The organism is Marivirga aurantiaca, from assembly GCF_016679925.1.
Classification (GTDB): Bacteria; Bacteroidota; Bacteroidia; order Cytophagales; family Cyclobacteriaceae; genus Marivirga; species Marivirga aurantiaca.
The window spans coordinates 57,672-115,342 of sequence record NZ_JAEQBW010000007.1 but is presented as its reverse complement, the minus strand read 5'-3'; the positions used below and the strand labels follow the sequence as shown (position 1 = coordinate 115,342).

Annotated in this window: 59 protein-coding genes and 1 tRNA gene (2 of these 60 cut by a window edge); 18 read left to right on the top strand and 42 right to left on the bottom strand. The window is 36.1% G+C overall.

Annotated elements, in window-relative coordinates:
• Positions 1-997: the 3' portion of a sigma-54-dependent transcriptional regulator gene (locus JKA74_RS14910; protein WP_201432013.1), read on the top strand. Its footprint begins 158 nt before the window's first position; the window shows 997 of its 1,155 coding nt (coding positions 159-1,155); its start codon lies off the left edge, out of view; the stop codon is at positions 995-997.
• A gap of 21 nt (positions 998-1,018) precedes the next feature.
• Here the strand turns inward: JKA74_RS14910 and JKA74_RS20895 are convergent, their stop codons facing one another.
• Positions 1,019-1,147 carry a putative periplasmic lipoprotein gene (locus JKA74_RS20895; protein ID WP_262895941.1) on the bottom strand — a complete coding sequence of 43 codons (129 nt, stop codon included), beginning with the start codon at positions 1,145-1,147 and terminating at the stop codon, positions 1,019-1,021.
• Between the two features lie 436 nt (positions 1,148-1,583).
• Between JKA74_RS20895 and JKA74_RS14905 the strand changes: the two genes are divergently transcribed.
• From JKA74_RS14905 to JKA74_RS14895, 3 genes are read left to right on the top strand one after another with little or no spacing between them, the layout of a single operon-like run.
• Positions 1,584-2,135 carry an RNA polymerase sigma factor gene (locus tag JKA74_RS14905; protein WP_201432012.1) on the top strand — a complete coding sequence of 184 codons (552 nt, stop codon included), beginning with the start codon at positions 1,584-1,586 and terminating at the stop codon, positions 2,133-2,135.
• A complete protein-coding gene (locus JKA74_RS14900; protein ID WP_201432011.1) occupies positions 2,122-2,670 on the top strand; it encodes a hypothetical protein in 549 nt (182 codons plus the stop codon). Before JKA74_RS14905 ends, JKA74_RS14900 begins: the two co-directional genes overlap by 14 nt.
• Complete coding sequence (locus tag JKA74_RS14895; protein WP_201432010.1) at positions 2,654-3,712, top strand: DUF4097 family beta strand repeat-containing protein; 1,059 nt, start codon at positions 2,654-2,656, stop codon at positions 3,710-3,712. Before JKA74_RS14900 ends, JKA74_RS14895 begins: the two co-directional genes overlap by 17 nt.
• 219 nt (positions 3,713-3,931) lie before the next feature.
• On the opposite strand, the gene JKA74_RS14890 is transcribed toward JKA74_RS14895, so the two are convergent.
• Together JKA74_RS14890 and JKA74_RS14885 are read right to left on the bottom strand one after the other, a co-directional pair.
• Positions 3,932-5,245: an amidohydrolase family protein gene (locus JKA74_RS14890; RefSeq protein WP_201432009.1), complete on the bottom strand. Its 1,314-nt coding sequence runs from the start codon at positions 5,243-5,245 to the stop codon at positions 3,932-3,934.
• Positions 5,246-5,252: 7 nt separating this feature from the next.
• On the bottom strand, positions 5,253-8,282 hold the full coding sequence (locus tag JKA74_RS14885) for an amidohydrolase family protein (RefSeq protein ID WP_201432008.1): 3,030 nt from the start codon (positions 8,280-8,282) through the stop codon (positions 5,253-5,255).
• A 396-nt stretch (positions 8,283-8,678) separates the two neighbouring features.
• On the opposite strand from JKA74_RS14885, the gene JKA74_RS14880 reads away from it, so the two are divergent.
• The gene (locus JKA74_RS14880) at positions 8,679-10,151 is read left to right on the top strand and encodes a GAF domain-containing protein (RefSeq protein ID WP_201432007.1); all 1,473 of its coding nucleotides are present in this window, start codon (positions 8,679-8,681) and stop codon (positions 10,149-10,151) included.
• A 443-nt stretch (positions 10,152-10,594) separates the two neighbouring features.
• Here JKA74_RS14880 and JKA74_RS14875 read toward each other — a convergent pair whose 3' ends face one another.
• The 13 genes from JKA74_RS14875 to JKA74_RS14815 all read right to left on the bottom strand — a co-directional run bounded on the left by JKA74_RS14875 (position 10,595) and on the right by JKA74_RS14815 (position 20,610).
• Positions 10,595-11,068, bottom strand: a complete 474-nt coding sequence (locus JKA74_RS14875; RefSeq protein ID WP_201432006.1) for an ExbD/TolR family protein — start codon at positions 11,066-11,068, stop codon at positions 10,595-10,597.
• Positions 11,069-11,071: 3 nt separating this feature from the next.
• Positions 11,072-11,635, bottom strand: a complete 564-nt coding sequence (locus JKA74_RS14870; protein ID WP_201432005.1) for an ExbD/TolR family protein — start codon at positions 11,633-11,635, stop codon at positions 11,072-11,074.
• Complete coding sequence (locus tag JKA74_RS14865; RefSeq protein ID WP_201432004.1) at positions 11,635-11,967, bottom strand: hypothetical protein; 333 nt, start codon at positions 11,965-11,967, stop codon at positions 11,635-11,637. The genes JKA74_RS14870 and JKA74_RS14865 overlap by 1 nt, the downstream gene beginning before the upstream one ends.
• Before the next feature lie 22 nt (positions 11,968-11,989).
• The gene (locus tag JKA74_RS14860) at positions 11,990-12,832 is read right to left on the bottom strand and encodes a MotA/TolQ/ExbB proton channel family protein (RefSeq protein WP_201432003.1); all 843 of its coding nucleotides are present in this window, start codon (positions 12,830-12,832) and stop codon (positions 11,990-11,992) included.
• 174 nt (positions 12,833-13,006) lie between these two features.
• Positions 13,007-13,093 (bottom strand) — tRNA-Ser (locus tag JKA74_RS14855).
• Positions 13,094-13,455: 362 nt separating this feature from the next.
• Entirely contained in the window at positions 13,456-14,523 is a 1,068-nt protein-coding gene (locus JKA74_RS14850; RefSeq protein WP_201432095.1) for an asparaginase, read from the bottom strand.
• 2 nt (positions 14,524-14,525) lie between these two features.
• Complete coding sequence (locus JKA74_RS14845; RefSeq protein ID WP_201432002.1) at positions 14,526-15,281, bottom strand: TatD family hydrolase; 756 nt, start codon at positions 15,279-15,281, stop codon at positions 14,526-14,528.
• Entirely contained in the window at positions 15,278-16,387 is a 1,110-nt protein-coding gene (locus JKA74_RS14840) for a glycosyltransferase family 2 protein (RefSeq protein ID WP_201432001.1), read from the bottom strand. Before JKA74_RS14840 ends, JKA74_RS14845 begins: the two co-directional genes overlap by 4 nt.
• Positions 16,384-17,022 carry a polysaccharide deacetylase family protein gene (locus JKA74_RS14835; RefSeq protein WP_201432000.1) on the bottom strand — a complete coding sequence of 213 codons (639 nt, stop codon included), beginning with the start codon at positions 17,020-17,022 and terminating at the stop codon, positions 16,384-16,386. The genes JKA74_RS14840 and JKA74_RS14835 overlap by 4 nt, the downstream gene beginning before the upstream one ends.
• Positions 17,015-18,241: a PP2C family protein-serine/threonine phosphatase gene (locus JKA74_RS14830; protein ID WP_201431999.1), complete on the bottom strand. Its 1,227-nt coding sequence runs from the start codon at positions 18,239-18,241 to the stop codon at positions 17,015-17,017. The genes JKA74_RS14835 and JKA74_RS14830 overlap by 8 nt, the downstream gene beginning before the upstream one ends.
• A gap of 86 nt (positions 18,242-18,327) precedes the next feature.
• On the bottom strand, positions 18,328-18,594 hold the full coding sequence (locus JKA74_RS14825) for a hypothetical protein (RefSeq protein WP_317193608.1): 267 nt from the start codon (positions 18,592-18,594) through the stop codon (positions 18,328-18,330).
• Positions 18,575-19,684: a glycosyltransferase gene (locus JKA74_RS14820; RefSeq protein ID WP_201431998.1), complete on the bottom strand. Its 1,110-nt coding sequence runs from the start codon at positions 19,682-19,684 to the stop codon at positions 18,575-18,577. Before JKA74_RS14820 ends, JKA74_RS14825 begins: the two co-directional genes overlap by 20 nt.
• Positions 19,681-20,610, bottom strand: coding sequence for a lysylphosphatidylglycerol synthase domain-containing protein (locus JKA74_RS14815; protein ID WP_201431997.1), 930 nt, complete (start codon positions 20,608-20,610; stop codon positions 19,681-19,683). The genes JKA74_RS14820 and JKA74_RS14815 overlap by 4 nt, the downstream gene beginning before the upstream one ends.
• Positions 20,611-20,651: 41 nt before the next feature.
• On the opposite strand from JKA74_RS14815, the gene ruvC reads away from it, so the two are divergent.
• Positions 20,652-21,218: a crossover junction endodeoxyribonuclease RuvC gene (ruvC, locus tag JKA74_RS14810; protein ID WP_201431996.1), complete on the top strand. Its 567-nt coding sequence runs from the start codon at positions 20,652-20,654 to the stop codon at positions 21,216-21,218.
• A gap of 20 nt (positions 21,219-21,238) precedes the next feature.
• Here the strand turns inward: ruvC and JKA74_RS14805 are convergent, their stop codons facing one another.
• The 3 genes from JKA74_RS14805 to JKA74_RS14795 form a co-directional block, all read right to left on the bottom strand.
• Positions 21,239-22,354, bottom strand: a complete 1,116-nt coding sequence (locus tag JKA74_RS14805) for an AI-2E family transporter (protein WP_201431995.1) — start codon at positions 22,352-22,354, stop codon at positions 21,239-21,241.
• Positions 22,355-22,528: 174 nt separating this feature from the next.
• Positions 22,529-23,641, bottom strand: coding sequence for an AI-2E family transporter (locus JKA74_RS14800; protein WP_201431994.1), 1,113 nt, complete (start codon positions 23,639-23,641; stop codon positions 22,529-22,531).
• A gap of 175 nt (positions 23,642-23,816) precedes the next feature.
• A complete protein-coding gene (locus JKA74_RS14795; protein WP_201431993.1) occupies positions 23,817-24,863 on the bottom strand; it encodes a glycoside hydrolase family 113 in 1,047 nt (348 codons plus the stop codon).
• Positions 24,864-25,059: 196 nt separating this feature from the next.
• Between JKA74_RS14795 and JKA74_RS14790 the strand changes: the two genes are divergently transcribed.
• Entirely contained in the window at positions 25,060-27,177 is a 2,118-nt protein-coding gene (locus JKA74_RS14790) for a tetratricopeptide repeat-containing sensor histidine kinase (RefSeq protein WP_201431992.1), read from the top strand.
• A gap of 88 nt (positions 27,178-27,265) precedes the next feature.
• On the opposite strand, the gene JKA74_RS14785 is transcribed toward JKA74_RS14790, so the two are convergent.
• Positions 27,266-27,583 (bottom strand): hypothetical protein, encoded by a 318-nt coding sequence (locus tag JKA74_RS14785; RefSeq protein ID WP_201431991.1) that lies wholly within the window; start codon positions 27,581-27,583, stop codon positions 27,266-27,268.
• A 310-nt stretch (positions 27,584-27,893) separates the two neighbouring features.
• On the opposite strand from JKA74_RS14785, the gene JKA74_RS14780 reads away from it, so the two are divergent.
• The gene (locus JKA74_RS14780) at positions 27,894-28,664 is read left to right on the top strand and encodes a LytR/AlgR family response regulator transcription factor (RefSeq protein ID WP_201431990.1); all 771 of its coding nucleotides are present in this window, start codon (positions 27,894-27,896) and stop codon (positions 28,662-28,664) included.
• A 2-nt stretch (positions 28,665-28,666) separates the two neighbouring features.
• Here the strand turns inward: JKA74_RS14780 and JKA74_RS14775 are convergent, their stop codons facing one another.
• The gene (locus JKA74_RS14775) at positions 28,667-30,352 is read right to left on the bottom strand and encodes a hypothetical protein (RefSeq protein WP_201431989.1); all 1,686 of its coding nucleotides are present in this window, start codon (positions 30,350-30,352) and stop codon (positions 28,667-28,669) included.
• A gap of 323 nt (positions 30,353-30,675) precedes the next feature.
• Here JKA74_RS14775 and JKA74_RS14770 point away from each other — a divergent pair, with 323 nt between their 5' ends.
• Together JKA74_RS14770 and JKA74_RS14765 are read left to right on the top strand one after the other, a co-directional pair.
• Positions 30,676-31,566 carry an aldo/keto reductase gene (locus JKA74_RS14770; protein ID WP_201431988.1) on the top strand — a complete coding sequence of 297 codons (891 nt, stop codon included), beginning with the start codon at positions 30,676-30,678 and terminating at the stop codon, positions 31,564-31,566.
• A gap of 167 nt (positions 31,567-31,733) precedes the next feature.
• The gene (locus tag JKA74_RS14765) at positions 31,734-33,731 is read left to right on the top strand and encodes a tetratricopeptide repeat-containing sensor histidine kinase (protein ID WP_201431987.1); all 1,998 of its coding nucleotides are present in this window, start codon (positions 31,734-31,736) and stop codon (positions 33,729-33,731) included.
• Positions 33,732-33,769: 38 nt separating this feature from the next.
• Here the strand turns inward: JKA74_RS14765 and JKA74_RS14760 are convergent, their stop codons facing one another.
• Positions 33,770-35,788: a transporter substrate-binding domain-containing protein gene (locus tag JKA74_RS14760; RefSeq protein ID WP_201431986.1), complete on the bottom strand. Its 2,019-nt coding sequence runs from the start codon at positions 35,786-35,788 to the stop codon at positions 33,770-33,772.
• Between the two features lie 295 nt (positions 35,789-36,083).
• Here JKA74_RS14760 and JKA74_RS14755 point away from each other — a divergent pair, with 295 nt between their 5' ends.
• From JKA74_RS14755 to JKA74_RS14735, 5 genes are all read left to right on the top strand, one after another.
• Entirely contained in the window at positions 36,084-36,917 is an 834-nt protein-coding gene (locus JKA74_RS14755; RefSeq protein WP_201431985.1) for an ion transporter, read from the top strand.
• Positions 36,918-37,037: 120 nt separating this feature from the next.
• Positions 37,038-38,060, top strand: coding sequence for a pirin family protein (locus tag JKA74_RS14750; RefSeq protein ID WP_201431984.1), 1,023 nt, complete (start codon positions 37,038-37,040; stop codon positions 38,058-38,060).
• A gap of 8 nt (positions 38,061-38,068) precedes the next feature.
• Positions 38,069-38,881, top strand: coding sequence for a serine O-acetyltransferase EpsC (gene epsC / locus JKA74_RS14745; RefSeq protein WP_201431983.1), 813 nt, complete (start codon positions 38,069-38,071; stop codon positions 38,879-38,881).
• A gap of 5 nt (positions 38,882-38,886) precedes the next feature.
• Complete coding sequence (gene cysM, locus JKA74_RS14740) at positions 38,887-39,765, top strand: cysteine synthase CysM (RefSeq protein WP_201431982.1); 879 nt, start codon at positions 38,887-38,889, stop codon at positions 39,763-39,765.
• 109 nt (positions 39,766-39,874) lie between these two features.
• Positions 39,875-40,165 carry a GNAT family N-acetyltransferase gene (locus tag JKA74_RS14735; protein WP_201431981.1) on the top strand — a complete coding sequence of 97 codons (291 nt, stop codon included), beginning with the start codon at positions 39,875-39,877 and terminating at the stop codon, positions 40,163-40,165.
• 7 nt (positions 40,166-40,172) lie between these two features.
• Here the strand turns inward: JKA74_RS14735 and truA are convergent, their stop codons facing one another.
• The 4 genes from truA to JKA74_RS14715 all read right to left on the bottom strand — a co-directional run bounded on the left by truA (position 40,173) and on the right by JKA74_RS14715 (position 44,279).
• Positions 40,173-40,961 carry a tRNA pseudouridine(38-40) synthase TruA gene (gene truA / locus JKA74_RS14730; protein WP_201431980.1) on the bottom strand — a complete coding sequence of 263 codons (789 nt, stop codon included), beginning with the start codon at positions 40,959-40,961 and terminating at the stop codon, positions 40,173-40,175.
• Positions 40,962-41,033: 72 nt separating this feature from the next.
• Positions 41,034-41,924, bottom strand: coding sequence for a sugar phosphate isomerase/epimerase family protein (locus tag JKA74_RS14725; RefSeq protein ID WP_201431979.1), 891 nt, complete (start codon positions 41,922-41,924; stop codon positions 41,034-41,036).
• An 80-nt stretch (positions 41,925-42,004) separates the two neighbouring features.
• Positions 42,005-43,693: a GMC oxidoreductase gene (locus JKA74_RS14720; protein WP_201431978.1), complete on the bottom strand. Its 1,689-nt coding sequence runs from the start codon at positions 43,691-43,693 to the stop codon at positions 42,005-42,007.
• Between the two features lies 1 nt (position 43,694).
• Positions 43,695-44,279 carry a gluconate 2-dehydrogenase subunit 3 family protein gene (locus tag JKA74_RS14715; RefSeq protein WP_201431977.1) on the bottom strand — a complete coding sequence of 195 codons (585 nt, stop codon included), beginning with the start codon at positions 44,277-44,279 and terminating at the stop codon, positions 43,695-43,697.
• Between the two features lie 88 nt (positions 44,280-44,367).
• Between JKA74_RS14715 and JKA74_RS14710 the strand changes: the two genes are divergently transcribed.
• From JKA74_RS14710 to msrA, 3 genes are all read left to right on the top strand, one after another.
• Positions 44,368-45,501 (top strand): Gfo/Idh/MocA family protein, encoded by a 1,134-nt coding sequence (locus tag JKA74_RS14710; protein ID WP_201431976.1) that lies wholly within the window; start codon positions 44,368-44,370, stop codon positions 45,499-45,501.
• A gap of 89 nt (positions 45,502-45,590) precedes the next feature.
• Positions 45,591-46,037: an acyl-CoA thioesterase gene (locus JKA74_RS14705; protein ID WP_201431975.1), complete on the top strand. Its 447-nt coding sequence runs from the start codon at positions 45,591-45,593 to the stop codon at positions 46,035-46,037.
• A gap of 91 nt (positions 46,038-46,128) precedes the next feature.
• On the top strand, positions 46,129-46,782 hold the full coding sequence (gene msrA, locus JKA74_RS14700) for a peptide-methionine (S)-S-oxide reductase MsrA (protein ID WP_201431974.1): 654 nt from the start codon (positions 46,129-46,131) through the stop codon (positions 46,780-46,782).
• A 117-nt stretch (positions 46,783-46,899) separates the two neighbouring features.
• On the opposite strand, the gene arsC is transcribed toward msrA, so the two are convergent.
• The 16 genes from arsC to JKA74_RS14620 all read right to left on the bottom strand — a co-directional run.
• A complete protein-coding gene (arsC, locus tag JKA74_RS14695; RefSeq protein ID WP_201431973.1) occupies positions 46,900-47,238 on the bottom strand; it encodes an arsenate reductase (glutaredoxin) in 339 nt (112 codons plus the stop codon).
• Position 47,239: 1 nt separating this feature from the next.
• Positions 47,240-47,782, bottom strand: coding sequence for an ATP-dependent protease subunit HslV (gene hslV, locus JKA74_RS14690; RefSeq protein WP_201431972.1), 543 nt, complete (start codon positions 47,780-47,782; stop codon positions 47,240-47,242).
• A 100-nt stretch (positions 47,783-47,882) separates the two neighbouring features.
• On the bottom strand, positions 47,883-49,568 hold the full coding sequence (locus tag JKA74_RS14685; protein ID WP_201431971.1) for a pyruvate dehydrogenase complex dihydrolipoamide acetyltransferase: 1,686 nt from the start codon (positions 49,566-49,568) through the stop codon (positions 47,883-47,885).
• A gap of 153 nt (positions 49,569-49,721) precedes the next feature.
• Complete coding sequence (locus JKA74_RS14680; protein ID WP_201431970.1) at positions 49,722-50,333, bottom strand: OmpH family outer membrane protein; 612 nt, start codon at positions 50,331-50,333, stop codon at positions 49,722-49,724.
• An 80-nt stretch (positions 50,334-50,413) separates the two neighbouring features.
• Positions 50,414-51,016, bottom strand: coding sequence for an alpha-ketoglutarate-dependent dioxygenase AlkB family protein (locus JKA74_RS14675; RefSeq protein ID WP_201431969.1), 603 nt, complete (start codon positions 51,014-51,016; stop codon positions 50,414-50,416).
• Positions 51,003-51,248: an Ada metal-binding domain-containing protein gene (locus tag JKA74_RS14670; RefSeq protein WP_201431968.1), complete on the bottom strand. Its 246-nt coding sequence runs from the start codon at positions 51,246-51,248 to the stop codon at positions 51,003-51,005. The genes JKA74_RS14675 and JKA74_RS14670 overlap by 14 nt, the downstream gene beginning before the upstream one ends.
• Positions 51,249-51,252: 4 nt before the next feature.
• Positions 51,253-51,966 (bottom strand): 2OG-Fe(II) oxygenase, encoded by a 714-nt coding sequence (locus JKA74_RS14665; protein ID WP_201431967.1) that lies wholly within the window; start codon positions 51,964-51,966, stop codon positions 51,253-51,255.
• Positions 51,967-51,968: 2 nt separating this feature from the next.
• Positions 51,969-52,823, bottom strand: coding sequence for a bifunctional helix-turn-helix domain-containing protein/methylated-DNA--[protein]-cysteine S-methyltransferase (locus JKA74_RS14660; RefSeq protein ID WP_201431966.1), 855 nt, complete (start codon positions 52,821-52,823; stop codon positions 51,969-51,971).
• 212 nt (positions 52,824-53,035) lie between these two features.
• Positions 53,036-53,806, bottom strand: a complete 771-nt coding sequence (locus JKA74_RS14655) for a rhomboid family intramembrane serine protease (RefSeq protein WP_201431965.1) — start codon at positions 53,804-53,806, stop codon at positions 53,036-53,038.
• A gap of 40 nt (positions 53,807-53,846) precedes the next feature.
• Positions 53,847-54,749, bottom strand: coding sequence for a histone deacetylase family protein (locus tag JKA74_RS14650; protein WP_201431964.1), 903 nt, complete (start codon positions 54,747-54,749; stop codon positions 53,847-53,849).
• A 66-nt stretch (positions 54,750-54,815) separates the two neighbouring features.
• Complete coding sequence (locus JKA74_RS14645) at positions 54,816-55,379, bottom strand: hypothetical protein (protein WP_201431963.1); 564 nt, start codon at positions 55,377-55,379, stop codon at positions 54,816-54,818.
• Positions 55,380-55,442: 63 nt separating this feature from the next.
• Positions 55,443-55,787, bottom strand: a complete 345-nt coding sequence (locus tag JKA74_RS14640) for a phage holin family protein (protein ID WP_201431962.1) — start codon at positions 55,785-55,787, stop codon at positions 55,443-55,445.
• 192 nt (positions 55,788-55,979) lie between these two features.
• Entirely contained in the window at positions 55,980-56,477 is a 498-nt protein-coding gene (locus JKA74_RS14635) for a DinB family protein (RefSeq protein WP_236587837.1), read from the bottom strand.
• A gap of 82 nt (positions 56,478-56,559) precedes the next feature.
• Entirely contained in the window at positions 56,560-56,745 is a 186-nt protein-coding gene (locus JKA74_RS14630) for a Lacal_2735 family protein (protein WP_201431960.1), read from the bottom strand.
• Positions 56,746-56,922: 177 nt separating this feature from the next.
• Entirely contained in the window at positions 56,923-57,513 is a 591-nt protein-coding gene (locus JKA74_RS14625) for a hypothetical protein (RefSeq protein ID WP_201431959.1), read from the bottom strand.
• A gap of 32 nt (positions 57,514-57,545) precedes the next feature.
• Positions 57,546-57,671, bottom strand: the 3' portion of a protein-coding gene (locus tag JKA74_RS14620) for a hypothetical protein (RefSeq protein WP_201431958.1). It continues 99 nt past the right edge of the window; only the last 126 of its 225 coding nucleotides appear in the window; its start codon lies beyond the right edge, outside the window; the stop codon is at positions 57,546-57,548.

Genomic DNA, 57,671 nt, shown 5'->3' with positions numbered 1-57,671 from the left:
GAAAATGCCCAAAATGGATGGCCTTGAATTGCTTAATGCGGTTTATGAAAAGTCCATTGATATTCCCTTTATCATGATTTCCGCACATGGCACTATTGATACGGCTGTAGAAGCCACTAAAAAAGGAGCTTTTGATTTTATTTCCAAACCACCTGATTTGAACAGATTACTAGTATCGGTAAGGAATGCACTGGACCGGTCCAATTTAGTAGCTGAAACAAAAACCCTCAGGAAAAAAGTATCCAAAAAATATGAAATGATTGGCTCTTCCAATACACTCACAGAGGTAAGGGAAACCATTAGTAAAGTGGCCCCTACTGATGCTCGCGTTTTGATTATGGGTGAAAATGGTACCGGAAAGGAATTAGTAGCTCGTCAGATTCATGAACAAAGCGACAGGAACAAAGCACCAATGATTGAAGTAAACTGTGCTGCTATTCCATCGGAATTAATTGAAAGTGAATTGTTTGGTCATGAGAAGGGATCTTTTACCTCAGCTATTAAGCAACGTATTGGTAAATTTGAGCAAGCCAATGGGGGTACTTTATTCCTGGATGAAATTGGTGATATGCCTCTGGCAGCTCAATCAAAAGTATTGCGTGCATTACAGGAAAGCAAAATCACCCGTGTGGGAGGTGAAAAAGATATTAAAGTTGATGTACGTATTATTGCAGCTACCAATAAAAACCTGAAATTAGCCATTGAGAAAAATGAGTTCAGGGAGGATTTGTACCACAGAATAAGTGTAATCAAAATTCAGGTTCCACCATTGAAAGAAAGAAAAGAGGATATCCCGGAATTAGTAGAAAAGTTCCTTTCTGACATAGCTGATGAACAAGGTGCAAAAGTAAAAATGATTGATAAAGCTGCATTGGAACAACTGCAATCTTATTCCTGGAGTGGTAATATCAGGGAATTAAGAAATGTAGTAGAAAGGTTGGTAATTCTCAGCGATGAAAAAATCACTGCAAATGACGTTAAAAAATATGCTGAATAGTTTTATCTATACTTTATGCACTTATATTTTATTCTCTATAACTGTGTCGACTTCATTTTTTACATCATTAGATGCATAAGTAGGGCAGGTTTTCTGTGCACAAGCACCCAGGAACAAGCCTGCTAACACTATTAAGAACAATTTTTTCATGATTACACAAATTTTAATACCTATGTCTCAAATATAAGGGCAAAAATTTAAAAAATAAAATCTTATATATTTTTAATTCAATAAATTAACAATTTATTGATGCTCAGCTAATGCCGTTAAGTCAAAATAACTTCCTTTTTGGAGAAGGATAAAAAAGATGAGATAATAATTATGCTTCACTTAACCATGTTGAATGCCTCACTCCTGTCGGTTCAAAATAAAAATTAATCTTCCTTTCTTGGTTCTAATAGCATTTTCTCTTTCACTGCATCTGCTCCTTGCCACTACTTTATAACCCGCTTTATTTTGAAAACAGTTAATTTGCTAAATTATTATCCTCTATAATTTTAATAGCCAGTAATTTTATGCAATTTATTTTATTGCCAAAGCAACCTTTCCAAAATCTGGAAGTCTTTGAAGCAGATAAATATAAAAATTGGAAACAACTACTATAAATATTCATCAGGAATTGATTGAAAGCTGTAAAGCAGGCGACCACCAGGCATTTGGCAAACTCTATCAATTATATGCAAAGGCAATGTACAATGTGGCACTTCGCATTATAAAGGCAGAGGAGGAAGCTCAGGATATCCTCCAGGAAGCTTTCATAAAAGCTTATAGTAAAATCAATCAATTCGAGTATCAGGCAAATTTTGGAGCATGGCTCAAAAGAATTGTTATCAATCAAGCGCTGGATTGTATAAGAAAGAAAAAAGAAATGATCTCCAATGATATTGATGGAATTGATATAGAGGAACCGGAGGAAATAGATTGGCAGGAGATAGATTTCACGGTAGAAAAGGTAAAAAAAGCTATTATGATGCTTCCTGATGGCTTTAGGGTGGTGTGCAGTATGTATTTATTCGAAGGATTTGAACACAAAGAAATAGCTCAAATCCTCGGCATCTCAGAAAGCACATCTAAATCACAATTTCACAGGGCTAAAATCAAGTTAAAGGAAATTCTCAAACAATATGAAAACAGATAGGGATAAACTGGAAGATTTTATTGGCAAAAATAGAAATGCCTTTGAAGAAGACTTCAATCATGAAGTTTCATGGGATGCTATTGAAAGGAAAATAAAACCTAAAAAGAAGAATAGTTTCAACTGGCTTGCCGCTGCTTCTATTGTACTCTTACTGGCTGTGGGATGGCTGATAATGGATAGGTATGAGCTCAATCAAAAAGTGGATCAGCTGGAAAGGTTGACGGTAAATGGCAGAAGCTATGAAGAAATAGAAAAGTATTACACCTATACTATTGCTAATAAATCGCAATTAGTGAAAGAGAAATCTGATCAGATAGATTATCCTATTCATGAGGATCTGAATGAGTTACAGAAAAATTACGAATCATTAAAACAGCAGCTAAAGCAAGGCGTTCCGCACCAAAAAATAATAGATGCTATGATCTGGAACCTTAGAACACAAATTGAGATCCTAAATGAACAATTGGAAATATTGGAAGAAGTACAACAACACTCAAACACACAAAAAAATGAAAAAGATGAAAAACATATATAGCATTGTTATTTTAATAAGTTTCTTACTATTAAGCTTTGTTGGCAAAGCACAGGAAACTACTGTTTTACTCGATAAAAACTATCCGGTAAGCAAAAGCACCTCGTTGGATTTAAACAATCAATTTGGAAATATCACAGTATCAACCTGGAGTAAACAAGAATTTTCCATCAATGTAGAACTGGTTCTAACAGGCTTATCAGAAAAAGAAGCTCAAAAGATAAGGGAAAAAGTACAAATTGAGGAAAGTGCTAAATCAGATATAGTAGCTATAAAAACGCTATTCAAGAAAGGCAGTATCAATATGAATGGTTCAGGCAAAAAATTTGAGATTAATTACGAAGTAAAAATACCTGACAATCATTCCTTAAAAATCAAAAATAGTTTTGGGAATTTTGCCATACAAGATTATAACGGTCCCATTGACCTTCATGTGGAATATGGTAACCTATCCATGGGTAAAATCAGGGAAATCATGTTAAAACTGGCTTTTGGTAATGGAGATGTACAATCTATTGAAGGAGGTAATGTGATAATTGAATATGCTGATCGGTTCAATCTGCAAAATGCCGGGGATATAGAATTGAAAAGTTCTTTTTCTAAAGTTGACATAAATACAGCAAAAAACATTGCTTTAGATGGGAAATACGGTGATCTAAAAATAGGGAGGATCGATGTTCTTAGGGGAAAAAGTGAATTTTCAGGAGTACAAATAAAGCAGCTAAATAAAACTTTAGATTTAAAAGCTTCTTATGTAAGTGGTAACCTGGAAGTTGATAATATCTCTAAAGATTTTGAAGAGATCATTTTGAAGACAGAATTCTCAGGAGTAACTCTTAATTTTGAATCAGGAATCATGGTACAAGTACATGTTACAACCAGCTTTGGTGATTTCATCTATCCTGAAAGCAAGTCCACATTCAATACCAGAATTGAAAAGGATTTTGAAAAAGAATTTAAAGGTACAGTAGGTGAAGGAAGTTCAAGTAAAGGCCGTGTGGCGATTCATACTACTTATGGTAATGCTAAAATCAAGATAAACTAAAGTAGCCAAAGAACATTTTCTAAATAAGATGTTGAAAATGTTTTTCAAATAATAAAAAGAGGCTGAACAAAAATGTTCAGCCTCTTTTTATTGTCTTTCACTAGGTTGCTCTTGTGGTAAATGTTTTATATGTTCAAAACGAAATAATAAGCAGATTTTTGATTTTAAAAAAAAGACCGCCTCTGCTTACACTTGAAACAGTCTTTTTGAATCAATTTCTTACTTCTGATTTTCGTATTTATCCTTGAATTTTTGGTATAACCTCTGTTGATGTGCTTCCAGGGTAACTCTTCTCCCTTCAATAAAAACATAAGCCAATTTATTGGATTTCATATCCAGTAAATCTCCCTCAGAGACTACTATTGAAGCAATTTTCCCCACTTCCAATGATCCGATTTTGTCAGAAACACCCATAATTTCCGCAGGATTCAATGTCACCATCTTTAAAGCTTCTTCCTTGCCCAATCCATAAGCTGCAGCCGTTCCGGCACCAAAAGGTAAATTTCGCACCTTCATTACTTCATCCCACTGTCCTATTGCCACCTTTAGGCCGGCTTCTTTCAGAAGGAATGGTAGTTTATACGGTAAGTCAACCTCATCAGCAGTTCTATCGGGTAAACGATGAGTGTCTTCCAAAATAACCGCAATATCATTATCCTTTAAGAAGTCTTTTACATAAAAGGCCTGCCCCGCTCCTACTACAACAATTTTGCTAACTCCCATTCTTTGGGCAAATTTTACTGACTCAACTATCTCCTTCGCTCTGTCAGTATGGATATACAGACTTTTCGATCCGTCAAAAAGCCCTTTCATAGCTTCCATTTTAAGATTAGTTACTTCAGGTTGTGAGATATTATTGTAAGAAGCAGCATCTTTAAAAAACTTTTCAACTTCTGTATATTGCTCATCATACTTTTTATTCTCCCGCCATTCAGTTTCCCCAGTCCACCATCTCGGAGAAAGTAGTTTTGTAGGCCAGTTAAGATGGATACCCTCGTCAGCTTTCAATACCCCATCCTCCCAGTTCCAGGCATCCAGATCCATTACAGAAGAACTACCAGATATCCTTCCACTTCTAGGGGTAGTCTGAGCATACAAAATACCATTAAAACGAGTGGTCGGAATAATTTCTGAATCTGTATTGTAGGCAATCAAAGCACGAACATTGGGATTGAAATCTCCCGTCTCTGCCTGGTCCCTTGTAGAACGTACTGCAGCGATTTCCTCCAGACCAACAATAGTATTTGAAGCTATCAAGCCTGGATATGCGTGCATTCCCTCAGCATTGATTACTTCATATTGAGAAAGATCAAGACGAATGACTGTCGCATCGGCCACATTAGTTAATTTACCATCTGCAAAAGTGATTACAGAATTCTGAATCACTTCACCTGTACCTAAATGAGCTACAGCATTCATGATAGCTATAGGTTTTTCCTGCTTTGTTCCGGGAGCAGGCACCTGAGCAATACTCACATGACTGATACCCACAAAGAAAGAAACACCAATAATATATTTAAATAATTTTAACATAATCAGCTTATTTTAAAGATGAATAATTTTCGATTTCAGTTTCGCAGTGGTAGATAATTTGAGACTTAGGTTTTGCTTCCTGTGTCTTCTTTCCATTTTTCTTTTCCCCTTGCATTTTGGCTATTAGTCGTGCCCTTTCAGCCTGAATATCTTTCATTCCCTGTGCCTCCTGCTCTATATCATAGAAAATAGCTCCTTCAATAATGGTTTTCTCTGCCTTGGCATAAATCGATAATGGATGATCGCTCCATAATACCACATCAGCATCTTTTCCTTTTTTGATACTTCCCAGACGTTCATCCAAATGTAATAATCTGGCAGGATTAAGGGTTACCATTTTCAATGCTTCTTCCTCTTCAACTCCTCCATACTTGATTGTTTTCCCGGCTTCCTGGTTCAATCTTCTTCCCATCTCCGCATCATCTGAGTTAATGGCTGTCACCACACCTTCTCCGTGCATTAAAGCTGCATTATAAGGTATGGCATCATTCACTTCAAATTTGTAAGCCCACCAATCAGCAAAAGTGGATCCACCTATTCCCTGTTCTTTCATCTTGTCAGCCAACTTATAGCCTTCCAATATGTGGGTAAAAGTATTGATTCTGAAATCAAATTTTTCAGCAACATGCATCAACATATTTATTTCGGACTGCACATAAGAGTGGCAAGAAATAAATCGTTCCTCATTTAAGATTTCAACAAGTGTTTCCAATTCAATATTTCTGCGTGGAGCAACTGCATTTGCTTTTTCTTTTTTAGATAAAGAATTGTAAGTGTTCCACTCCTTTTCGTATTCCCTGGCACGAGTAAAAGCATCTATAAAAACCTGCTCCACTCCCATTCGCGTTTGTGGGAATCTCACTGTGTTTTGTTCTCCCCAATTAGATTGTTTTACATTTTCGCCTAAAGCAAATTTAATGTATTTATCAGCCCAACTAACCTTCATTTCTTCCGGGCTATAACCCCATTTCAATTTAATGATAGCCGATCTGCCTCCAATTGGATTAGCAGAACCATGTAATAAATGAGAAGTAGTAACTCCACCTGATAATTGTCTATAAATATTGACATCCTCAGAATCAACCACGTCTTCAATGTTCACTTCTGACGTAACAGCCTCTGAACCTTCATTCACTCCGCGACTGATAGCAATATGTGAATGTTCGTCAATAATGCCAGCAGTTAAATGCTTTCCTGTTCCATCAATTTCTTTAGCTCCCGAAGCAGATAAATTTTTTCCAATTTGTGAAATCTTCCCATTCTGAAGCAATACATCAGTATTTTCTAAAACACCATCCGCTTCATTGGTCCAAACTGTTGCATTTTTAATTAAAATGGTTTCTGAAGTAGGTTTTGTGGCTTTTCCATGAGCTACAAAAGGATATAATAAGGAACCTGCTTCATCAGCATTCTTTTCCTCGTTCTCCTCCTTTTTTTCCTTTTCTCCCTCTTTGGCTTCAACATCTCCTGTTCTTGAGGCTGTCCATTTAACCCAATTGCCATCAGGTAACTCTGCATTTCCTGACATTCCTTTCTCTGTCAACCACCCTGATAATCTGATTTTACCAGTAGCTTCTTTTGCAGTATCTAGTTTAAAAGACATGCTGATAAGCTCTTTAGCTACATTAGATTTTACATCAATTTTGGTGGAATCATTAAGTACAACCTTAAATTCAGGCTTGTCCGGCTCGCCACTTACCTGCAAGTCATAATTCTTTCCTGCCAGAGTTAGCTGGTAATTACCTGAAAGGTCCTTTTTAATCAGGTCAACATAGCTATGCTGATGGCCTTGTACCCAATTCTCATAAATTTTAGTTTTCTTTCTGAAAGGGCTACCATCAGTAATAATGAAATTAGCTATCATTCCATTTTTAAGACTCCCAATACTTTTCTCCATACTAATCAATTTGGCAGGTGTATAGGTAAGTGCCTTTAATGCCAATTCCTCAGACAAACCAGCTTCAATAGCTTTTTCCATCATTTCTGCCAATTTAGCCGCATCTTTAAGCCCATCGGAAGTAACTGTAAAATCAATCCCAGCGTCAGCTAATCTTTTTAAATTGTAAGGAGCCAATTCCCAATGCTTCATATCTTCAAGATTTACATTAAGTGCATCCAGCGGATCTTCCACATCATAGGCATCCGGAAAATTAACCGGAACAATTAATTTGGCATTGGTTTTCTTTATTTCATTAAGCCGTTGATATTCATCTCCTGCCCCTTTAATAATGTATTGTATACCCATTTCATCTCCTAATCGGTCAGCACGTAATAAATACAACTTATCTACTCCTGCATCAAAAAACTGGGGCAAGCCTTTATTATCGTTGAATGCTTGCAGAGATAAATCAACCATTTCATCCTGATTGGTATACCAATCAGCATCAAAATAAGTTTGCTTGATTAATGCAATGGCTCCCATTAATGAACTGGGATTATCTTGAGTTGAACTTCCTTTATCAAAAGAAAAATGCGAAGAAACCCGCTCTTTTAATATTACTTTATTCTCAGCATCTTCCCTCAAGGCCACAAAAACACCTGTACCCCTTACCAATCCATCTTTACTATGGGAAAGTGCAGCTCCAAAGCCGGCCTTTCTCAATTTTTCAGCATCAGATTTACTAATTGAATATTCATCTACAGCATTGAAATACGCCTTTATTGCATCATTTGCATTAAAAGCACCTGATGTTTTAGGGTCTAACTGAGGAGCTCTTGCCCTCTCTGATTTCTGTTTTGGTAAGCCAATATCGCTTGACAATTCGATAAAGGATGGATAAATATGTTTACCCGACAAATCATGTACAATAGCACCTTGAGGAACTGCTATGTCAGTCCCCAATGCAATTACTTTATTATCCTTTATTACTAAAATTGCATTTTCCATTGTGGTTTGATAGTCCACATGTAAAGTAGCATTGGTAAAAGCATGTAAGTTGGTTCTATCATCTTTCACACCGTTCACCTGAAAAGTTTCTTGTGCATTAGATGAAAACACCACAAAGCATAAACATGCAATGAATATTTGTTTGATCATAATGTATTTGTTTAGTTTATTAAAAATGAAAATACAGCTTTTCTCTACATTATCTAAAACAATAGGAGTACAATTATTTTATTGGCGAAAAATAGAGTTGGATGGGTTAAGCAATAGGTACATATTTACATAAGTACATTTTGGTTCATTCATTGAAAAAATTTCAAGTCTCTCAAAAATGCAATTTGAGCTTAAAAGTTACCAGGAGGGAATAGGCTATATTTTTGATACATTTTTCTTTTTCATAAATTAACATTAATTTCAGTTGAAATAAACCAGGGATTACTGTAGGCTATGAGAAACTTTTTTCAAAAACACCTAATATCAATCGGCATCTATACTGTATCCGGACTTATTCTCCTAAGTGTGATACTTTCTTTTTATAACCGAAAAGTCATGAGCCATGCACTGGAAGTGAAAGAACAATCCAATATGGTTTCTGTAGTAATGGAAGAAACCATGTTAAATATGAGGCAGATGGATATAAGTGCCAGAGGTTATGCCCTCATACGCAATGACAATTTTCTATTTTGGAGCATTGAGGATGCCAGAAAGGCCAATAGAGAAAATTTTCACAAATTAGACAGTTTGTTTGCTATTCAGGGCTATAGTGATCCTGAAAATTACCCTAAATTAAAGGCAGGCTTCCATAAATATGCCGACATGTACGAGAAAATGGTGACACATTTAAAAAATGACGATATGGATGCGTACCTGGCGATCCTCTCAAATGATTTTGGAAGGACTTTCTGGCCCATTAATGATGCTTTTAGTAAGAGACTTAATGCATTTGAAGATGAATTGGTGAACGAGGCTGAAGAACGTTATGAAAGTGCCATTTCAAGAAATACAATCGTGCAGTTATTATTATTACTGATAGGGATCCCTACATTGATTCTGGTTTTAATGAAGCTAAGAAAGGAACATAAAGACCGAATAGCATTATTGATCAACCTCAGGGAAAATAATAAAAGATATCTATTTAATGATGGGGATACTCAATTCAGAGGAGCCGAGAAAATATTAAATAGCTCAATAGAAAACCTAAAAAAGGCGGCTAACTATGTTACTAAAGTGTCCTCCGGAGACTATCAGGTAAAATGGGAAGGTCTGGATGAAGAAAATTCTGATTTAAATAAAGATAATTTAGCTGGTCAGCTGATCAGTATGAAAGAGAAAATGGAAAAGGTAGACCTGGAAAACAAGAAGAGGATTTGGTCTACTGAAGGATTGTCCAAATTAACAGAAGTGATAAGGAACAGCGAGCAGGATATTAAAGAGTTAACTTATGAGGTAACTAAATATTTAACCAAATATATTGATGCCCAACAAGGAAGCCTTTTTGTCTTAGCAGAAAATGAGGATTCAGATGACGATCACCTTATTCTTTCAGCTGTTTATGCATTTGATCGTAAAAAATTCATTAATAAGAGAGTAGATATTGGACAAGGTTTGGTTGGGCAAATCTATTTGGAAAAGGAAACTCTTGTACTCACCGAAATCCCTCAGAAGTATACTTATATTACTTCCGGACTTGGAGATGCCACTCCTGAATGCCTGGTAATAGTCCCTATGAAATACAATGAAAAAGTACAGGCAATAATTGAATTAGCCTCTTTCAAAAAACTGGAAGAACATGAAGTCAGTTTCTTAGAAAAAGCTGGTGAATATATTGCCTCGGCAATTGCCACAGCCCAAAACAATCAAATAACTAAGCTACTGTTGGAGAAGATGCAATCACAGGCCGAAGAAATGAGGGCGCAGGAAGAAGAACTAAGGCAAAACATGGAGGAATTAGAAGCTACTCAGGAAGAGATGAGAAGAAAGGAGCAATTGAGGACACAGCAAGCCACTTCAGAAGCAGAATAAGTCGCTCTAAGAAAGGAGAAGGTTTTAAAACAATAATCCAAGCCAACAGCATTTCTATTAAGGTTTTACCCCGATGGAGCAAATCCATCTGATTACTAGTATACAGGAACAGGAACTTACCTTTTGGTAGCTCTGGTTGATTATTATATATTAGAAGATTGAAATCCTTGATCTAAATTAAAGGAATATAATTTCAAATTATCCACTTCAACTCCAGAGGAGTTTCTTCTTAATAGTACTGATTTTTGTATTAGAATAGCTCCAGAGGAGCGACATGGTATATTATTATCCGTTCCACAATTGCAAAGATTTCCAGTTTGAATTCACAGTAGGACTGAGATTAATGTCTCTTTTTACCCAAAATTTCCCAGACCTCGAAATTTAGTCAAAAAAAAACCTGCATAAAATTATGCAGGTTTTTAAATATATTTTTGTTTATTTAACTATAAACCAGCTTGTTGTTCTGTTAATACTCGTGTATTATACATCAGCTTACGTGCATTAGCTTCTCTCAATTGCTGTTGAACATCAGAAATTACACCCATTTTGGCTTCACTATCAACTTTCAGTGCAATTGTGATCTTATCCCTTTCCTGTTCTGCCAATTTATCCTTTTCATTGGCTACCCAAAGAAGAACATCTTTAGGCTCAATAAACACGTCATTCGCCTGGATCTTGGCCTCTTCACCATAAACCTCTGCTTTCTTAGGTTTACCAATATACAAGTAGGAAACTAAAGATTTACGCTCTATTTTTCTCAATTGTTCCGCCTTAGGAATATTTTGCTCTACCAATATATCAGTTTCACGCAAAACAGTTGTTACCATGAAAAAGAACAAAAGCATAAAAATAATATCCGGTAATGCAGCAGTAGGTATATCCTGGCTGGCACTTGTTTTCTTTTTAAACTTAGACATATCTTATCCTCCTATATTAGTTGGTTCTGCAATTGAAATCGCCATTGGGATTCCTTCTCTACCCTCATCATACAAAGCCTGATCCTTAGGATTGCTTAAATCCAAAGTACGAAACTCCTCAGCTGTAAGACCTACCCTTTCACCATATATTTGATAATAAGCACCTTGTAATTGATCTAACACATTAATGTATATCTCATAACTGGTACCTCTATCTGTTTTGTAAGAAACGATAGCTTTATCAGGTGATTCAGACAATTCAGGATCGTTAGTAGGATTTAAAATATGTTCGATTAACATATCTTTAATCTCAGTATAGTCATCCATTCGCTCTCCTTCCACTAATAAGGCATCTGCTGAATTAATAGACACTTTAAAAAGGTTTCTCTCCTTTATTATAAGATCTATTTCTTCTGCGTCATCCGGTTTAGGAGGTAAAGTGATGGTTAATCCTTTGTCTGATGCAATGGTAGTAGTTACAAGAAAGAAAATAAGTAGCAAGAAGGCAATATCTGCCATTGAACCTGCATTTACTTCTGATGATGCTCTTGATTTACTTCTGGCCATTAGTTTGCGATTTTTCTTATTTCAGAATAAATAATTGACAACACTGCAATACCCATTAATAAATAGGTAGTGATTAAAACGCCTCCAATTACTTTTGAAGATGTAGGTGTAATATCAAACTTAGTATATACTGCGGTTACTTCATCTCCTGAAACACCCCATGACACTAAATAGATAACACCTATGATTGCTATTCCTAAAACTGACTTAAGCAAGCTTTTAGGATTTCCTAATGCATTTACCAATGGTAATACTATAGCACCGAGTGCTGCTAGAAATACCAGTAAGTAAGCTACATATAAAAATATATTAACAAATGCAAATGATTCCATTTAATAAATTTATAAGTTAAAATTATTTACTTAAGTTATGCTTTACTAAAATGTCAACTAAAGCAATTGAAGCATCCTCCATTTGATTTACCAAAGAATCTACCTTAGAAACGCAATAATTGTAAAATAATTGTAAGATAACTGCAACTATCAAACCACCCACTGTAGTTAACAAGGCAACTTTAATACCACCGGCTACCAAAGATGGTGAAATGTCACCCGCTGCTTCAATAGCATCGAAAGCTCCAATCATACCAATTACAGTACCCATGAAACCTAACATAGGTGCCAATGAAATAAATAGAGATATCCAAACCAAACCTCTTTCCAAACGGCCCATTTCAACTGATCCGTAAGCAATAACTGATTTTTCAACCATTTCTACACCCTCAGACATTCTCATAAGTCCTTGTGTAAAAATAGAAGCAACAGGTCCCCTTGTATTTCGGGTAACTTCTTTTGCAGCCTCAACTCCACCTTGATTAAGAGCCTCTTCTACATTGGCCAATAACTTATTGGTATTAGTAGTAGCTAAATTTAAAGTAATAATTCTTTCAATAGCAATTGCCAAACCTAAGATTAAACAAATTAACACTACTGACATAAACTCCCATCCACCTTCGATAAATTTCTCTTTAACTACCTGATGAAATGTTTGTTCTTCTTCTACAACTTCTTCCTCTTCCTCTGCCGCAATAGCCGTAGGAAGTGTATCTGGTTCAGATACTACAGTGTCAGCAGATTCTTCAGCTTGTGCTGTGTCTGATTCCTGTGTAGTTGTTTCTTCTTCTTGAGCAACTGCGTTGCCTGTAAAACCGAATGACATAGCTCCGGCCAGCATCATTAAGACAAATAGCTTTTTCATAGTTAAGTTGTTTGTAATTTTCTTTTTTTAGTTTGTTTTTAAATATTTAAACAATTCAGAATTCAATTTTACACAATTATCAACAAACAGAAAATATTTTCCTCAATTCTTTAAGCTAAAGAAAGATATATTGTCCCTATTAATTGCAATGTGTCTTTAATGTTAACAAAAAAGCGGAGAAGGAGGGATTCGAACCCTCGGTGCCCGCAAAGGCACACTCGCTTTCCAAGCGAGCCCGATCGGCCACTCTGGCACCTCTCCTAACTATTCAGCACATCAAAGAAATTTTCATTCGAATTCTTTTCAACAAAGCACAAATAAATCAATTATTTCCTGCCAATGCAAGCTTAAAATGTCAAACGGTCAATAATAATTGTTATCCGCACCAATGTTGCTACAATTAATTAAAATTATCATATTAAAGATTAAAATACTTATACCTTTTATATTCCAACTTCCCTATTGCATTCCTTTTTAAATAGTTTGTATTGAAATCTTCGGAACAAATTATCTTAATATTCCTAAATCCTTAATGATAGATATAATATGACATAAATTTTATTACTATCTATTTTGTACGAAATAAGTATTTATTTGGAGGTAAAATTAGCAATTTAAAAGGATTACTCCATCTCACCCCTTAATGGTTTAATCAAATTCAATCGTTGTTGTTCCAAATTCTCTGCATGGCTGAGAACATACATCATTTTGGTAATAGCCGCCTCTGTAGTGATATCACTTCCACTAATCACTCCAATTTCTTCCAAAGCAGAACTGGTTTGGTATTTACCCTGAATAACCTTTCCTCCCATACATTGTGAAACGTTCATGATTAGGATATTCCTGTCTATAGCCTGCTTTAGTTCATCAATAAACCATGGATTGGTTGGTGCATTTCCTGATCCGTAGGTTTCCATTACTATTCCTTTCAAGCCAGGGATAGATAATACACCTTTAGCAAATGATTGTGTAATACCCGGAAAAATTTTGAGTATGGCCACTTCCTGATGAATATCTTTCCGGACTTTTAGTTGTGCTTCCGGCTGATAGGCTCTCAAAGCGGAAAAATTGTATTCAATTATTACGCCAGCCTCAGCCAAAACAGGATAGTTTTCACTTTGGAATGCATCAAACTGTACACTCTCTACTTTTTTGGAGCGGTTCCCGCGAAGCAGTAAATTATCAAAATAAATACAGACTTCAGAAACTACTGGTCGGTGATTCAATCTTTGAGAGGCAATTTCTATCGCTGTTATTAAATTTTCCCTGGCATCTGACCTGGCTGCTCCAATAGGTAATTGTGCACCTGTAAAAATAACTGGTTTATTCAAACCTTCCAGCATAAAGCTAATAGCTGAAGCACTGAAGGCCATAGTATCGGTACCATGAATGACTATAAAGCCATCATAATCTTCATAGTACATTTCAATGAGCCCTGCAATATCGCTCCAGTGTTTTGGATTTACGTTGGAAGAATCAATTAATTCTTTAAAGGAAGCAACTGTGATTTTCAGGTTAAAATTTTTGAGAGAAGGCACTTCTTTCAAAATATGTTTGAAATCAAATGGCACTAATGCCTGTTGCTCATTATAAACCATTCCTAAAGTACCACCGGTGTAAATAATCAGAACAGATTGCTCAGGTGCTTTTGGAGTAGCGGTGTCAATATGAGTTAAAACGTATGGGTTCATCATCAGGAGAATAATTGAGTGGCGTTTTTACTGGTAATTTGTACTAATTCCTGCAATGGTATTTCTTTCAAATCAGCAATTTTTTGTGCAATAATACTCAGGTAAGCAGGTTCATTCCTTTTACCTCTGTTAGGGGCAGGAGCCAGATAGGGCGCATCTGTTTCCAGGACTATCCGGTTGACATCAATATCAGGAACATACTCGGCCAATCCTCCATTTTTAAATGTAACCACTCCCCCTACTCCAATATAAAATCCTAAATCAATTACTTCCTTTGCTTGTTCCGCAGTTCCTGAAAAGCAATGAAAAACTCCCTTCAGGTTCTCGTCATTCATAGATTTTACAATTTCAAAAGTTTCCTGAAAAGAATCACGACAATGTAATATGATGGGAAGCTTGTATTTTTTTGCCCAATCAATCTGGATTTTCAAAGCCTCTTTCTGTTGTAGTTTAAAAGTTTTATCCCAATAAAAGTCAAGGCCTATTTCACCAATAGCAGCAAACTTTCTTTTATTCAACCAATTTTCTACCTGATAGAGCTCTTTCTCAAAATCTTTTTTTACATAACAGGGATGCAAACCCATGGTAGCAACGGTTTGAGGGAATTTCTGTTCCACTTCTAGCATAGCATCTATAGATTCGCTATCAATATTAGGCATGTATAATTCCTTAACCCCTTCTTGCTGGGCTCTTTCAAGCATCTCTGCTCTATCTTTGTCAAATTCTTCTGCATACAAATGCGCATGTGTTTCAATCATCCTTTTGTGTATTTTCTACCTTTCCATTTTACCGGCAAAGGTAACAGATAATATATCATGAGTGCAACGGAGAGAAAGCCACTATAAAATTCAAATATAAATAAATGACCTAAAGGTAAATATTGATTTAACCGATCCAGTATTTTATCAATAAATAAACTTTGAAGTGTGATTTTCAGACCAAAAAGAGGAATGGCCACCAAAGGATTTACAAAAATCATGATTAACATGGCAGGAAAGTATAATGCCTGAATAAGCAGTAAAGTTTTCATAAAAGCTGGCAGCTCCATAGCTCCCCTCATCCATCTTTTTCTTTGTTCCAATAAATTCCAGAATCCTTTAATGGCTTGGGTATAAACCAGACTTTCTTCATTAGCTAATTGCTGGAAAGAGTACCCTTTTCTCACTATGGCTTGAAACAAGGCAAAATCTTCAGTAGTAGAAAACGGGATAGCCCTGTAACCACCTACTTTTTGATAAGCTTCCTTACTGACCATCATATTATTGCCAACAGCGGTAACAGGAATTTTCCAGCCAGTGACAATCTTCACCATACCCAGTGCAAGGCCCCAATCAACCATTTGCATACTTGAAAAAAAACTATCTACTTTTACCAGTGTAAAGCCACTTTGAATTCCTAAGCCAGGTTTCCAACAGGCAAGGTTTTTCATAATCCAGGTAGGAGCTACTTCTGCATCAGCATCTGTCATCATCAGGAATTCCCCCTTAGCTTTATCTGCCAATTGAGCCAATACATTGGCCTTTGCGTCCAGGTTATCCTTTTTCATATCTATAGGGATATAAAAAAAATTGTTGGTTTCTTTATCCCAGGCTTTCATAATTTTGGAACTACCATCATCAGATTCATCATCCCCCATCAATACCTCGTACTTGTCTTTAGGGTAGTCCAATGCCTCCAGGGAATTCAAAGTATAATTTACGAAATGCACTTCATTCCGGACAGCCAGTAAGATAGAAATAAAAGGTAACTCACCAGTATATGGCTCAGCATTAATGGGTTTGGCTCTCCATGCTTGCCAAAGAATTAAGTCAACTACAATTACACTTAATATAATAAATAGGAGAACATAAAACAAAACGCTCATAATGCTAGAAATTTAAATCCACGTTCACTAAAATATTTGATATACTGAGGCAAAACAAAAAGCACATTTTCCTGTGCCTTTATATTGTCATGAAAAACTATGATACTGCCCTCTCCGGAATATTGAATTGACTTTCTCATAATGTTTTCAGGAGAAATCTTCTGATTATAATCCCTGGACAATACATCCCACATAATAATGCGGTATCCTAATTTAGTAATAGTATTGGATAAAGTGGGCGTAATTTGACCATAGGGTGGGCGGAAAAGTTTTTTCGAAGGTTGATGATATTTGTTAATATAAGATTCACATGCATCAATATCATTTAAATAGTCCCGTTTGGCAGATTTCCAGGCTTTCAGGTGATGTTGGGTGTGATTGCCTACAGCATGTCCAGAGGCTAAAATCTCCTTAAAAACATCAGGGTGCTTTCTGATATTATCCCCTACACAAAAAAAAGTGGCCTTGGCTTCATTTTCAGCAAGGATATCAAGAATTTTATGAGTAAGGCCCGGAATAGGTCCATCATCGAAAGTTAGATATATTTGTCTGGTAGTGGTTTCTATTCTCCATTCAACACCTGGAAGTATTTCTCTTATAATAGCAGGAGTTTTATAGAAAATCTTATCAAACATTAAAATCGCAAACTAACAGGGTAATGTCATCAGAAAAAGCTCTGTCGCCAACAAAATCATCTAATTTTTTCAGCAACTCTGAGATCAAAAGCGTGGGAGTTGCTGTTTTGTTTTTCTGCAGAAAGGCTTCAACCTTTTCCGCTCCAAATTCCTCTTCCTGGTCATTAAAAGCTTCTGTAAGCCCATCTGTGTACAGGAACATGGTCTGCTCTCCTTTCAAATCTAAATGGCCAATTTCCAGAAAAGGTAATTCCTCAAAAGCACCCAATACAAGCGTACCTTTGTCTAACTCCTTGATTCCATCAGCATTCATTAAAAAGGGGGGATTATGGCCTGCATTCACATAGGTAATATGACTTTCATGTGCATCAATCAAAGCCATAAAAAAAGTGATGAAATTTTCGCCATCAGCACTTTGGAATACCTGATAGTTCAAATCCTTTATGATTTCCTCGAGATCAGAGGTTTTACGCAATAACGTCCTCAATGATGCCTGAAAATTTGACATAAGGAGGGCGGCAGGAACCCCTTTTCCCGAAACATCTGCTATGCAGACAATTTTTCTGTGTTCGTCTATCTCCAACCAATCATAGTAATCTCCTCCCACTGTATTGTGGGGTGAATAATGAGCGGCAATTTTAAAGTTCTCCTGATCAGGCAAGGTTTTAGGAAATAGCAATTGTTGCACTTTTTTAGCAATTTCCATCTCCTTTGCATATACCTCTTGCTCAATTTTTGCACGAGCCATTTTCTTATTCTCAATGGCTACCATGATGATATTGGTAAGTGCCTGTATAAAATTAAGATGATTTTCAATCAACTTTTTTTCACTGCTATCAGCCACCCCGCCTAAAAACACCACCGCCAATAAATTATTTTTATGAAAAACGGGAATGCCTACCTCAAATTCATCGAATGGACTATCTGCCAAATCATTTTGAAACAATATTTTTTTGTGTTCAATCAGTGCTTCAGAAGGTATTTCACAATTAAAGCTTTTTTTGGCACCAAACTCCACCTTGCATTGCCATTCATTTTCTTCCTTCACAAGCAAAAGAAGCTTTGCCAGACGCAAATTAGCCCTTAAAGTAAAATTGTAAATCTTGTACAGGGATTCTTCAGACAAGTTATCATTAATGGCCTGGGTGATTTCGAGCAAAGAATTTAACTCTAATTCCTTGAGCTCATACTGATTGGATATTTGATAAGTTGTGTCCATGTTCAAGTGTGAATATAATAGATACAAATGGATTAATATAAAGAAAGTATTGATTTTCTTTATATTATTCTTCCCAGGCTCCTATATCAGAATCCATTATGTTCCAAAAGACCCTTTTTGGTGGCTAAGTAATACATTTCTTCCCACTTAACTTGCTGAGGTGTAGAAATATTGCTTGAATACTCTTCATCCTGGGCTATTAATACTTTAATAAAGCCTTTACAGTATAATGAAAACAAGCTTTCGATTAGTTTATCATCGCCCCATTGCAATGCTTCCTTTATCTCTTTGTATGACTGAACAAAATATAATTCATCCAGTAAATCAAATTCATTATCGTTCATGTTTTCCATAACTTCTACCTTTCCATTGGTAACCCGCAAAGTTAGCAAGCAGACCAAATAATACGACATAAAAGCTATAAAAAACCTGGAGAAAACAGAACGAAAGACTGCTAAATTTTTGGTGCTGGGATTTTAAAATTGAATAAATAAAAGCAAACTCTCCTATAGATTTGATGAAAAGCAATAGGAAAGCCATCGCATAATGGATTTGGTTAATAAATGTGAACAGCCCGATTAAATAAAGAAAGTGAAAAAACCACACCATAAGGGCTGGCAGCTTGTTTTTTCTTTCTGCAACAGCCTTCCACTTTGAGGCCCAGCGAATGCGCTGATGGAAAAATGTTGATACATTTGATGGGGCTTTGGTAGTCACCACAGAAGATTTTTGAAATTTAATTCCACCTGGATAATGTTGTGACATTTTTTGCAATAAAAAAACATCATCTCCTGTAGGAATGTGTAAGTTATTGTTAAAAGCATCCAAAGAAAGAAAAGTGTTTCTTTTAAACGCCAGGTTAGCACCATTTGCCATAGTTGGTTTGCCCAACCATATACTCACTCCACCCACTCCTATTAATGGGGCAAATTCCATTTGAAAAATGCGCTCCTGAAAATTATTGGCTTCAAAAACCACACTGCCACTCACTAAATGGATAGCAGGCGAATTAAAAGCGGATTGCATTTCACTGACCCAATCACTATTTACCTGGCAATCAGCATCAGTAGTGAGAATTACATCAGCGTGAGAACAATTCACTCCTTCCATAATTGCCTCCTTTTTGCCTCCTTTTTCATCTGCTAGCTTGAGTAGTTTGTAGGGATAAGGAAAGTCCGATAATATTTGCTCCAAAAGCCCAAAAGAACCATCATCCGAATGATCATCCACAAAAATAAAATCTATTAATTCTTTAGGATAAATTAACTGGCGGAAAGATTGAATTAGTCTCTTTAAATGAAGCTCCTCATTTCTGAAAGGCACAAGAACCGTCACTTTCAATGGTACTCCCTTGGATATTGGAGTAGCTATTTTCCTCCAGGCAAAAGCCATGTAAAATAATAGGCAGGAATAAGCAGAAATTAAAAGCAGGAAGAAAATCATGAGGGGTCAATTCGGAATCTTTGAATAAAAAACAAACCAATTAAAGCAGGCACAGCAATATTGATCAACCACAAAATTAAACCTGCCAATATAATGGGAGCCGAAGCAACACCAAAAGCTTCAAAATATAAAACTGCACTAAACTCCCTTACACCCAAATCATTAAAAACATTAAAAGTAGGTAGAACTGATTTTGCTAAAAACATAAATGAAATGCCCATAAACTGATCCGCTAATGACAAGGGAAACGAAAAGATAGATAAAAGCAACAAGAACTGAATAGAAAACACTATATACCGTACAATGGATAAACCAAAAAGCTGAACAACAATCCCTAACTTTAACTCTCTGATCAAATCAAAATAATATATCAGGTGTTTTTTCTTTTTACCATAGTTAAAAAAAAGAAATATCAGGAGTAGAAGTAATAAAAATCCACCTACAATTATCAAGATGGGGGTATATCCAGTAGGGAAGTACAACATAGATCCGGACTTATCCAGAAAAATTTTAACTGAAAAAATTCCAAAAATCAAGGTAGGCAACATCTGGGACATTCGTGCGACCAATATCGGCCCCAATGCTTTTTTCCTGTCCTCATGCTGTATTGACCATACTTTAGCGAAATAATCACCCACAGCCCTGGGTGTAACAAAACCCAGAGCCACACCGGATAAAACTCCCGCAATTGCCTGCTTGAAGGTAATCTTCACAAGAGGACTAATACACAATTTCCATTTAAATACTTCCATTGCCCAGTTGAGTGGCATCAAAAGTAAAACCACCAATATAATGGGGAGATTATTATGATAACCTTGTAAAGCTTCGCTAAAAGATGTCTTGTCAGAAGCGATTCTGTAAAACAAAAAAGCGAAGATCGCTAACGAAATAATTATTTTAAGTAAGAATAATAAAGGCTTTCTCAAATATCTGCACTTAATTGAAACTGAATATTAACTTTGCAATAATGGTGGTTACAAAGCAGACTTCAAAGGCAGAGAAAATTATTTTGGGACTTGACCCCGGAACTTCAGTGATGGGGTATGGCGTAATCAAGATTTCAGGCACAAAAATGACCATGTTACAGTATGGAGTGATCCATTTGTCGAAATATGCCAACCATGAAGTAAAACTACGGAAAATTTTTGATCGGGTAACCAGTTTGATTAACGACTACCTACCTGATGAAGTAGCATTGGAAGCCCCTTTTTACGGAAAAAACATCCAATCAATGCTTAAATTAGGCCGGGCTCAGGGAGTAGCTATGGCTGCAGCTTTGCAAAAGGATTTGCCAATTACTGAATATGCCCCAAAAAAAGTAAAAATGTCTGTAACCGGCAATGGAAATGCCTCCAAAGAACAAGTTGCTGAAATGCTTAAAACTTTGTTGGGAATAAAAGAAATCCCTAAACTATTGGATGCTACTGATGCATTGGGTGTAGCAGTATGCCACCACTTTCAAGGCAAAACTGGCACAAGTAGTACTAAAAGTTGGAAAGCATTTATTAATGATAACCCGGGAAGAGTGAAATAAGTATAGTTATTGACAAAAATCTATTCCCTATTTCCTTTTGAAGAGAACCATTCTTTCACTTTCCTTTTTAATAGGGAGGTTCGGCCAGCTGAGCCGTCACCAGCTCCTGACACATCACTACTGATTAAAAGACCAATGGGTTTTAATTCCTCAAATTCATCACATACAACTTTGAGCATAGCTACAAATGGCATAAACAGAATCATTCCTGCTACTCCCCAAACTGCGCCACCCACAATTAAACTTATAATGGCTGCAAGAGCATTTACGTGCATACTGCTTCCTACAATTTTAGGGCTTAAGAAATTACTTTCAACTGTTTGAATAAACCAAAAATAAATAACTACAATCAGGGGTGTCAAAAGCGAATCAGTTGTCATAAAAGTATAGAGAATAGGAATCATAGCACCAGCCACCGTACCCACATAGGGTATGATAACCAAAAACCCGACAAAATATCCAAACAGAAAAGGACTTTCTATTCCTATTATCAATAAGGCAATGCTATGGGACGTACCCATAATTAGGATTAAAATAAACATGCCTGACAAATACCCTTGCCCAACCTTTTGAACCTTTTTAAGCATATCGAAAGTCCTCCCCCTTTTATCTTTTGCCGAGAATCTCATAAATGCCTTTGTGAGCCCCACCCTGTATATCAAAAAAAGAAATGCAAAAATAAGAGTACTGATCAAGCCTCCTATAATTGTTGCTACACTATTGACTATTGCAGCACCATATTCATTCATCCACTCTTTAGCACGTTCAATTAGATCATCTCTGTTTAAATCATCTACAAAATTGATGTTATTATTGATAAACACCAGGACATCAGTAAAGCTACTCATGAATTTTTGTCCCAAATTTGAGACTTCTTTAGATAAGTTAATGATTTGAGAAGAGAAAAGGGTAATGGCACCTGAAAGAATAATAAGTAGCATGAAAACAGCTAAAAAACCTGCCAGGGTTCTATTGAGACCCCATCTTTCAAGTTCTTTGCAAACCGGAAGCAAAATGAAAGAAACCAGTAAGGCCATACCAATAGGTATGAGTACAATTTTAGCAAAGCCTAAAGCTGCAAATATGGCAAAGGAAGTAGCTAGTACAAAAAAAATTCTACGAAAAGATATATGCATTTTCAAGTAAAAAAATTAAAGCTTAATAGAATAAACTGCAATTTCAACTTCTATGTTACTAATTTCAACATGTTTAACCTTGATCATTTTTTAATTCAATGACGGAAAACATAGTTTATTCTGTACATTTTCGTCAGGTAAAATGATTGAATTCTGATGGCAATAATTCCAAAACTATTTCCTGGAAAACCAATCTTTTATTTTCCCAATCCATTTGGAGGATTTCTTATCATCTTTATCATTACCAACTACTTCAGAGCCAATTAACATGGCAACAGGTCTTAATTCTTCAAACTCATCACAAAATACTTTGAGCATAGCAGCAAAAGGAAGGAACAACACCATACCGGCAATTCCCCAGACTGAGCCACCAATCAATAAACTTAAAATGGCTGCCAGAGCATTCACATTTAAACTGCTCCCAACAATTTTCGGGCTTAAGAAATTACTTTCTATTGTCTGTATAAACCAAAACAAACCAACTACAGCCAAAGGAACCCATAATTGATCTGTTGACATAAATGCATAGAGCACAGGGATTGTAGCTCCAATTGTGGTGCCTACATAGGGAATGATGGATAATAGGGCGGCCAAAAACCCGAATAGAAAAGGGCTGTCAATACCTATAATCCATAAACCTATGCTATTGGCAAATCCAAGAATCAGAATTAAAGTAAACATGCCTGAAAGATACTTCTTGCCCACCTCCTGGATATTCTTAAGCATATGAAATACTTTCTGTCTGTTTTCAGCAGAGGCGAATCTCATAAACGCTTGTGTTAAACCTACTCTATATATTAAAAAGAGGAATGTGAAAATGATAGTGGTCACTAATCCTGTAAGAAAAGCTGCTGTGCCGCTAAAAGTATTTCTTAACAATGCCCCTGAAGAATCCTTCAGCCAGCCCTTACCTTCTTCAATTAATTCCTCTCTATTAAAATCCCCTAAAAATTGTACATTATTATTTATATATAAGATGACATCAGTAAATGTTGCGGTGATTTTATCAGTGAAATTGCTTAATTCATCAGACAAACGAATTATTTGTGTAGAAAAAAGTGTCAATCCACCTGCTATAATTAAAACCAAAAATAGAATGGATAAAAGTGCTCCAACAATTTTATTGGTTCCCCAGGATTCCAATTTCCGGGAAACAGGAAATAGTATGAAAGAAATCAATAATGCCATTCCGATAGGAATAAGAATAGTTTTTGCAAAGACTAAAACTGCAAAAATGCCAAAAACAGTTGCCAGGATAAAAAATATTTTTTGAAAGGACAGGTTCATAGTGGGTTAAGATTAAAAGTTGAATGTGCAATTGGTAAATTTATATAATTCAGTTGCAATTATATCAACTATGAGAATGTTTATTTGAACCTTGACCCTTACCTAAACAGGGTTTACTTTGTTTAAAGGCAAAAATAAACTTGAATCATGAATTAGCTTAAGCAGCAGAGTTAATTCATTTCTGTTTAAACACTTTGCTAATGGATTCCAGTGCGGGCTTATTCTGTGGAGTATATGTTTTAATCGTACGTTGGCTCAATCCATTTTGAGTAAGATGCCATTTCCAGATAAAGCCTCCATCCCACCAGGATTCATCTTTTAAAGCATTGTAAAGGGATTCGAAGGCTACTTTTTGTGTGTCGAAATTAACCTCTAAACTATCTTTATTCAAAGTCCAATGCCCGGCTGTGGCATAATCCATGCTTTCGTAGCCGTATTCAGTAAATAAAACAGCTTTATTAAACTTCTCAGACAAGTGCTGCATTTTCCCCAGCGGTTTGCCCCAGGCTATCACCAACTCCTCCTTGCTAGGATTTTTTGCACTGCTTAAAGGGAAATAAGCATCTATTCCAATATAATCCAACTCACTCCAAAAAGAAACTTCCTCGTATTCATCCCAATTGGCGGCATAAGTCAATTTACCTTTGTAGTTTTCCTTTATCTTATTAATTATACCCAACCAGTAAGCTGCTCTTTGCCGGGTAGAATTTCTAATTTCTGTTCCAATACAAAGAAGTTCAACATCAAGTGAATCAGCGATCTTTGCATATGTCATCAGATAATTTTCATAATCTCCTTCAAACTTAAGCCACATGCTATCTTCTTCAAAATCCAGATCTCCCGCCCACCCCTGACCTCCTACCCATAAATGTGGCTTTAGCATAATTTTTAATCCAATGGATTGAGCCATATTAATTGTTTCGATAATCCCTTTTGGCTTTTCTCCCCACCATTGTCGAGGATGATCAAAAGTTATTTCTCCATTAGCTGCGTTACAAAAAGCATAAGGCACTATAGCTATCCATTGCGCACCACTTGCCTTTACTTTTAACAGAGAGTCAATTGAAAAAGGCTGGCGAGGTGCTACCAGGTTGAAGCCATGAATCCTATCTGCTTCTCTATAATCACTACCTTCTTCTATTTTGAGATAAAAGGCAAGGATAATGATAAGGCTAGCCATAGCTATCGAAATGAAGATTTTAGAAGAAATCAATTTTTTCATAAACTATTCCATTGCTTTTATATGCCTTCAGAGCATTAACAAAATAAGAATTTATTTATACAACTCTACAAAGTTTCTTATATTATCATACTTAATTTTTACATTAGTATTTATTTTATTAGATGATCCGGAATTAATGAACATAAAAGATAATTCTTCGAAAATTCATTCTGTAAAACTATCAGCTTCAACTGGAATGATATTTACATTCGTCATCCTATTACTGGCTTTGAGCGGAAACGCCCAAGATAAGGACAAAGAGGAAGATACAGATTCCTTAAAAGTAGCCTATGAAATTGCCACTGCCCGTGATATTCATCGAAACAATCATAATGATTCATTAGAAAGTATTCACGCTGAAAAAGCTATTAAAATTGCCCTCGAAGCAGGAGACACACTTCTTTATGCACAAGCATTAGATAATATGGGGCTGTTGTACAGGTACCACCAGCAGTATGAGGAAGCGATTAACCTTCATGGCAAAGCATTTAACCTTGTAATTGACAAAGCTGATGTTCCCCCTCTTTCAAAAATGATTTATGCTAATAATGCCGGAGTTGCCAGTCGCTATGCACAGCAATTGGATAAAGCAGTCCTGTATTATAAAGAAGCACTCAAAATAGCAGAAGAAGAAAATGACTTGAAAAACATTGCTATTTCGTGTAATGGATTGGGGAATACCTTTTTATATATCCCTAACAGAGAAAATGATGCGTTAACTTATTTCAAACGTGCCTTGGAAGCTTCGAAAGCCCAGGGGAACAAATTGGGAGTAGCCATGAACTATCTTTCCATCAGTGATTTTTACAATAAACAAGAAGAATATTTGGAAGCCAGATCTTATCTGAATGAGTTGTTGGCACTGAACACAGAGCGAAAAGATACTTTCGGCCTGGCCATCACCTATGAATTTTTCGGGCTCAACTATTATGAAGAAGATAAGGATTTACAAAAGTCCGAGATGTATTACCTTAAATCCCTGGAATTGTTTCAAAACCTGAATAACAGTCATAAAGAAGCAGATGTTTTTTTCCACTTGGGAGATGTAAGCAGGAAAAACAAAAATTTCAAACAGGCTATTAATTATTATAATAAGTCATGGGAGTTAGCGAAAGAAATTAATAATAAAGGTTTATTGGAAGAAATAGCTTACTGGCTTTCCTATGTGTATGAACAGCAGTCAAATTATCCCAAATCCCTGGAATACTATAAAATTTCGCAGCAGTATAAAGATAGTGTAGCAATGAAAGAACAGGAAACTCAAATTGCTGCAATAGAAAAACGCTTTGCATTGGAGAAAAAAGAATCTCAAATTGCTCTTCTGGAAAAAGATAAAGTGCTTAAGGAAACACAGTTAATCAATCAGGAAGAAACACTACGAAGTCAAAATTTCTTCCTTTTACTTTTGATTAGTGGCCTGATAGCTATTATTCTGATAGCTATGCTCCAGTATAGAAATATTAAAATCAAAAAGAAATCAAACCTCCTTTTAAAAGAGCAAAACAGTAAAATTTTATATCAAAAAGAAGAAATAGAAAAAGTAAATAAACAGCTGGAAATAGCACTCGAGGAAATTATTGATCAGCAGAAGAAAAATGAAGAACGTAGAATAAAATTAATTGAAAGCAAATTTGAGAATAAAATTCAATCATTAACCTTACAATCATTGGAATCGCAAATGAACCCTCATTTTCTTTTCAACGGAATGAATGCTGTACGTTGGCTGGTGATTCAGAACAAGAATGATAAAGCTATGAAATACCTCGACACTTTTGCCAATTTGCTGAGATTAAGCTTAACAAGTAATCGTAAAAATGTAATAGAATTAGGTGAGGAACTACGTACAACCAGCCTTTATCTGGAGATTGAAAAGTTACGATTTGACAGTGAATTTAATTTTTCAGTAAATATTGAAGAAGGAATTAATGTGGATAAAGTAATGGTACCACCCAAAATCCTACAACCATTAGCTGAAAACGCAGTAAAACACGGCCTCTTGCCCAGCAGGAAAGCAAATAAAGAATTATCCATCAATGTAATTAATACTCCTGAAGGTGTAACTATAGAAGTTATAGACAATGGGATGGGATTTAGACTCAGATCCAATCAGGAAAATGAGTCGAGGCCTGATGGTACACATTTAGGATTGAAATTAATTGAAGAACGGTTGTCTATTTATAATCAGCAGAATGATAATTCTATAACCTTTAAAATAGCTCCCAATTATGATGGACATGACCAACTAACTGGCACCCGAGCTGAGATATCTATAGCTACCAAAAAAATAGGAGAAGAAGTGGATTTAAATGTTTAAGCTTTTTTGAGGAAGGTAAAAAGTAAAAAGTTAGGAGTTGAGAATTGAATAATCAATCTCTTCTCCCAACCAACACTCCCTATTATAATCAATCCAATGCATAAATTTTGTACAATGAAGCATTTTGGGATCTACTCTTCCTTCCTGCCTTTCTTTTAGTTGTATTGTATATATAAGAAGATTGACCGGTCTCTCCCCTATCAACTTTCATGTAAGCTTTATCTCTATTATTAGTTAGCAGATTTAAATTCTCAACGGCCAATTGATATTTAACATTTTGATCAATTATAATTTCGCTTGAAACATTAGAATCATTAGCTTTAAACGATAAATCATCCTTAGTAAAAGAAGATAAAATCAGTGTTGCTATACTTAGATAAACCATTTGTTTTACAATCTTTTTCATAGATACTGATATTTAGTTTCTTGTTGATTTTATACATCATTAATCGAAGATATATACAAAGAATAGACTAAGAAACAGGGAATTACTGTGAGCAAGCAGTTAGTTAGTTTATAAGCCTTATCACCTATAATTGTACTGATTGAAGAAAAATGAGCTATTTTTTCACAATTATCACCCAAGTCCGATAAATACAGGAGAAATGCCCATGAATACTCATTGAAAAGCGTTTTCTTTATCTTCCGTTAAAAACTACCACAGGGGTTTAAAACAAAACCGTAATTAAAAGATTACATGAAATAAACTTATACAAATGAAAGTCGGTATCATTGATGATGAAATACACTGCATTGAAAGTCTCATTATGAGCTTAAAAAAGCTGAATCCTCACGTAGAAGTAGCTTTTAAAGCTTCCCGTGTGGATGATGCTCTCGAAGTAATTAAGCGTGTGGATATTGATATTTTGTTTTTAGACGTGGAAATGCCACGGCTTAACGGGTTTGAGCTTTTAGATCAACTGGAAGATATTCATTTCGAGGTGGTTTTTACTACGGCCTACAGTCAATATGCATTAAAAGCTTTTAAATATAAGGCTTTTGATTATTTGATGAAGCCCATAGGGGAAGATGACCTGCAATTACTTTTGGATAAATTTAAATCAAAAAAGCCTGTCAAAGCAAATGAACCAGAACAAGGTCTTTCGCACTTTATTGATCTTCTAAAGAAAGATAAAATCATTAGTGCAAAAATTGCTGTTCCGGTTAGCGAAGGTTTGGAATTCATTAAGGTTGAAGATATAGTTTATGCCCAAAGCCAAAACAATTACAGTTTATTGTTTTTATCGGATGGTGAAAAGCTATTGTTCAGCAAAACGCTTAAAGATGTGGAAAACACCCTTAAAAAGTACTATTTCATTAGAATTCATCAATCATACCTTATCAATCCGAATTACATGAAAAAATATCTAAAAAATGATGGGGGAAGTGTACTGATGGAAAACGGAAAGGCCTTGCCCATCAGTCAAAGCAAAAAGGAAAGTATAGTCTCTCTGTTTGAGGCCATAGCAAGGAATAAATCCATATAGCTTTACTGCTTTTGATCTTTGTTTTTACCAAAACCTAGTTTCTGCCAAAAATTTTCATCTTCCTTTTCCGTAAACTCTTTTTCTATAGCTGCAGGAGGTGTTGCTCCCAGGGTAGATTTAAAACCTGATACTACACTGGCCGCCCAAAAATTAAACATAGATTTCCTGGTATCGCGCTCAAATTCAATTTTACCTACCCTGAACTTACCATTGGGCCTTGGATTATTTTGAGCCAAAGCTATATTGGCCAGAAATGAGAGTGCGTTGTCTTGTAAATTGTTTTCTTTATCCTTGGTATCTACTTCTATTTTAAGGTTGGAGTACTTAAACCGCATTTCACCAGATGATTGTGTCCTGGTGCCTCCAAAGTTGAAGTAAACCACATCTGCTTGTCCCTCCTTTATTTTTACAGGAAAAACATCATCAAGAAACTCATTAAAATGAATTAATCCCATAGTTTTCAACGATCCCTTTGCACCAAAAGCTCCATTCTTTGTTTGCAAACCATAAGTGATTTCGGCAGTAAGCAATCCTTGTCCAAATACTTTGGTCGATGCATTAATATTCAATGAAGCTTCCAGTTTTGTAACGCTATCTGCTATATTGGTGATGTTATCAATAGTACCATTTAATTCAGTAAAATAAATTTTTCCCGTCTTCTGCTTACCATCCGGCTTTTCTACGTACTCTAAATACATATTTTCCACCAACACCTTTCTTATAAAGACAGGCATCTCCATCTGCTCAATTTTATCTACAAAAATGGGTACAAAACGATCATCAGGCAGTATATAGTTTTTGTCTCTCATAACAGTGAGACTAGGCTGATAAACCCTGATCTCTTCTCCTAGAAACGATTTCTCCAAAGAAATATCCATTCCTTTTAGGCTAATACTATCTGCTTTAAATGTAATGTGATTAGACAGAACCTCTTTAAGAGATGCAAATTTTACCCAGTCGTAGATGGGTTGAAATAAAACATTCTTTATTGTTAGTTTCCCAGATAAAGGTTCAAAATTGGATTCTGCAATTTGAAGTCGGTGAAAGCCATCAGGAAGATAATAATCTGTTTCATCTAAATAAACATAGGCCTCTCCTATTCCTTTTTCCAAAGGCTTGAAATCTTTTTCATTATCATAAAATACATCTTTTACATGCACTTTATATTTAGTAAACAATTGTCCTTTTTGTTCAGGTTTTTGCTCATAAAAGCGCATTTCACTATTGGAAATAGTGATTTCGTTGACTTGTATTTTAAACTTGGATCCACTTTTTGTTGTATCAGATGTTTGGGTATTTAGTTTTTCAAAATCAAAGGGCCCATTTGATACCACTCGATCTAAATTAACAGATATGATTTTAATGGTATCATTAGAAAAAAAATTCTTGTAACTCTCCCAATCGACTGTAATTTTACCAATCGATACACTTGCCAGAGAATCTCCTTCCTGTCCGTCCAGGATCAGAAAATTAATGTCTGAAACGCTGGCTTTTTTACTAAAGAAATTAAAATTGATTTTATCTATTTCGAAATCTATACGCTCAGGCCAAAATTTATTAAGCTCGGATTGAATGGTATTTTCTACATACTTTTTGATTTTCAGATTCTTGACCAACTGCCATGATAAAAAAATGAGCAATATAAAGCCGAATAATATTCCTAAAAACCATTGGGTTTTGTTGTTCATAAAGTTGCACTAGATACAGGTACTAAAGTATTTATTAGCCCTACCTTAATAATACGTAAAAATTACGACATTAGTAATTAAATAGCGAAAATACTTTAGTAGAAGTTAGAGTAAGTAAAGTAAACTCTCTGATGATAAAAAACACCTATAATTGCAAATAAACATTTTCAGCCCAAGTGTTTTTTAAACTTGCTTTCATAAAAAAATAGCCCATCATTTTATTGCTGTTTTCATTATCCAAATAAATTGATATTTCCCATAATTCATTAATCCCTTTTCCCATTTAGATTAATTCGCTTTATTTAGGCTTTAATTTATTTAAAATGCAAAAGCCGGAAATCAAATTATCCCCATATCTAATTGGCACCATGCGCCTGGGCAAATGGGGACTAAATTTTTCAACTTCTCAATGGCAAGCTTTTATTGAGGAATGTTTACAACTGGGATTGAAGGATTTTGACCATGCTGATATTTATGGGAACTATACCACTGAAGAAGATTTCGGCAAAGTATTAAAAAACAAGTCATCATTAAGACAAAAAATGCAGATTACCACTAAATGTGGTATCAGGCAAGCTGCTGATAACAGACCTAACAATAAATTGAAGTCTTACGATAGCAGCAGAAAACATATTATCCAATCAGTCGAGAATTCTCTAGCAGCACTCTCGACAGACTATCTCGATGTACTATTAATACACAGACCTGACTTTTTAATGAATCCACTTGAGTTGGCTGAAACCTTTGGAGAATTGCAGCTAGCCGGTAAAGTGAAATATTTTGGTGTATCAAATTTTTCGGCTTCGCAATTTAATTTAATCAATAGTTCTTTTCCATTAGTTACGAACCAAATTGAAGTTTCTCTCAATCACCTGCAAGCATTGGAAGATGGCACTCTTGATCAATTATTGCAACAAGGGATAACACCCACGGCATGGTCTCCGCTGGGAGTTAGTAAATCATTGCTTCCTCCTACCTCAGAAAAAGAAAGTATATTACAAACCACTTTAGATAAAATCGCCAATAAATATGGTATTAACACAGCCCAATTATTTTTAGCCTGGTTAAAAAGACATCCTGCGGGCATCGTACCTGTTCTGGGAACTTCCAAAATTGAAAGAGTAAAGGAAGCGTTGGCAATTAAGGAAATAAAATTAGATAGTGAGGATTGGTATGAACTATATACTGCCTCAAAAGGCATCAACCTACCCTAAATATTTAATTGTCCTGGAGTGAAATCTATTCTTTGGATTTTTCCTGCATAAAAAGAGCATTACTATAAATATAAAGTATTGCTATTACCTCATGTGAGGTTATGTTTACAATTCCATTTTTAATTCCTCGTTTGCCGTGTTATTTTTATTTATTTTGCATACAATTTATGAATAACAGACGTCACAAGTTTTTATTGCTTTTATGCCTTTTATTGCCTTTTACCTCAGGCCATATTCTCGCTGCATCCGTGGATATTGAATGGTATCAGGCTTTGGAATTGGAAATTGAGCAAAAGGAAACTGAAGCATTACTGAATGAAAAGGAAGTGCTTTTGTACGATGCACGCGACCTTAACCGCAATGACTTAATTAGTCGTTTCCTGAAAGAACTAGCTTTTATCCACTTATACAAAACCAAAGACCTGGAAGCTGCAATGGGCTATTTAATGGAAGCCCTCAACCTGGATGAAATTTCAAAGCAGGAAGATGATCTCATGTTCACCTATTTCGGACTTTCAATTGTTTTTCAGGAAGTAGATGATTACTTCAGCAGCGCAGAATTCCTGGAGCAGGCTATCCAGCTTAATAGAAAAAACAAATCGGAGAATTTGCAAATAATACTCAAGCAGAACCTTGGAGAAGTTTATACCAGTATGAATGCAACCGATAAGGCCTTTAATCAATATCAGGACATCTTAAAATATGCCCAAAATGTTCGCTATCCTGAGCTGGAGGCCAAAACCTGGATGAAAATTGCTCTTCTGGAACAATTGAACAAAGACTATGAAAGTGCTTTGAATTCTCTTAAGAATGCCCTATCAATTCAAAGACGGATTAATGACAAGGAAAATGAAGCACACTCCTTACATGCCATTGGGCGTTTATATGTGCTTCAGGGCGAAAAAGAAAGAGCGATGGATAATTTCAAGGTATCATTGAATATTTGGAAAGAAATAGCTTCCAATTCTGCCGGAACCGCTGCCACCTACAATTCTGTAGCCGAATTGTACCTGGACAACAAACAGCCGGTAAAAGCACTTGGTAATCTACAAATAGCCCTCAATAAATCTCAGACATCACAAAATCAGGAATTAATAAAAAACACATACCAGCTCTTAAGCAAAACTTATAAAGCTATGGGAGAGTATCAAAAAGCTTTGGAGTATCAGGAATTGTTTATGGCATTGGAAGATTTTATGCAAAAGGAAAAGGAGGATCGTTCCATTCTGAAAATGCAAAACCGTTATTTGGTTAATCAAAAACAGAGTACGATTGATGTACTCGAGTTTAACAGAATCCAGAAAGAGTTTGAATTAGAGGAACAAAAGAGATCAAAGAATTTTATAGTGATTTTATTTATACTGGCACTGGTAATCCTGGTGCTTATACTCTCATTTTTCTTACTGCAAAAAAGAAACAATAAACGGCTGGCCATTGCCAATACAAAAGTGCGTGAACAAAATGAACAGCTACAAGAACTGAATGCTACAAAAGATAAATTTTTCTCTATTATTGGGCATGACTTGAAAGGCCCTTTAAATTCTCTCACTTCTTTCTCAAGTTTGCTAATGCATCACACTGAAAGCCTTAGCAAGGAAGAAATTCAAATGCTGGCCACTGATTTGGATAAATCACTTAAAAACCTATTTGCTTTATTGGAAAACCTACTGGAGTGGTCACGTTCACAAACAGGTAATATAGAATTTAATTCCGAACTGTTTGACTTAACGGAGTTGTTAAATAAAAATGCATTATTGTTAAAGCAACAGGCCGAAAATAAAAAAATAACCGTTGCGGTAAAAACCACAGAACCGGTTGCAGTTAAGGCCCATGAAAATTCCATTAATACCGTCATAAGAAACTTACTTTCCAATGCCATTAAATTTACTCCTGAAGGGGGGCAGATTCATCTTTCAATTACAGAAAAAACCAATCAATGGGTTGTAAGCGTGTCCGACAATGGTGTGGGAATGCCTCCGGAAGTTGTGGAAAAGATTTTCAGACTGGATACAAAGCATTCTACCCAGGGAACAGCAAAGGAGAAAGGCACAGGTCTGGGACTGATTTTATGCAAGGAATTCGTGGAGAAAAATGGAGGAGAAATTTGGGTAAAAAGTGAAGAAGGGAAAGGTTCTGTTTTTCATTTCTCCTTACCAAAAAACTAGATTAAAAAACGAAATACTGTTTCTTCAATTAGTGAATCTCAATTATAGACCAATTCATCTACTTGCACGGGCAAGAGCACTTCAATACGGGTTCCTTCGTTCGGGTGGCTTTCCAAATATAGCTCGCCCCCTAGCCTGTTCATCACTTTTCTGGAAATATAAAGTCCCATTCCAATATTAATATCGCTCCTTTTCCCTTTGAAGAACACTTCAAACACCTTCTCATGCATATCTTCAGGTATGCCAATACCATCGTCCTTAAAAACAATTCTATAAAATTGATTATTCGCTTTTTCAAAAGTAATTTCCAAATGCGTATTGTAATAATTATTATGCTCAAAAGCATTTTCTGCCACCTGAAATATTAACCTTTTCAACAAAAGCCTATCCGTGCTAATAAATGTTGAATCCAAATTGATATTTACCTTCAATTTGGCTCGCTGAATATCCTTGTTCCTTTTTCTGAAAACAGTTTCAAGTACTTCGTCAATCAACTCCTTTATATCAAAAGTAGTAATATTTAGAGTGCCATGAAGTACAAAACTCACCTCTTTAAAATCATCAAAAACATGTTCCAATCTTCGGGTAATTTGCTCAATCAGTTGAAAATAATTTAAAAGTTCTTTATCTTTTGTAGTCATTTTACCTAATTCGCTCAATCCTAAAATATTGGCTATTGGTCCTCTGATATCATGCGAGGTTTTATACATAAAGTTGGCCAATTCTGCATTCATATCCTTCAAATTAATATTGGCTTTTTTTAGTGGTGTCACGTTAAGCATAAACTGAAGAAAACCTATAGGTTTTGAAGAAGTATCAAAAAGTACTGATGTACTACATTCCATCCATATTTTCTGGTTTAAATGACCTGTCAGCTCAATCTCAGTATCCAAAAAGTTGAACTCCCTTTTTAATAAATCTTCCTTTATTGCAAGATCTTTGTCCCTGGATTCTTTACTCATTAGCTGGTGGATCGAAGTATCTATCAGGGTATCATTCTGAAAGCCCAATAAAGAATAAAATAATTTGGGGGCTTTCACTATTTTGTGATCAAGGTCCAACTCAACCAACATCACAGATGAAAACACTTCGATTTTCTTCCGTAATAATTCACTTTCATTCAATTCCCTTTCAGCTGACAACCTGTTTTCCACCTCGCTCACAATAATCCTTGTTTTCTTCTTTACCTGTTTTCTAAGCAGAATAATATATAAGCCAATAAAAAATAAAGCTATAAGTGCCAGGGACAGCCCCATTATAACATATAATTTATTTTGCTCCCACCAACTTAACTTGGGCACCAGCCACTTTTGATAAATCTGATCATACTCTCCGGATGCTTTAACCAATCTTAAACCCCAATTCAAAGAGTCCAGCAATGCTGAATCTTGCTTGTTGACTACGTAGCAATATTCTGTTATAAAAACAGGATCACTGGAAGATTGTATGGAACTAATATTCTCCAGGTTCATTTTATAATTGGTGGTAATAAAGGTAGTGATTGCACAATCAGCTTTCCCGGCTATCACAGCTTCAATGGCTTCCGGCTCAGATTGATATTTCTGAATATCTCCTACTTCCAGAAAATCTAACTGATTGAAATAATCTTCAACAATAGTAAGCTCCTGAATGGCCACTTTTTTACCTGACAAACTAAATAAATCCTCTATGGGCTCCTTATCAGCATGGGTGAAAATCGAATAATAAATTAAACTAATGGGATTGCTATATCTTACTTTATCTTCTCTCTCTGCAGATTTAAAATAAGCGGCCACATTCAACTCCCCTGTGGACTCCAACTTCATTCGCGTATTCCTCCAAATATCAGGATATACCTCTACTTCAAGTTCTAATTCTTTGGCAATAGCTTTAATTAAATCAACATTAAAACCTTTGGGTATACCCACTTTATCAACAAACTCGTATGGTTCATAAGCATTATCTATACCGTATTTAATCGTTTGTCGGGGAGTACCATACTCATTGATATTTTGTGCTTTTAGAAAAATACTATTAAAAACCAACCACAAGCATACAATGAATAGGATCTTTTTCACATTATTTTTAATTGGGTAAGACATCTATTCAATTTAATGAAATAATTTATATTTCTGCTTAATTTGATGAAGTCAAATTGATAGAGAAGTTAAACGAAAACAAAAGCAAGAATGTCATTACAAGAATATATTTCAGTAATTCTTGAAAATTGAGGATAAGCAATAATATATTTATTAATAAATTTGAAGTACACTATCCAATAATTGAATTATACTTTTGTTGGGAAGGTGTTAATCTTTCCATAAATTTAAATGAGATGCTCTCTTTCCACATAAAAATAAAAGCACAAATTTAATGGCACCTTACCATAATGAAAAACCCAATACCTCAGCTAAATGGAAAGTGAAGGCCTTTCAAATTATTTTTGAAGCCGATACTTTTTGGGGTAAATTCTTTGATGTAGGATTACTTTTGGCGATAGTACTAAGCGTATTAGCCGTAGTGCTGGAAACGGTAAGTTCTCTTAAAACTAAATACGGGGATTTATTCCTCACTTTAGAATATATTTTTACAGGACTGTTCTTAATTGAATATATATTAAGAATAGTTATAGTAGCCAAGCCTCGAAACTACATCAAGAGCTTCTTTGGAATAGTGGATTTACTATCTATTTTACCCTCTTTAATCGGAATATTTTTTCTGGGAGCTCAATCTATGATGATTATAAGAAGTCTCCGTTTGTTAAGAATTTTCAGAATCTTCAAATTAACCCAATACCTTGGGGAGGCATCGCAGCTATCAAGAGCAATGATCGCTAGTAAAAACAAGATCATCATTTTTATGGCTACTGTTTTTATACTGGTATCCATTTTAGGTGCTGTAATGTACCTGGTAGAGCCACCTGAGAGTGGATTCACTAATATCCCGAAAAGCATCTATTGGGCTATTGTGACCCTTACCACTGTTGGTTATGGCGATATAGCCCCAATTACACCCTTGGGCCAATCCATCGCCTCCCTTGTAATGATATTAGGCTATGGCATTATTGCTGTTCCTACAGGTATTGTTACTTCCGAAATGAATCAGCAAAGGTTAATGAAGATGAGCAAATCCTGTCCCAATTGTGCCACCAGCCAACACATGGAAAATGCTCAATATTGCTATTCATGTGGATCAAAATTGAAATAAATGGCAAAATGTATTTTCTAATACCTGTCAACCTAATGAGTACAATTAAATTAAGATAAAACAGGAAAACTATACTATAAAATACTTTAACATTTTCAAGGCAAAAATCGTTGTATCTACATGGAAAATTCAACAATTAAAAACATAGCCCCATTAGGTTTCCCCTGGCAAACCCAGGATCCCTTTTTATTTTGTGTGCATCATGAAGACTTCTTTCCTAAAGGCAGCAGTGAATCAGGGCCAGACCCAGCTTTATTAAAAGGGAGAATGATAGGCCAGGATTTTACTATTAAAGATGGATGGCGAATGTATCATGGTTCTAAGGTGCCCGGATTCCCGGCACATCCTCACCGTGGTTTTGAAACTGTAACTATTGTAAGAAAAGGATTGGTAGACCATTCAGATTCTTTAGGGGCAGCCGGGAGGTTCGGAAATGGAGATGTACAATGGATGACTGCCGGAAAAGGAGTACAGCACTCAGAAATGTTCCCATTGTTGAAAGAAAATGAAGAAAACCCACTGGAGCTTTTTCAGATTTGGTTAAACCTTCCTCGAAAAAACAAGAATGTGGAGCCTCATTTCGCCATGTTGTGGAGCGATACTATTCCTGTTTTCGAACACAAGGACACAAATAGCAAGAAAACATCCGTAGAGATAATAGCCGGGGAAATTAAAGGACAAAAAGCCCCTGAACCGGCACCCAATTCCTGGGCTCATGACCCTGCAAATGAAGTAGCAATCTGGCACATTAAAATGGAGCCAAATGCCATCTGGGAACTTCCCCTCTCACAAAATGAAGTCAATAGAAACCTTTATTTTTTTAAAGGAAAAACATTGAAAATTAATCAAACTGAATTACCATTGTACCATGGAGCCGATTTGCTTTCGCGGGCTACAACTACCCTCACAAATGGAGAGGAAGAAAGTCATCTTTTGCTACTACAGGGAAAACCGATTAATGAACCTGTTGTTCAGCATGGTCCGTTTGTTGTCAATTATCCTGCGGAGATTCGCGAAACGATAATGGAATTTCAAAAAACTGAATTTGGTGGCTGGCCATGGCCCTCTCCCGAACATGTACATCCCAAAGAAAGAGGTAGATTTGCTATACATGCTGATGGCCGGGAAGAAGTGAAAGATTAATATTACGTATGAAAGAATCGTTTTTAGAACAATTATTGGCAGAGCACAAAAACTCTCTGGACTGTCCATCACCTGATAAGATCACGGCTTTTTATGAATCTTTAGTAAGTTTTCTTTTCCCTGATTATGGCAATGAAAAAATTACCAATAAAGAAAGTTTGGAAACAAAGTATGAACTCCTTCAGCAGGAATGGATGACCATTTTAAACCAAAGGTGCAAAAGAATGCAAAATCCGGCCAAAGAAAATGCATCGGCCTTATTTAATAAACTGGAAAATATAAAAATACAACTGGAAAAAGATGTGGATGCCATGTTTTCCGGGGACCCAGCAGCCAAAAGCAGAATAGAGGTAGTTAAAACCTATCCGGGCTTTAAAGCCATTGCAGCACATCGAATTGCTCATCAAATTTATGAGAATGGCTTTCAACTAATTGCAAGGGTTATTTCAGAATATGCTCATGAAAAAACAGGAGTTGATATCCATCCCGGAGCGAAAATTGGTGATTATTTTTGTATTGACCATGGTACGGGTATCGTCATTGGTGAAACAACAGAAATTGGTGAATATGTAAAAATTTACCAGGGAGTTACCTTAGGAGCAACCAGTGTAAAGAAAGAAGATGCAAGCACCAAGCGACATCCAACCATTGGCAATCATGTAGTCATTTACGCTAATGCCACAATTTTAGGCGGAAACACCATCATTGGCGAAAAATGCATTATTGGAGGTAACAGCTGGATTACCAAAAGTGTACCGCCACATACCAAACTCTATTACGATTCGAAAAATAAACATTTAGAGGAAAGACCTGTAAAATAGATAATATGTTTTTAGAAGATTTAGTTGGAAATACGCCCATAGTGGAATTAAAAAGCATTCCTACCAATAAAAATGTAAAGATATTTTGTAAGCTGGAAGGTCAAAACCCCGGAGGTAGTGTGAAAGACCGTGCTGCTTTGGGCATGATAGGTGCAGCTCTACAACGTGGAGATATTAAAGCTGGTGATAAATTAGTGGAAGCTACCAGCGGAAATACAGGTATTGCTTTAGCTATGATAGCTAAATTGAAGGGTTTGCATATGACACTGATTATGCCTGAAAACTCTACTGCGGAGCGTATCCAGACTATGGAAGCTTACGGTGCTAAAGTAATATTGACAAAGGCTGAGGGCACTATTGAATACTCACGCACTGTGGCCGAAGAAATGGCTGCTACCGGTGAATATTTTATGTTGAACCAATTTGGAAATCCTGATAATTACAGACAGCATTATGAAACTACAGGTCCTGAGATCTGGAAAGATACAGAAGGAAAAATCACGCATTTTGTTTCTGCAATGGGCACAACAGGCACCATCATGGGAGTATCTCGCTATTTAAAAGAGAAAAATCCAGCTATCCAGATTGTGGGTACTCAACCTACAGATGGTTCCAAAATACCCGGGATCAGACGTTGGTCACCGGAATTTTTACCTAAAATATTTGAACCTGAGAGAGTAGATATTACTATTGATGTGAGTGAAACCGATGCCAGGCATATGACACAACGCCTTGCCAGGGAAGAAGGAATATTGGCTGGAATGAGCAGCGGAGGAGCTTTGGTAGCTGCCTTGGAAATTGCTAAAACATTGGAATCCGGATTGATAGTATGTATTACCTGCGACCGTGGTGATCGTTACCTGAGTTCTGATCTGTTTTCTTGATGAAGAAAGTAGGAGTTTTACCTCTTAAGCTTAATTTAATATTGGTGATTTATCAATAACATGTCTGTTTCGATACCGTATCCTTTGTTATACCCTAAACAACATTAAAATGAACATAGAACGCAAAGAAGAAGATATGAATGGTGCTTTTGTTGCTAATGATAATGGTACAAAGGCCGGGGAAATGACTTATCAGGTACGAAATGATGGTAAAATTGTTATAAAAGAAACAGAAGTAAATCCTGAATACAGAGAACAAGGTTTAGGTAAGAAACTTGTAACAGCTGCTGTGGAACATGCCAGGAATAAAGATTTAAAGATCCTGACAGAATGCACTTATGCTGAGGCCATGTTTGAAAAAATGCCTCAACTCAGAGATGTTTGGGACGAAGCGAAGTGAATCTGCTTCATACATTTTTAAATGTTACAGCTTTAACCATCAGTCCTGAAGCCGGGGCTGTATATTTTTCAATATTATTATCTCCTCCTGTTAATGATTGCTGCAATTGATCAAGAGTAATTTTATGTTGGCCTAACATAAATAATACGCCCATCATCATTCTTATCTGGTATCGCATAAAGCCTTTGCCAATTAGCCTGAAAATATAAGATTTATCAGGAAAGAAATTTGCTTTCAATTCTTCATTAGGAATAATTTCGCTTGTAATAATTTCTCTTACAGTATTTTTGTCAGCCTTGGGTTGGTGGCAAAAGTGTACAAAATCATGTCCCCCTTCAAATAGTCCAGCCCCTTTTTGCATGAGTTCAATATCCAGTTCATCTGGCAAACAAGCCATAAAAGGGGCCGAAAAAGGATGTTGCTTCTCTCCGAAAGCAAAAAAATAATTGTATTCCTTAGATTGCACATCCTGAATAATATTGAATTCTTTAGTCACCGTTCTCCAGGAGAGAATTTTTAAATCGGTAGGCAAATTCTGGTTCATAGCCTGGAAAAAAGCATCTTCTTGAATAGGTTCCTCCAGAAATAATTCGAAATAAGATGAGGCTGCAGAAACCATGGCATCCGTTCTTCCCGAACCCATTACTTTAAATGGTTTATCTTTCAATACAAAATTGACTGTTAACTCCAGGAAACCTTGTACAGTTTTAAGACCATTTTGGTATTGCCAGCCATGTAAGCGAAAGCCGAGGTATTGGATTTCTATTAAGTAAAAGTGTTGGAATCTTTGGGACATGGAAAAATAATGGAATTAAAAAAGCCCGATTCTTAGGGACGGGCTATTTACTATTCAATAAAGTGATATTTCTTATTTTCTTTCTATACCTTTTAAATATTTAATACTTTTCTCTATGCTTTTAAATGGCTTATTATCTCTTGTAGCATCCTGTTCCACAAAATAATAGTCCAAACCGGCTGTGCTGGCATGATTAAAAATATTTTGCCAATCGATGATACCCTCTCCTACAGGTGCGAAAAACTGGTCTTGACTGGCTTCCATATCCTTCACATGCCATAATGGAAATCTGCCCGGGTATTCCTTGAAATAATCAACAGGATTCACTCCTGCCCTTTTAGTCCAGTATAGGTCCAATTCATATTTCACCAGTTCTTTATCACACTCATTAAGCAAAATATTATAAGGAATTTCTCCCTTCATTTCTTCAAATTCAAAGGCGTGGTTATGATACCCCATCTGTATGCCATACTTCTTCGACACTTCACCCGATTTATTAAGTAAGTCAGTCAATTTCCTGTAATCATCAAGATTTTCTCTTTCGGCATCATGCAGATAAGCACAAATGATGTATTCTTGTCCCATTTTGGCTGCGTCCTCCACAGTTCTTTCCCAGCTATTGGTTAAAGTACCTATATTTTCAGGCATAGTAATACCTGTTAATACATGGCTACTTCTTACCTTTAGGCCATGGTCATCCATCATTTTCTTCACTTCTGAAATGGAATTCCCGAAGTATTTACCATCCTGATAATTAAACAGTTCAATATTTTTATAGCCAAGTTCAGCTACTTTCTTTAAAGTACCTGCAAAATCTTTCGCAAGCTCATCACGGAGAGTGTACAGTTGTATCCCTGGATTTTGGAGGCCAGCCACTGCATTAGAACACCCCACTAAAGCAGGAGCTAAAAAAGCACCTACTGCTAAGGCGCTACCCTGGTATAAAAATTTTCTTCTATCCATTATTTTAAGTTTAAAAATCAATATACAAAAATTTCATTTATCGAGAAGCAAGCTTAGGTTCTCTTTCATAATTTTAAAACCTACAAATTGCCTTTCTTCAATTCACTCACTGCAAAATCAGCTGCCCTGGCTGTAAGTGCCATATAAGTTAAACTTGGATTCTGGCAAGCGGATGAAGTCATGGCCGAACCATCGGTTACAAAAACATTGGGCACTTCATGCAGTTGGTTATTGGCATTCAGCATGGAAGTTTTGGCATCTCTACCCATTCGTGCAGTACCCATTTCATGAATTCCAAAGCCAGGTACAGGATTAAGATCAATAGCAGTAATATTTTTACCACCGGCTACTTCCAGCATTTCCTTGCCTGTTTTCATCATGTCCTTGCGCATTTGTAATTCATTCTCTTTAAATTCACAAGAAATATGCAAGGTAGGAAGGCCCCATTTATCCCTCACATTTTCATTCATGGTTACCTGGTTATCTTCATAAGGCAAGCATTCTCCAAAAGGCATCAATGACATCTCCCAGGGGCCGGGCTTCATCAATTCATCTTTAAATTTTGCCCCGAATCCTGCTAATCTATTACCATATCCCCAGCCTAATCTGTTACCACCACCCTGGAAGCCATAACCTCTGATAAAATCAGGATGTTTTTCACTAATATTTTGAAACCTGGGTATATAAATACCATTGGGACGATATCCAGTATGATATTTATCATTAAAATCATCAAATTGTGCTGTCACATAAACTTCAAAATGGTGATCCATCAGATTCTTTCCCAGGGTTCCACTGGTATTCCCTAGCCCATCAGGATAGCGATCGCTCTTTGAATTGAGCATGATCCAGGTAGAGCCCAAAGTAGAAGCGCATAAGAATATCACCTTGGCATAATATTCATGAACTTCATTGGTTTCAGCATCGATCACCCTCACCCCGGTAGCTTTGTTGGTGTGCTTGTCCAATATAACAGACTCCACAATTGAGTTGGGGCGTAAAGTCATATTGCCAGTATTGGCAGCAGCTGGTAAAGTAGAAGAATTGCTGCTAAAGTAAGCGCCATATGGGCAACCTCTGCTACATAAATTTCTATATTGGCAGGCTCCTCTCCCATTGTGGTTTTGAGTTAAATTGGCAGTTCTACCAATCGTCATTTTTCTATCTGTCCAATGCTTTTCAATAGCGCCTTTCATTTTCTCTTCCACACAATACATGTCCATAGGAGGTAAAAACTGACCATCAGGTAATTGCTCGTAACCCTCATTTCTACCACTGATCCCTACAAACCTTTCTACATGGTCATACCACGGAGCCAGATCTTTGTATCTGATAGGCCAATCCACAGCAATGCCATCTTTTTGGTTAGCTTCAAAATCCATTTCTGACAATCTGTAACTCTGCCTTCCCCACATAAGTGAGCGTCCGCCTACATGATTACCTCGGATCCACCTAAATTCTTTATTTTCCGGAGTTGAATAAGGATTTTCTTTATCATTTACCCAAAAATGCTTGTTTCCTTCATCAAAGGCATAGGTTTTACTTTGCACATAATAATCCTCCTGTACACTTCTAGACTCCTTGCCCCTGTGATCAAATTCCCAGGGGGCTTTATTCATAGTAGGATAATCCTTAACATGCTCAACATTTCTGCCCCGTTCCAAAACCAATGTTTTCAATCCTTTCTCGCACAATTCCTTAGCAGCCCATCCTCCGGAAATTCCGGATCCAACTACTATTGCATCATAATGTGTTTGTTCTTTACTCATATTAAAAATAATTCCCTACTCGCAGTTTTTGATTTTCTTTCATGGGTTCACAGCCGTCCAGCTTCATCGGCACTGGCATATAATCCAGGTGATTTTTCATGATTTCTTCTGAGGTGAAATATCCCAATAAGGTCAATTCCTTTATCATTAAAAAGAATGGTTTTTGTTCCGGATCTGCATTATAATCCAAACGTTTTATTTCGCTTTCGATTCTAAACAAGAATTCATGCTTTCTCTCTGAACTCAAATCAGAAAACAATTCACCATTTACCCCTTTGCTGTTAGTATTTATAGCATCAAGTCCCCTAACAAATTGTTGCTGTTCCTTTTCAGTATATACTTCAGCTACCATTTTATCAACAAAAGCATCTACTCCCACATCCAGCGCACCGGGTGTGTCAGTTCTTGGTAAAATTTGATCTACAATTTCTGAAACCAGATGAGCCTGCTTCTTGTTAAAAAAAAGAGGTTTCCAGCTAAGTGTTTTTTCCGGGGCACAACCTTGTAACACATGCAATAAAAGCGGGGATCCGGCAGCAAAGCCTAACATCATACCCGTTTTTTTGATGGCTTCTCTTCTATTCATCAAGCTTATTTGTTTACTTTAAAAAATAATAATAAGAAAGAAACGAAAAATGTTTCAACGGAGCACAAGGTAATAAAATAATACTTATATGAACACATTAAAAATGGGGATAATTGGTGGTGGTCCCGGCTCAATGATTGGCGACATCCATAAAATTACTGCTACACCCTCGGGCAAAGCCCAATTGGTTTGTGGTGCTTTTAGTTCTGACCCGAAGAAAAGTCAGGAAAAAGGTAAGAGCCTTGGCTTAGATCAAAATAGAATCTATGATAGTTTTCAGGACATGATCTACAAAGAATCAAAGCTTCCTCAAGCTGAAAGAATGGATTTTGTTGCTATCACCACACCCAACTATCTTCATGCGGAAGTATCCAAACTAGCACTTGAAGCTGGTTTTCATGTAATGTGTGATAAGCCCCTGAGCTTTGATTTGGAAGAAGCCATTGATCTTCAAAAAGTTGTAAGAAAAGCGAAAGGCATTTTTGCTATGACTTATACTTACAGAGGTTACCCACTTTTAAAAAAAGCTGCAGATTTGGTAGCTTCCCAACATTTGGGGAACATCAGAAAAGTGAGGGTAAATTACTCGCAAGGTTGGCTCAGCAACATGATAGAAGCTGATGGGCACAAACAAGCTTTGTGGCGCACTGATCCCACTAAATCAGGAAATGGTGGCACTATTGCAGATATTGGCACACATGCCTTTAACTTATTGGAAAGTGTAACTGGATTACGGGTAAGTCGATTATGTGCCGATGTGTCTACATTAGTAAAAGGAAGGCAATTGGATGATGACACCAACATCATTCTGGAAATGGAAAACGGGGCGAAAGGTGTACTTTCAGTAAGCCAAATTTGCACAGGGGAAGACAATGATTTAAGCCTTCAAATTTATGGAGATAAGGCTGGTTTGGTATGGGACAACAGCCAACCTAACGAACTGAATTTAAAATACCCTGATTTCACCACAGACAGTATCAAATCAATAGAAAAGGAAGGCGAATCAATGACAGAAGTAAATATTCCCGGGCATTCCCCCTATTTCACAGAGGGATTTCAAAACATATATGAGGCTTTTTTCAAAGCCATTGAAAACCATGATAAACCTCTCACTCATTCTTTTATGTTGCCAGGTATTGAAGATGGAGTAAGAGGTATGCTATTTATAGAAAAAGCAATTGAGTCAAGCAACAAAAAGGTCTGGATTGAATTACAGAATTAATAAAATGGATTCCTCAAAAAAGTTTTATTCTACTCCAGGCATATATTTCCAAAGCATTCCAGTAAATTTATATATTAAAAAAAGAATAAATGAATAACTCTATAGATCCGGGCAATTTTAAATTCTCACAAGAAATACAAGTCAGATGGACCGATTTGGATCCTCTATACCATGTTAACAATTCTATCTATATCCAATATTTTGAGATTGCCAGAGGAAGGTATATGCTGGAGGCCGCCCCAACATGGGACTGGCATAAAAACATGTTCTTATTAGCCAATATTAATTGTAATTATCTAAAAGAATTAAAAATTGCAACTCCCGACACCCGTTGTTGGGTACGTACCAAAGAAATGGGTACAAAAAGTTTTGTACTGGAATATATGATTACAACCAATGGTAATGATATACACACTGTCGGAACTTCTATCCAGGTAATGTTTGATACCAAGGAGAAAAGTACAATCTCTATTCCTGAATGGTTGAGAAATGAATTACACACTTATGAAAAACCCGGCAGCATACTCATTAAATAGTGAATGGCCGATAATCCACAATGAATACTACTTTGTGTTATTTCAAACTAAATAGAATGGTCAATCGTTATCTCCTAAAATCTAAATAATTATGTTAAAATACCCTTTCTTGTTATTGTCAATATTGGTTTTCACCTCTTGCTCTGGCAAGCCCGTAACCAATGAAGAAACGAAAGAAGCACCTGCTGAAGAAGCGATCCAGGTCACACATAAGTTAGACACTGCCTATTTTGCTGGTGGGTGCTTTTGGTGTGTAGAAGCTTCCTTCGAACAAATTAAAGGTGTGGAAGAAGCTATTTCAGGTTATTCCGGTGGCACTCAGGAAAATCCCACTTATAAAGAAGTAAGTTATGGCAAAACAGATCATGCAGAAGCAGTGATGGTGCTTTATAATCCCGAGCTAATTTCTTATGAGACTTTGCTGGATATATTTTTTACTGCTCATGACCCTACTCAACTTAACAGACAAGGCCCTGATGTTGGTGAGCAGTATCGTTCCGCCATTTTTTACAGAAATCCCTCTGAAAAGCAGGCAGCTGAACAAAAAATCAATTCTTTAGCCGGCAACTTTGACAAGAAGATAGTTACAGTACTGACAGAATTCTCCACCTTTTATAAAGCGGAAGACTATCACCAGGATTATGAGAAGAAGAACCCTGATGACCGTTATATTGTGAATGTTTCAAAACCAAAAATTGAGAAAGTAGCTGAGAAATTCAGTCATTTGTTAAAAGATAAGGAGTAATTTGGGATAGCAATTATTAAGTCAACGTAAAAAAGCCCGGGAACTAAATTTAGTTCCCGGGCTTTTTTATGATTCATAAATCCCAAAATTGGAGTTAAAAGTTTAAATACCTGAGCTTCACAATAGCTCCAGCACTTTTTCAGGAGGCCTGCCAATTATAGCTCTATCACCTTTTACCACTATGGGTCTTTCAATCAATTTTGGTTGTGCAATCATGGCATCAATCCAGTCGGATTCACTCATGCTTTTACCTTTGTATAATTCTTTGTAAACAGCTTCGTTCTTCCTCACCAATTCTTCAGCAGATATTCCTAATTTGTTTAATATAGATTCTAATTCTGCTTTAGTGGGCACATCATTAAGGTATTCAACCACCTCAACATTCACATCCTTTTCAAGCAAAATATTTAAAGTATCCCTGCTTTTTCCACATCTTGGATTATGATAAATCTTCATCTCAACTTACTTTTTCTATGATCAGGTTATGATTAGTATAGATACAAATATCAGCTGCTATATTCAAACTTTCACGTACTATCTCTTCCGCGGTAAGTCTGTCTCCCGCATGCTTTTTCAATGCCAATGCCGCAGCTTGGGCATACATACTTCCCGAACCGATTGTTGCTACCTGGTTATCAGGTTCCAGTACATCTCCGGTACCTGAAATCACCAGCACCTCATCTTTATCAGCCACTATCATCATGGCTTCCAGCTTTCTGAGATATCGATCCGTTCTCCAATCTTTAGCCAATTCAATGGCCGCTCTTTTCATACTGCCACTATAAGCACCCAATTTCTCCTCAAATTTCTCCAACAAATTAAAAGCATCAGCAGTAGAACCAGCAAAACCGGTTACGATTTTCCCATCCTGTAATTTTCTTATTTTGCGCACATTACTCTTTGCCACAGTATTGCCCATGGTTGCCTGACCGTCAGCACCAATGGCTACTTCACCATTGTGTACCACGGCACATACGGTGGTTGATCTAATTTTTATCATGTTTTATTTACTATCAGATTAATAAATATTTGAATATTTTTTATTTATAAAAAAAGTCTCGTTTTTATAACGAGACTTTAGAAATGTTGTTGAAAAAGTTTTAAATCAGTATTCTAACAGGATCTTCCAATAAACCTTTTAAAGTTTGCAAGAAAGCAGAACCTACAGCGCCATCTACTACCCTATGGTCGCAAGACATGGTTACTTTCATCACATTACCAACCGCCAACTCTCCATCTTTAACAATAGCAGTTTGCTTAATTCCACCTACTGCCAATATACAAGCATCAGGCGGGTTGATAATAGCGGTAAATTCTTCAATACCAAACATTCCTAAATTGGAGATTGTAAAGGTATTTCCTTCCCAATCACTTGGTTGCAATTCTTTATTTTTAGCCTTTTGGGCAAAACTTTTAGCTTCGGTGGCTATATGAGATAAAGATTTATTATCAGCAAATCGGATCACCGGAACAAGTAAGCCTTCCTCAACAGCTACAGCCATACCAATATGGATATGGTTATTCCTTCTGATCTTGTCTCCCATCCAGGCACTATTTACTTTAGGGTGCTGCCTCAATGCTGATGCTGTAGCCTTAATAACGATGTCATTGAATGAGATTTTTACAGGAGAAAGCTCATTGATACTTTTCCTGGCTTCCATTGCCTTATCCATGTTAATTTCCATGGTGAGGTAAAAATGAGGAGCAGTAAATTTGCTTTCAGACAAACGCTTACCAACAGTCTTACGCATCTGAGAAACCTTTACTTCCTCATAGCTTTCCTCTCCTACTACTTGCGGAATAGACATTGTTTTTTCAGCTGCCGGAGCGGATTTCTTATCTTCTTTAGCTGATGGAACAAAGTTTTCTACATCAGTTTTTACAATTCTACCATTATCACCTGAGCCTTTCACCTCAGAAAGATTAATACCTTTATCTTCGGCTATTTTTTTGGCTAACGGACTGGCAAAAATGCGTCCTCCTGCTGAAGTAGGCCCTTGAGCTGTATCAGTTCCTTTCTTATCAGGTGTAGCATTAGCTACATTAGCCGGAGAAGCAACAGTAGTTTTGTCTGCTTTGGCCGATTCTTTTTCTTCCATCGGAGCTTCTTTCTCTTCAGCTTTGCCTGATTTTTTCTGCTGATGTGCTTTTAATAGTTTCTCATAATCAGCACCTTTTTCACCAATTACAGCCATTACACCATCAACGGGAACAGAATCCCCTTCAGCTACACCAATATGTAATAGTATCCCGTCTTCATAAGCTTCCAGTTCCATGGTTGCTTTATCAGTTTCCACTTCTGCTAAAATATCACCGGATTCTACCTTATCACCTTCTTTTTTAAGCCATGAGGCAATGGTTCCTTCTTCCATTGTATCACTCATTTTAGGCATAGTAATAAGTGACGCTTTAATACCAGAAGTATCAATTTCTTCGGCTTTACTTTCAGGTTCAGCAGATTTAGTTTCCTCTTTTTTATCTTCCTTTGTCGGTTCCTTTGAAGAACCACCGTTTTCTATTTCTTTCAACAACCCTTTGATATCCTCTCCTTTTTCTCCTATAATAGCAATTACGCCATCAACAGGCACTGCATCTCCCTCTTTTATACCAATATGCAAGATGGTTCCATCTTCGTATGATTCCAATTCCATTGTTGCTTTATCGGTTTCTACTTCTGCAAGAATATCACCGGACGCTACTTTATCACCCTCTTTCACTAACCAGGAAGAAATTACACCTTCCTCCATGGTATCACTCATTTTGGGCATTTTTATTACCTCAGCCATAAAAGTCTTTTTGTATTAATATAATGTCAAAAATAATTGTAATTAGTGCTTATTTCAAATTTAATAGGAGAAACTATTAAGAATAATGTAAATGTTTAAAATAAAAAGCCCGGCACTTAATGAACCGGGCTTAAATATAAAAGGTATAACTAATTACTCAGCAGTTTTTTCTTCTTTTTCAGACAAATAAGCTTCATTCAATCCTTTAATTACGTCATTGCTGATATCAAGTTGCTCGTTGGCATATAATACACCACTTCCCCTTGAATAAGTAAGCACTAACTCTAAATTATTCTTTTTGCCATATTCCTTCAAATATTCACTTACATTATTATAAAGCTCTTCATTCAATTTAGCTTCTTCCTGACGCAACTGCTGAGTTAAACTTTCCTGATACCTCATTAAATTCTGTTGCTTCTTCATTAAGCTTTCTTCTAAAGCTTTGCCTTGAGCTACTGTTAAATTAGCAGCTGTTCTCTGGAAATCACTGATTTCTTGCTGTAGACCTTGGGCTTTATTTTGATATTCCTTTTCAAACTTCTCTTGTTTTGTCGCCAGCTTCTCCTCTATTTCTTTAGTTAATTCATACTTGGTCAGTAATGAATCAGAATCGATATAAGCAATGGACACATTCTGGAACATTTCTTTATTTTCGTCTCCGGCCTCAGCAGGTTTTATTTCTACATTCTTGCTAAAATGAGCTATGTATAAATAGCCAACAGCAATTAATAAAATTACATTTAAAATTATAGATAGGTTTTTCACGGTATTGTTTTTATGATTTTATTTAACGAGCACAAATATAATGAAACATATGAAAGTGCAAACTAAGTTGAATAGGGAGTTTATTCAACAATCGTCCTAAAAGTTAAATTGATCCGGGGAGATTTCACTTTTTTGGTAGGTGGTAAACGATGTAACCAATTAGTTTGTGTAGCACCTTTCATCACCAGCAAACTACCCTTTTCCAGTACTAGAGAAACAGTTTGTTTAGTGGCTTTGTGTTTGAAGGAAAACTTTCTGTCAGCCCCCAAACTAAATGAAGCAATGGTTGTATGCTTCCCCAATGATTTTTCATCATCACTATGCCAGGCCATTCCCTCACTTCCATCATGATATAAATTTAAAAGACAGGAATTATATTTCACTCCTGAAACTTCTTCTATAATGGCTTTTAATTCCAATAATTCTGCTGTCCAAAGTAGCGCTTGTTTGGTGGTATTTGAATAGGTATAAAAATAGTTATCATTGCCATACCATGCTACTTTTCGTTTGGTAACAATATGTTTTCCGAAAATATTGGCCTCATCATTTCTCCATTCAATATTTTGCAGTAATTGTTCATAATAGCTGAATGCTTTTTCCTTACTAATAATTTTTCCGTAATAAACCACTTCCCCATCATAGGGCAATATGTTTGATAAAGTATTTGTATTAAACAAGTCCATCCTTCCAATATTTATAAGCTGTTTTCATACAGTGTCCGCAAGGTCTATAGCCGGATTTTACTGCTTCTTCTTTAGTTCTAAAAAACACCCTGTGTTCTTTTTTCATCCTCTTACCTGATTTACATAGCAAAGTACCGTAAATTTTTAATTTACTGTTCCCTCCGTAAGTAATCTGCTTATGTTTAAGCTTTTGGTATAGTTCCAGATAGTTTATATCAATATGCCTGATCATTTCTTTAACTCCTGGCATCATGAAAAATAACACCCAAAGTATGTCTCTCTCCGCTATTCACTTCACTCACACCATGCTTCATATTTACACGATAATAGCCTTTTGTTCCTTTAATGGGACGAAAATTGGTGGTTAATATCAGCATATCCCCTTTCTTCGGCTTAAGAACTATGGCTTTGGATTGTGCTCTTGGTATTTGTTGGGTTAAAACAAACTCTCCACCACTATAATCTTCTTCAGTCTTGTTTAAAAAGAGTACTGCTTGAAGTGGGAAGTATTCCTCCCCGTATAAATCCTGATGCAAAGTATTAAAACCACCTTTACCATATTTAAGAATGAGCGGAGTGGGTTTCATCTGATTGTTCTTATGACAATCTGCCAATAATTCACTAAGTGTTTCAGGGAAGATTTTATCAATCTTTAGCACTTTCATCCATAGATTAGCAGTAGGTACTAATTGAAGGTAAATTGTTTCTCTTAACGTTTGAATAATTGCAGGAAGCGGGTAATTAAAGTATTTATATTCTCCTAAACCAAACCGGTAACGTTCCATTACTACAGTTTTTCGATATAAGTCTTCCTTGTTATAATCACCAATAATTTCTTCACATTGCCCATCCGAAAGTACCCTCGGAATAACAGCAAAGCCTTTATCATTTATTTTTTCTGATACTGAGCTCCAATTGACTTCAGTAAGTTGCGTTTCAAGCTCTTCCATAGTTATTGATTATCACCAGTTGAAACTTTGGAAGCTTCCCATCCAATAATTGCTGCCTTTCTGGCTGATCCCCACATGTACCCTCCAAACACACCTGAGGATTGGATAACCCTGTGACAAGGAATTAAAAAAGCAACAGGATTGCTTCCTATTGCTGTTCCAACGGCTCTGGAAGCTTTTGGGCTTTGTATTTTATTGGCTATGTTTCCGTAAGTGGCCAATTTGCCCATAGGGATTTTCAATAGTGCTTCCCATACTTTGAGTTGGAAATCTGTTCCTTTCAAATGCAGTTTTATCTGATGGATTTTACTCCAATCGTACGAGTATATTTGTAAAGCATTTTGTTGAATAGGGTCTGATGTGTGCATAAAAGTAGCTCTTGGAAAACGCTGTTGCAATTCAGAAAAGGCACTATTCTTTTCTTCAACAAAGCCCATATAACAAATTCCTTTATTGGTTGATGCTATCAGTATTTCTCCAAATGCACTTTTCTCGTAGCTATAATTAATAGTGAGATTTTCTCCCTGACTTTTGTATTCTCCGGGAGTCATTCCTTCAATTTTAACAAACAGATCATGAAGTCTTCCTGTACCTGAAAGGCCAGTTTCATATGCAGCGTCAAACAATGTGGCTTGACTGTTACTTAAAATTTGCTTAGCATATTGTACGTTAAGGTACTGCAGGAATTTCTTAGGGCTAACCCCAGCCCAGTCAGTAAAAAGCCTTTGAAAATGAAACGGACTTAAGTGCACTTTCTCGGCAACCTCATTGAGTGTGGGTTGATTTTTAAAATTTTGTTGTAGATAATTGATAGCTTCAGCTATTCGTGTATAATTAATATATTCTTGCTCCTTCATTTTATCTAATTTTTATAAAACAAAAGTAGGCTTCCTTTCAATGTAATAAAATCCGAAACTTGCTCAATTAGTATCAATCTATAGTTCTCTCAAAAAGCCCGAGTGAAAGATTTATTGAAAATCCGTAGAGTCCTGCAGAACTTTACGGAGAGGTTTACCAGCACAAGTAGGGCAAATAGGATAGGAAAGATACACCCGAAAGCTCTCAATAATTATTCAGCTGTTTTTTCTTCCTCCTCAGATAATTTTGTTCCCTGAAGTTTATCTGCTTCATTTGAAGCATGATTGATAGGATTAATTTTGGGAGTATATTGATATTGATAATTTTGCGGGCCTGAAGTAAAAGTAAATTCAGAGGCCTCAGTTTCCGGGAACTCATCTTCATCTGAAATTTCTTCAAAATGCAATTTCAGCTCTGCCTGGCCTGCAAATTCATTTCTAAGAAAAAAAGCTACAATTAATCCACTTAGCAGGCCCATCAAATGAGATTCCCATGAAATATGGCCATCCTGAGGCAAAACCCCATAAAACATACCTCCATAGAGTAGCAAAACAACAAAGGATAATGCCAAAGAGGATTGATTTTTCCTTAACAAGCCGCTGAAAAGAATAAAAGAAGCTATTCCATAAATAACACCGCTTGCACCTATATGATAGGCTTCCCTGGCTATAAACCAGACACTTACGCCTGTTAAAATATATACAAATAACAATGCCCGCAATGCAATTTTATCATAAAAGAAGAAAAGTATAATGATAAGCAACATCAATGAAAAACTATTGGAAAGCAGGTGTAAAAAATCACCATGAATAAAAGGGGAAGTGAAAATACCAATGGTTCCCAATAAATGCCTTGGATAAATACCAAAATGAGCAAAATTGGCAGAAAAAGCCCATTCAATGGATTTTACCAACCAAAGTAATAAGATAATGTAGCTTGAAAAGACTACGCTTTGCCTGAAAAGAGATTTTTCTTTTGACATTTATATAATTTACGTAAAATCTTTGAACAAAGGTAAAATCTTAGAAAAATATTTCCTGAGCCACTCGATAAGTATTGGCATGGGCCTCTAAGATATGAGATATTTTAGCGGAATAACCACCACCCATACTAGTCATAACAGGAATTTGATTTCTACAGCACAAATCAAAGACAATTTTGTCGCGCATTTTACAACCTTCAATCGTCATTCCTAATCTTCCGAGCTTATCTGTAGCTAAAACATCCACTCCGGATTGAAAAAAGATAAAATCAGGCTGAACCTCATCTATTAATCTTGGCAAAGATTGATCCAATATTTTAAGATAAGTTTTATCATCACAGCCGTCTTCAAGTGCTATATCCAGGTCAGATTGTTCCTTGTGCATAGGGTAGTTGCTCTTTCCGTGCATGCTGAAAGTAAAAACTCTGGACTCATATTTGAAAATTTCAGCTGTCCCATTTCCCTGATGAACATCAAGATCCACAACCAGTATTTGGTTTACCTTGTTATTTGCCAGTAAATAATTGGAAGCAATAGCAATATCATTCAACAAGCAAAATCCTTCTCCTCTATCTGTAAATGCATGATGCGTGCCGCCCGCTATGTTCATTGCCACCTTATATTGCAGTGCAAAATCTGCTGCTTCAATAGTACCTTGATTAATCAATCTTTCCCTGTCAACCAGTGCCTGTGATAGAGGAAATCCGGTTCTGCGTTCTTCCTGCCTGCTAATGGAGAGGGTTTTCAGTTTCTCCCAGTAAGCAATATGATGGGTACCAACAATATTTTCTTCAGACAGGAATCCAGGTAAAAATAAGTTGCTTTCCTGAATAGTACCCTCATACAATAATTGCTCAGGCAATAAGTGATACTTTTCCATCGGAAAACGATGGTTTGCCGGTAAGGGGTGAGTATATTCTTCTCTGTAGGCTATTTTTAACATAAAAAAAGTGCTATTTAAAAAATAACACCTAAGGATAAAAACTTGTTTTAACTAATAAAGCTATGCTCAATCATATTCTTCTTCTTCATCAGATTGAAAAGAATATAAGGTTGTATCCAGCTCTATACAATCTTCATTGAAATCATGGATAAACTGATTGATTACCTCATCAGAAACTTCATCCACATTAAGCCCAATATCCAATCCAATACCATCATCCCCGCCACTATCCATATCCACATGTTCCTGCACTTTTACAGCATCTTCATCTTCCAGCTCATCAATCATTTCAGCAATGTAGAGTCCTATCTCTTCCTCCACATTATTTAATGTTCTTAAATCACCATTTTCATCTTCCTGAAATCGAATGGGTTTAAAGTTGGGGAACTTCTGTGCAGCCTTATGCTCGGCCAGTTCATACACTTCACTTGCATGGTGCAAGCGTAAAGTATAGATAACTGCATCAAAAATAGCTTCTTTCCCTTCGTACATACCGACAAAACGAAAATTTTTATACTCTTCGTTGTTATCCTCAGAATCTACCATTACAAATTGGTTATTGCTTTTGGCAATTTCCTCTTTCAGTTTAGCTATTTCTTGTGGGTCGAAAGTTGGGTTCTGTGAATTCATGTTATAAAATGTTGTTAAGCGATAATAATGTACAATATATTTTCAATAAAACACAATAAAAAATCAAGCGGGTTTTCTGCTTATCGCATCAAATATACCATTGACCAGTGCAAGAATAACCCCAAACAATAATGCCCACCAAAATCCGTCCACTGTAAACCCTGGAACAAAATAGTCAGCCAACAAAATCATTATTGCATTGATCACTAATAGAAATAGACCCAATGTAAATATAGTGATGGGAATAGTCAGTATTGTAAGTAGCGGTTTAAGGGTTGCACTAAACAGCGCTAAAACAAGAGCAACAACAAATGCAGTAAAAAAACCATCAATATGTGCTCCCGGTAAAAGGTAGGCAGCAACAATAACTGAAAGTGCGGATAAAATAAGCTTTATGATAAAATTCATCTCTTTTTGTTTTTGATAGTAAATAAAGTAATAGATATGAATATAACAAATAATTAAATGAAAGGAATCATTTAAAAAAGCATATTATATAAAGACATACAGCCAGGCATTACTTTTTATAACAACATTTATTTTATTGTTGAAAACCGACCTCCCATATTTGATCTCTTTGTAATAGTAGAATCTATCTAATTATTTTTGATTCATGTAGCGTTCATTTATAATCATTAGATGATGATTCCAGTGCCCAACAATTATGAACCACAAGCTAGCTACAGAGACTTCTTTGTTATCCATCTCACCAATTTTATCTAGTATTTCTGCAGGCGTCATAGCCAACAGGCTGATGTTACTTTGCCTTAAATATTTAAAATCACTTTTAATTTGCGCTAATGTGATATCCCCGGACTCTAATTTTTCCACATAAGCATTTTCATCGAAACCAGGTAAATTCGTGCTTTCTCCCCTACTAATCATCAAAGCCCTCACCATCATAATCCTTTCTACATCCAGACAATGTAGCAAAACTTCTTTCAGCGACCACTTGCCATCGGCATAACTGAATTTCAAAATCTCATCATCCAATTGCGATAGAAATGATTCTATCTCGACCAATTGATTTTTGAGAGCATCATTTATAGGTAAAGTGACAGAATTCACATATCTATCGTAGAAAAGTGCATGTTTCAAAACCATTGTTCAGGTAATATAAATATGAAATAAAAAAAGGGAAATAAATCCCTCAAAACTATCAATAATTATTAGTATTAACTTACTTTTTCTCCTTATTTAAAGCATCTATCTTTTTGGAGATTTCATCTGCCCTTGCCATTTTTTCATCAGCCTTTCTACGATCTACTGTGCTTAATTTATGGTACTCCTCCATCATACGCTTATATTGGTCGCTCAACTTTTGATGTTCGGATTTCTTTTTGAAGAAATTAAAAAAATTATACATAATGACTATCGTTTGATGGTTATTTTAATAACCCCTCACAACAACTAATTGTTTCATGTGTATATAATTAATTTTAAGTTGTCACATGGAATAGTTTAGCTGTCAAAATACTCGAAAACTGTCCCATTACTTTTAATATTCATACTCGGTTGGTCCTGAGTACTTGGGATGACTTTTTCATAAAATAGCCTGGATTATCTCTTTAAAAAAAGGGTTGATCAATTGTGGGGCATCGGGCAAACTAGAAATGGGAAAACATATGCTTAGTTTTATAAAGCCATTTTCCTTGTGGTGATGGATCATTCTCTTTTTTCCAAGTTCTGTAATTAATTGATAGTTATTAGGATGGTAAATATATTCCCAGGGATTACTATTTACACAAAAATACACTTCCTCGGTTTCAGAAAATTCATCAATCAGTCTGAGCCCGTAACGGTCATTGTATTTGCCTTGTAAATGAATGGTAAAAGAAATGAAATGGCCCCAATAAAACATGCTTCTAAAAGCGAAAATATCCTGTTTGGTAAAATAGGCAGGATAATCTAACATCATATACGGAAGATGCTTGTAATTTTCTCCTTTGGATATTTTACCATGAAGTGTATTGATCTCTTCAGGAAGATTAAGACCTTCATTTTGAAGCAACTGGTGGATTTCCTTCTCCAATTCACCCATTAAGCCATTCACCTTTTCCATCACCCTATTCTTAATCAGTAAGATATAAGGATCATTGGCTATATCGAGTTCTTGTAAGGAAAATAATGCCATTTTATAAAAACGCCCTCAATACATTTCTGTTTCTAAAATTGATCAGGCTTTTGGATGATTTTTAAAACTACTTCATGTGGATCATTGTCCTTGTCTACAAGCTTAATTTTTACCAGTGGATTATCAGCCATGATCTTATCTTCAATTTCAATGATTTT

Coding starts and splice junctions, on each gene's coding strand:
- JKA74_RS20895 (WP_262895941.1), bottom strand. CDS start 1,147: ATGAAAAAATTGTTCTTAATAGTGTTAGCAGGCTTGTTCCTGGGTGCT.
- JKA74_RS14900 (WP_201432011.1), top strand. CDS start 2,122: ATGAAAACAGATAGGGATAAACTGGAAGATTTTATTGGCAAAAATAGA.
- JKA74_RS14895 (WP_201432010.1), top strand. CDS start 2,654: ATGAAAAACATATATAGCATTGTTATTTTAATAAGTTTCTTACTATTA.
- JKA74_RS14890 (WP_201432009.1), bottom strand. CDS start 5,245: ATGTTAAAATTATTTAAATATATTATTGGTGTTTCTTTCTTTGTGGGT.
- JKA74_RS14885 (WP_201432008.1), bottom strand. CDS start 8,282: ATGATCAAACAAATATTCATTGCATGTTTATGCTTTGTGGTGTTTTCA.
- JKA74_RS14880 (WP_201432007.1), top strand. CDS start 8,679: ATGAGCCATGCACTGGAAGTGAAAGAACAATCCAATATGGTTTCTGTA.
- JKA74_RS14875 (WP_201432006.1), bottom strand. CDS start 11,068: ATGTCTAAGTTTAAAAAGAAAACAAGTGCCAGCCAGGATATACCTACT.
- JKA74_RS14870 (WP_201432005.1), bottom strand. CDS start 11,635: ATGGCCAGAAGTAAATCAAGAGCATCATCAGAAGTAAATGCAGGTTCA.
- JKA74_RS14865 (WP_201432004.1), bottom strand. CDS start 11,967: ATGGAATCATTTGCATTTGTTAATATATTTTTATATGTAGCTTACTTA.
- JKA74_RS14860 (WP_201432003.1), bottom strand. CDS start 12,832: ATGAAAAAGCTATTTGTCTTAATGATGCTGGCCGGAGCTATGTCATTC.
- JKA74_RS14850 (WP_201432095.1), bottom strand. CDS start 14,523: ATGAACCCATACGTTTTAACTCATATTGACACCGCTACTCCAAAAGCA.
- JKA74_RS14845 (WP_201432002.1), bottom strand. CDS start 15,281: ATGATTGAAACACATGCGCATTTGTATGCAGAAGAATTTGACAAAGAT.
- JKA74_RS14840 (WP_201432001.1), bottom strand. CDS start 16,387: ATGAGCGTTTTGTTTTATGTTCTCCTATTTATTATATTAAGTGTAATT.
- JKA74_RS14835 (WP_201432000.1), bottom strand. CDS start 17,022: ATGTTTGATAAGATTTTCTATAAAACTCCTGCTATTATAAGAGAAATA.
- JKA74_RS14830 (WP_201431999.1), bottom strand. CDS start 18,241: ATGGACACAACTTATCAAATATCCAATCAGTATGAGCTCAAGGAATTA.
- JKA74_RS14825 (WP_317193608.1), bottom strand. CDS start 18,594: ATGGAAAACATGAACGATAATGAATTTGATTTACTGGATGAATTATAT.
- JKA74_RS14820 (WP_201431998.1), bottom strand. CDS start 19,684: ATGATTTTCTTCCTGCTTTTAATTTCTGCTTATTCCTGCCTATTATTT.
- ruvC (WP_201431996.1), top strand. CDS start 20,652: ATGGTGGTTACAAAGCAGACTTCAAAGGCAGAGAAAATTATTTTGGGA.
- JKA74_RS14805 (WP_201431995.1), bottom strand. CDS start 22,354: ATGCATATATCTTTTCGTAGAATTTTTTTTGTACTAGCTACTTCCTTT.
- JKA74_RS14800 (WP_201431994.1), bottom strand. CDS start 23,641: ATGAACCTGTCCTTTCAAAAAATATTTTTTATCCTGGCAACTGTTTTT.
- JKA74_RS14795 (WP_201431993.1), bottom strand. CDS start 24,863: ATGAAAAAATTGATTTCTTCTAAAATCTTCATTTCGATAGCTATGGCT.
- JKA74_RS14790 (WP_201431992.1), top strand. CDS start 25,060: ATGATATTTACATTCGTCATCCTATTACTGGCTTTGAGCGGAAACGCC.
- JKA74_RS14785 (WP_201431991.1), bottom strand. CDS start 27,583: ATGAAAAAGATTGTAAAACAAATGGTTTATCTAAGTATAGCAACACTG.
- JKA74_RS14780 (WP_201431990.1), top strand. CDS start 27,894: ATGAAAGTCGGTATCATTGATGATGAAATACACTGCATTGAAAGTCTC.
- JKA74_RS14775 (WP_201431989.1), bottom strand. CDS start 30,352: ATGAACAACAAAACCCAATGGTTTTTAGGAATATTATTCGGCTTTATA.
- JKA74_RS14770 (WP_201431988.1), top strand. CDS start 30,676: ATGCAAAAGCCGGAAATCAAATTATCCCCATATCTAATTGGCACCATG.
- JKA74_RS14765 (WP_201431987.1), top strand. CDS start 31,734: ATGAATAACAGACGTCACAAGTTTTTATTGCTTTTATGCCTTTTATTG.
- JKA74_RS14755 (WP_201431985.1), top strand. CDS start 36,084: ATGGCACCTTACCATAATGAAAAACCCAATACCTCAGCTAAATGGAAA.
- JKA74_RS14750 (WP_201431984.1), top strand. CDS start 37,038: ATGGAAAATTCAACAATTAAAAACATAGCCCCATTAGGTTTCCCCTGG.
- epsC (WP_201431983.1), top strand. CDS start 38,069: ATGAAAGAATCGTTTTTAGAACAATTATTGGCAGAGCACAAAAACTCT.
- cysM (WP_201431982.1), top strand. CDS start 38,887: ATGTTTTTAGAAGATTTAGTTGGAAATACGCCCATAGTGGAATTAAAA.
- JKA74_RS14735 (WP_201431981.1), top strand. CDS start 39,875: ATGAACATAGAACGCAAAGAAGAAGATATGAATGGTGCTTTTGTTGCT.
- truA (WP_201431980.1), bottom strand. CDS start 40,961: ATGTCCCAAAGATTCCAACACTTTTACTTAATAGAAATCCAATACCTC.
- JKA74_RS14725 (WP_201431979.1), bottom strand. CDS start 41,924: ATGGATAGAAGAAAATTTTTATACCAGGGTAGCGCCTTAGCAGTAGGT.
- JKA74_RS14720 (WP_201431978.1), bottom strand. CDS start 43,693: ATGAGTAAAGAACAAACACATTATGATGCAATAGTAGTTGGATCCGGA.
- JKA74_RS14715 (WP_201431977.1), bottom strand. CDS start 44,279: ATGAATAGAAGAGAAGCCATCAAAAAAACGGGTATGATGTTAGGCTTT.
- JKA74_RS14710 (WP_201431976.1), top strand. CDS start 44,368: ATGAACACATTAAAAATGGGGATAATTGGTGGTGGTCCCGGCTCAATG.
- JKA74_RS14705 (WP_201431975.1), top strand. CDS start 45,591: ATGAATAACTCTATAGATCCGGGCAATTTTAAATTCTCACAAGAAATA.
- msrA (WP_201431974.1), top strand. CDS start 46,129: ATGTTAAAATACCCTTTCTTGTTATTGTCAATATTGGTTTTCACCTCT.
- arsC (WP_201431973.1), bottom strand. CDS start 47,238: ATGAAGATTTATCATAATCCAAGATGTGGAAAAAGCAGGGATACTTTA.
- hslV (WP_201431972.1), bottom strand. CDS start 47,782: ATGATAAAAATTAGATCAACCACCGTATGTGCCGTGGTACACAATGGT.
- JKA74_RS14685 (WP_201431971.1), bottom strand. CDS start 49,568: ATGGCTGAGGTAATAAAAATGCCCAAAATGAGTGATACCATGGAGGAA.
- JKA74_RS14675 (WP_201431969.1), bottom strand. CDS start 51,016: ATGGACTTGTTTAATACAAATACTTTATCAAACATATTGCCCTATGAT.
- JKA74_RS14670 (WP_201431968.1), bottom strand. CDS start 51,248: ATGATCAGGCATATTGATATAAACTATCTGGAACTATACCAAAAGCTT.
- JKA74_RS14665 (WP_201431967.1), bottom strand. CDS start 51,966: ATGGAAGAGCTTGAAACGCAACTTACTGAAGTCAATTGGAGCTCAGTA.
- JKA74_RS14660 (WP_201431966.1), bottom strand. CDS start 52,823: ATGAAGGAGCAAGAATATATTAATTATACACGAATAGCTGAAGCTATC.
- JKA74_RS14655 (WP_201431965.1), bottom strand. CDS start 53,806: ATGTCAAAAGAAAAATCTCTTTTCAGGCAAAGCGTAGTCTTTTCAAGC.
- JKA74_RS14650 (WP_201431964.1), bottom strand. CDS start 54,749: ATGTTAAAAATAGCCTACAGAGAAGAATATACTCACCCCTTACCGGCA.
- JKA74_RS14645 (WP_201431963.1), bottom strand. CDS start 55,379: ATGAATTCACAGAACCCAACTTTCGACCCACAAGAAATAGCTAAACTG.
- JKA74_RS14640 (WP_201431962.1), bottom strand. CDS start 55,787: ATGAATTTTATCATAAAGCTTATTTTATCCGCACTTTCAGTTATTGTT.
- JKA74_RS14630 (WP_201431960.1), bottom strand. CDS start 56,745: ATGTATAATTTTTTTAATTTCTTCAAAAAGAAATCCGAACATCAAAAG.
- JKA74_RS14625 (WP_201431959.1), bottom strand. CDS start 57,513: ATGGCATTATTTTCCTTACAAGAACTCGATATAGCCAATGATCCTTAT.